This is a genomic window from Brevundimonas sp. Bb-A (genome assembly GCF_009394735.1).
Taxonomy (GTDB): Bacteria; Pseudomonadota; Alphaproteobacteria; order Caulobacterales; family Caulobacteraceae; genus Brevundimonas; species Brevundimonas aurantiaca.
This window is the reverse complement of sequence record NZ_CP045456.1, coordinates 722,723-776,483: the sequence shown is the minus strand read 5'-3', so window position 1 is coordinate 776,483 and position 53,761 is coordinate 722,723. Positions and strand designations below refer to the sequence as shown.

At 68.4% G+C, this 53,761-nt stretch carries 60 protein-coding genes, 1 tRNA gene and 1 pseudogene (1 of these 62 only partly in view); 38 read left to right on the top strand and 24 right to left on the bottom strand.

Annotated elements, in window-relative coordinates:
- Positions 1-163 precede the first annotated feature (163 nt).
- Both rdgB and hemW read left to right on the top strand, forming a co-directional pair.
- Complete coding sequence (gene rdgB, locus BSP_RS03835) at positions 164-769, top strand: RdgB/HAM1 family non-canonical purine NTP pyrophosphatase (protein ID WP_152949354.1); 606 nt, start codon at positions 164-166, stop codon at positions 767-769.
- Entirely contained in the window at positions 762-1,934 is a 1,173-nt protein-coding gene (gene hemW / locus BSP_RS03830; RefSeq protein ID WP_152949353.1) for a radical SAM family heme chaperone HemW, read from the top strand. The genes rdgB and hemW overlap by 8 nt, the downstream gene beginning before the upstream one ends.
- Positions 1,935-1,943: 9 nt before the next feature.
- On the opposite strand, the gene yihA is transcribed toward hemW, so the two are convergent.
- From yihA to rpmH, 4 genes are read right to left on the bottom strand one after another with little or no spacing between them, the layout of a single operon-like run.
- The gene (gene yihA, locus BSP_RS03825; RefSeq protein WP_152949352.1) at positions 1,944-2,597 is read right to left on the bottom strand and encodes a ribosome biogenesis GTP-binding protein YihA/YsxC; all 654 of its coding nucleotides are present in this window, start codon (positions 2,595-2,597) and stop codon (positions 1,944-1,946) included.
- On the bottom strand, positions 2,594-4,393 hold the full coding sequence (gene yidC / locus BSP_RS03820) for a membrane protein insertase YidC (RefSeq protein WP_152949351.1): 1,800 nt from the start codon (positions 4,391-4,393) through the stop codon (positions 2,594-2,596). Before yidC ends, yihA begins: the two co-directional genes overlap by 4 nt.
- Positions 4,390-4,806, bottom strand: a complete 417-nt coding sequence (rnpA, locus tag BSP_RS03815) for a ribonuclease P protein component (protein WP_054764534.1) — start codon at positions 4,804-4,806, stop codon at positions 4,390-4,392. The genes yidC and rnpA overlap by 4 nt, the downstream gene beginning before the upstream one ends.
- Positions 4,807-4,836: 30 nt before the next feature.
- On the bottom strand, positions 4,837-4,971 hold the full coding sequence (gene rpmH / locus BSP_RS03810; RefSeq protein ID WP_003164000.1) for a 50S ribosomal protein L34: 135 nt from the start codon (positions 4,969-4,971) through the stop codon (positions 4,837-4,839).
- 126 nt (positions 4,972-5,097) lie between these two features.
- On the opposite strand from rpmH, the gene BSP_RS03805 reads away from it, so the two are divergent.
- Both BSP_RS03805 and BSP_RS03800 read left to right on the top strand, forming a co-directional pair.
- The gene (locus BSP_RS03805; protein ID WP_152949350.1) at positions 5,098-5,859 is read left to right on the top strand and encodes a TVP38/TMEM64 family protein; all 762 of its coding nucleotides are present in this window, start codon (positions 5,098-5,100) and stop codon (positions 5,857-5,859) included.
- Positions 5,856-7,328 carry a sensor histidine kinase gene (locus BSP_RS03800; RefSeq protein ID WP_152949349.1) on the top strand — a complete coding sequence of 491 codons (1,473 nt, stop codon included), beginning with the start codon at positions 5,856-5,858 and terminating at the stop codon, positions 7,326-7,328. The genes BSP_RS03805 and BSP_RS03800 overlap by 4 nt, the downstream gene beginning before the upstream one ends.
- Positions 7,329-7,331: 3 nt before the next feature.
- Here the strand turns inward: BSP_RS03800 and BSP_RS03795 are convergent, their stop codons facing one another.
- The gene (locus BSP_RS03795; protein WP_007390203.1) at positions 7,332-7,595 is read right to left on the bottom strand and encodes a hypothetical protein; all 264 of its coding nucleotides are present in this window, start codon (positions 7,593-7,595) and stop codon (positions 7,332-7,334) included.
- A gap of 153 nt (positions 7,596-7,748) precedes the next feature.
- Between BSP_RS03795 and BSP_RS03790 the strand changes: the two genes are divergently transcribed.
- On the top strand, positions 7,749-8,243 hold the full coding sequence (locus tag BSP_RS03790; protein ID WP_152949348.1) for a hypothetical protein: 495 nt from the start codon (positions 7,749-7,751) through the stop codon (positions 8,241-8,243).
- A 6-nt stretch (positions 8,244-8,249) separates the two neighbouring features.
- Here the strand turns inward: BSP_RS03790 and BSP_RS03785 are convergent, their stop codons facing one another.
- Both BSP_RS03785 and BSP_RS03780 read right to left on the bottom strand, forming a co-directional pair.
- Positions 8,250-9,299, bottom strand: a complete 1,050-nt coding sequence (locus BSP_RS03785) for a ribonucleotide-diphosphate reductase subunit beta (RefSeq protein WP_054764531.1) — start codon at positions 9,297-9,299, stop codon at positions 8,250-8,252.
- A gap of 168 nt (positions 9,300-9,467) precedes the next feature.
- Complete coding sequence (locus tag BSP_RS03780; protein WP_227976030.1) at positions 9,468-11,609, bottom strand: response regulator; 2,142 nt, start codon at positions 11,607-11,609, stop codon at positions 9,468-9,470.
- Positions 11,610-11,736: 127 nt separating this feature from the next.
- Between BSP_RS03780 and BSP_RS03775 the strand changes: the two genes are divergently transcribed.
- The 6 genes from BSP_RS03775 to BSP_RS03750 all read left to right on the top strand — a co-directional run bounded on the left by BSP_RS03775 (position 11,737) and on the right by BSP_RS03750 (position 15,982).
- Entirely contained in the window at positions 11,737-12,516 is a 780-nt protein-coding gene (locus BSP_RS03775) for a hypothetical protein (RefSeq protein ID WP_054764530.1), read from the top strand.
- 21 nt (positions 12,517-12,537) lie between these two features.
- The gene (locus BSP_RS03770; RefSeq protein ID WP_152949347.1) at positions 12,538-13,338 is read left to right on the top strand and encodes a metallophosphoesterase; all 801 of its coding nucleotides are present in this window, start codon (positions 12,538-12,540) and stop codon (positions 13,336-13,338) included.
- A 65-nt stretch (positions 13,339-13,403) separates the two neighbouring features.
- Positions 13,404-13,886, top strand: a complete 483-nt coding sequence (locus BSP_RS03765) for a translation initiation factor IF-2 (RefSeq protein ID WP_152949346.1) — start codon at positions 13,404-13,406, stop codon at positions 13,884-13,886.
- A gap of 77 nt (positions 13,887-13,963) precedes the next feature.
- Complete coding sequence (locus BSP_RS03760) at positions 13,964-14,581, top strand: hypothetical protein (RefSeq protein WP_152949345.1); 618 nt, start codon at positions 13,964-13,966, stop codon at positions 14,579-14,581.
- A 60-nt stretch (positions 14,582-14,641) separates the two neighbouring features.
- Positions 14,642-15,280 carry a LysE family translocator gene (locus BSP_RS03755; protein ID WP_152949344.1) on the top strand — a complete coding sequence of 213 codons (639 nt, stop codon included), beginning with the start codon at positions 14,642-14,644 and terminating at the stop codon, positions 15,278-15,280.
- Between the two features lie 114 nt (positions 15,281-15,394).
- Complete coding sequence (locus tag BSP_RS03750; protein ID WP_054764525.1) at positions 15,395-15,982, top strand: hypothetical protein; 588 nt, start codon at positions 15,395-15,397, stop codon at positions 15,980-15,982.
- A 45-nt stretch (positions 15,983-16,027) separates the two neighbouring features.
- Here BSP_RS03750 and BSP_RS03745 read toward each other — a convergent pair whose 3' ends face one another.
- A complete protein-coding gene (locus BSP_RS03745) occupies positions 16,028-16,795 on the bottom strand; it encodes a DUF6065 family protein (RefSeq protein ID WP_152949343.1) in 768 nt (255 codons plus the stop codon).
- Positions 16,796-16,848: 53 nt separating this feature from the next.
- Between BSP_RS03745 and BSP_RS03740 the strand changes: the two genes are divergently transcribed.
- Entirely contained in the window at positions 16,849-17,358 is a 510-nt protein-coding gene (locus BSP_RS03740; protein ID WP_152949342.1) for a prolyl-tRNA synthetase associated domain-containing protein, read from the top strand.
- A gap of 4 nt (positions 17,359-17,362) precedes the next feature.
- Here the strand turns inward: BSP_RS03740 and BSP_RS03735 are convergent, their stop codons facing one another.
- On the bottom strand, positions 17,363-17,707 hold the full coding sequence (locus BSP_RS03735) for a hypothetical protein (RefSeq protein WP_152949341.1): 345 nt from the start codon (positions 17,705-17,707) through the stop codon (positions 17,363-17,365).
- A gap of 115 nt (positions 17,708-17,822) precedes the next feature.
- Here BSP_RS03735 and BSP_RS03730 point away from each other — a divergent pair, with 115 nt between their 5' ends.
- The 9 genes and pseudogenes from BSP_RS03730 (at position 17,823) to BSP_RS03695 (ending at position 23,176) form a co-directional block, all read left to right on the top strand.
- Complete coding sequence (locus tag BSP_RS03730) at positions 17,823-18,587, top strand: electron transfer flavoprotein subunit beta/FixA family protein (RefSeq protein WP_152949340.1); 765 nt, start codon at positions 17,823-17,825, stop codon at positions 18,585-18,587.
- A gap of 1 nt (position 18,588) precedes the next feature.
- Complete coding sequence (locus BSP_RS03725) at positions 18,589-19,518, top strand: electron transfer flavoprotein subunit alpha/FixB family protein (protein WP_152949339.1); 930 nt, start codon at positions 18,589-18,591, stop codon at positions 19,516-19,518.
- A gap of 106 nt (positions 19,519-19,624) precedes the next feature.
- Positions 19,625-19,855 (top strand): annotated as a pseudogene (locus BSP_RS16575) (DUF6883 domain-containing protein); the annotation flags it as partial.
- 5 nt (positions 19,856-19,860) lie between these two features.
- Positions 19,861-20,091: a DUF4926 domain-containing protein gene (locus BSP_RS03720; RefSeq protein WP_152949338.1), complete on the top strand. Its 231-nt coding sequence runs from the start codon at positions 19,861-19,863 to the stop codon at positions 20,089-20,091.
- 4 nt (positions 20,092-20,095) lie between these two features.
- Positions 20,096-20,389: a DUF167 domain-containing protein gene (locus tag BSP_RS03715; RefSeq protein WP_152951044.1), complete on the top strand. Its 294-nt coding sequence runs from the start codon at positions 20,096-20,098 to the stop codon at positions 20,387-20,389.
- Between the two features lie 110 nt (positions 20,390-20,499).
- Positions 20,500-21,687, top strand: a complete 1,188-nt coding sequence (locus BSP_RS03710) for an alkaline phosphatase (RefSeq protein WP_152949337.1) — start codon at positions 20,500-20,502, stop codon at positions 21,685-21,687.
- Positions 21,688-21,758: 71 nt separating this feature from the next.
- Positions 21,759-21,926 carry a hypothetical protein gene (locus tag BSP_RS03705; protein WP_152949336.1) on the top strand — a complete coding sequence of 56 codons (168 nt, stop codon included), beginning with the start codon at positions 21,759-21,761 and terminating at the stop codon, positions 21,924-21,926.
- Positions 21,927-22,100: 174 nt separating this feature from the next.
- A complete protein-coding gene (locus BSP_RS03700) occupies positions 22,101-22,760 on the top strand; it encodes a peroxiredoxin (RefSeq protein WP_152949335.1) in 660 nt (219 codons plus the stop codon).
- On the top strand, positions 22,757-23,176 hold the full coding sequence (locus BSP_RS03695) for a helix-turn-helix transcriptional regulator (RefSeq protein ID WP_054764517.1): 420 nt from the start codon (positions 22,757-22,759) through the stop codon (positions 23,174-23,176). Before BSP_RS03700 ends, BSP_RS03695 begins: the two co-directional genes overlap by 4 nt.
- A gap of 61 nt (positions 23,177-23,237) precedes the next feature.
- On the opposite strand, the gene BSP_RS03690 is transcribed toward BSP_RS03695, so the two are convergent.
- Genes BSP_RS03690 through BSP_RS03680 form a run of 3 tightly spaced genes read right to left on the bottom strand, consistent with a single transcriptional unit; the run spans position 23,238 to position 27,849 of the window.
- Positions 23,238-26,459 (bottom strand): efflux RND transporter permease subunit, encoded by a 3,222-nt coding sequence (locus tag BSP_RS03690; protein WP_152949334.1) that lies wholly within the window; start codon positions 26,457-26,459, stop codon positions 23,238-23,240.
- The gene (locus tag BSP_RS03685) at positions 26,456-27,481 is read right to left on the bottom strand and encodes an efflux RND transporter periplasmic adaptor subunit (protein ID WP_152949333.1); all 1,026 of its coding nucleotides are present in this window, start codon (positions 27,479-27,481) and stop codon (positions 26,456-26,458) included. Before BSP_RS03685 ends, BSP_RS03690 begins: the two co-directional genes overlap by 4 nt.
- Positions 27,482-27,510: 29 nt before the next feature.
- Positions 27,511-27,849, bottom strand: a complete 339-nt coding sequence (locus tag BSP_RS03680; protein ID WP_152949332.1) for a rhodanese-like domain-containing protein — start codon at positions 27,847-27,849, stop codon at positions 27,511-27,513.
- Positions 27,850-27,963: 114 nt separating this feature from the next.
- On the opposite strand from BSP_RS03680, the gene BSP_RS03675 reads away from it, so the two are divergent.
- The 3 genes from BSP_RS03675 to BSP_RS03665 all read left to right on the top strand — a co-directional run bounded on the left by BSP_RS03675 (position 27,964) and on the right by BSP_RS03665 (position 30,731).
- Positions 27,964-29,004: an NAD(P)/FAD-dependent oxidoreductase gene (locus tag BSP_RS03675; RefSeq protein WP_227976029.1), complete on the top strand. Its 1,041-nt coding sequence runs from the start codon at positions 27,964-27,966 to the stop codon at positions 29,002-29,004.
- Positions 29,005-29,268: 264 nt separating this feature from the next.
- Positions 29,269-29,472 carry a DUF2892 domain-containing protein gene (locus BSP_RS03670; protein WP_152949331.1) on the top strand — a complete coding sequence of 68 codons (204 nt, stop codon included), beginning with the start codon at positions 29,269-29,271 and terminating at the stop codon, positions 29,470-29,472.
- Positions 29,469-30,731: a TolC family outer membrane protein gene (locus tag BSP_RS03665; protein WP_152949330.1), complete on the top strand. Its 1,263-nt coding sequence runs from the start codon at positions 29,469-29,471 to the stop codon at positions 30,729-30,731. The genes BSP_RS03670 and BSP_RS03665 overlap by 4 nt, the downstream gene beginning before the upstream one ends.
- Before the next feature lie 105 nt (positions 30,732-30,836).
- Here the strand turns inward: BSP_RS03665 and BSP_RS03660 are convergent.
- From BSP_RS03660 to BSP_RS03650, 3 genes are all read right to left on the bottom strand, one after another.
- Positions 30,837-30,913 (bottom strand) — tRNA-Arg (locus tag BSP_RS03660).
- Positions 30,914-31,101: 188 nt separating this feature from the next.
- On the bottom strand, positions 31,102-31,902 hold the full coding sequence (locus tag BSP_RS03655; RefSeq protein WP_054764511.1) for an SDR family oxidoreductase: 801 nt from the start codon (positions 31,900-31,902) through the stop codon (positions 31,102-31,104).
- Positions 31,899-32,204 (bottom strand): 4a-hydroxytetrahydrobiopterin dehydratase, encoded by a 306-nt coding sequence (locus BSP_RS03650; protein ID WP_152949329.1) that lies wholly within the window; start codon positions 32,202-32,204, stop codon positions 31,899-31,901. The genes BSP_RS03655 and BSP_RS03650 overlap by 4 nt, the downstream gene beginning before the upstream one ends.
- Before the next feature lie 166 nt (positions 32,205-32,370).
- Here BSP_RS03650 and BSP_RS03645 point away from each other — a divergent pair, with 166 nt between their 5' ends.
- The 4 genes from BSP_RS03645 to BSP_RS03630 are packed head-to-tail and all read left to right on the top strand — an operon-like array spanning position 32,371 to position 35,989.
- Positions 32,371-33,099: a Crp/Fnr family transcriptional regulator gene (locus tag BSP_RS03645; RefSeq protein ID WP_227976028.1), complete on the top strand. Its 729-nt coding sequence runs from the start codon at positions 32,371-32,373 to the stop codon at positions 33,097-33,099.
- A 40-nt stretch (positions 33,100-33,139) separates the two neighbouring features.
- Positions 33,140-33,928, top strand: coding sequence for a class I SAM-dependent methyltransferase (locus BSP_RS03640; RefSeq protein ID WP_152949328.1), 789 nt, complete (start codon positions 33,140-33,142; stop codon positions 33,926-33,928).
- A complete protein-coding gene (gene ubiB / locus BSP_RS03635) occupies positions 33,916-35,496 on the top strand; it encodes a 2-polyprenylphenol 6-hydroxylase (protein WP_152949327.1) in 1,581 nt (526 codons plus the stop codon). Before BSP_RS03640 ends, ubiB begins: the two co-directional genes overlap by 13 nt.
- Positions 35,497-35,509: 13 nt before the next feature.
- Positions 35,510-35,989, top strand: coding sequence for a hypothetical protein (locus tag BSP_RS03630; protein ID WP_054764508.1), 480 nt, complete (start codon positions 35,510-35,512; stop codon positions 35,987-35,989).
- A 7-nt stretch (positions 35,990-35,996) separates the two neighbouring features.
- Here the strand turns inward: BSP_RS03630 and arfB are convergent, their stop codons facing one another.
- From arfB to BSP_RS03615, 3 genes are read right to left on the bottom strand one after another with little or no spacing between them, the layout of a single operon-like run.
- Positions 35,997-36,401 (bottom strand): alternative ribosome rescue aminoacyl-tRNA hydrolase ArfB, encoded by a 405-nt coding sequence (arfB, locus tag BSP_RS03625; RefSeq protein WP_152949326.1) that lies wholly within the window; start codon positions 36,399-36,401, stop codon positions 35,997-35,999.
- The gene (locus tag BSP_RS03620; protein ID WP_152949325.1) at positions 36,398-36,856 is read right to left on the bottom strand and encodes a YaiI/YqxD family protein; all 459 of its coding nucleotides are present in this window, start codon (positions 36,854-36,856) and stop codon (positions 36,398-36,400) included. The genes arfB and BSP_RS03620 overlap by 4 nt, the downstream gene beginning before the upstream one ends.
- 44 nt (positions 36,857-36,900) lie before the next feature.
- Positions 36,901-38,259, bottom strand: a complete 1,359-nt coding sequence (locus BSP_RS03615; protein ID WP_152949324.1) for a PAS domain S-box protein — start codon at positions 38,257-38,259, stop codon at positions 36,901-36,903.
- Positions 38,260-38,363: 104 nt separating this feature from the next.
- Here BSP_RS03615 and BSP_RS03610 point away from each other — a divergent pair, with 104 nt between their 5' ends.
- Positions 38,364-39,773, top strand: a complete 1,410-nt coding sequence (locus BSP_RS03610) for a coniferyl aldehyde dehydrogenase (protein ID WP_152949323.1) — start codon at positions 38,364-38,366, stop codon at positions 39,771-39,773.
- A 61-nt stretch (positions 39,774-39,834) separates the two neighbouring features.
- Here BSP_RS03610 and BSP_RS03605 read toward each other — a convergent pair whose 3' ends face one another.
- Both BSP_RS03605 and BSP_RS03600 read right to left on the bottom strand, forming a co-directional pair.
- Positions 39,835-41,190, bottom strand: a complete 1,356-nt coding sequence (locus tag BSP_RS03605; RefSeq protein WP_152949322.1) for an amidohydrolase family protein — start codon at positions 41,188-41,190, stop codon at positions 39,835-39,837.
- Positions 41,190-42,659: an amidohydrolase gene (locus tag BSP_RS03600; RefSeq protein ID WP_152949321.1), complete on the bottom strand. Its 1,470-nt coding sequence runs from the start codon at positions 42,657-42,659 to the stop codon at positions 41,190-41,192. The genes BSP_RS03605 and BSP_RS03600 overlap by 1 nt, the downstream gene beginning before the upstream one ends.
- Positions 42,660-42,852: 193 nt before the next feature.
- Between BSP_RS03600 and trxA the strand changes: the two genes are divergently transcribed.
- From trxA to BSP_RS03565, 7 genes are all read left to right on the top strand, one after another.
- Positions 42,853-43,758, top strand: a complete 906-nt coding sequence (gene trxA / locus BSP_RS03595; protein ID WP_054764501.1) for a thioredoxin — start codon at positions 42,853-42,855, stop codon at positions 43,756-43,758.
- Positions 43,759-43,771: 13 nt separating this feature from the next.
- Positions 43,772-44,428, top strand: coding sequence for an LON peptidase substrate-binding domain-containing protein (locus BSP_RS03590; RefSeq protein ID WP_054764500.1), 657 nt, complete (start codon positions 43,772-43,774; stop codon positions 44,426-44,428).
- 80 nt (positions 44,429-44,508) lie between these two features.
- Positions 44,509-44,703, top strand: a complete 195-nt coding sequence (locus BSP_RS03585) for a Trm112 family protein (protein WP_054764499.1) — start codon at positions 44,509-44,511, stop codon at positions 44,701-44,703.
- A gap of 88 nt (positions 44,704-44,791) precedes the next feature.
- Positions 44,792-45,748, top strand: coding sequence for a glutathione synthase (gene gshB / locus BSP_RS03580; protein WP_054764498.1), 957 nt, complete (start codon positions 44,792-44,794; stop codon positions 45,746-45,748).
- 61 nt (positions 45,749-45,809) lie between these two features.
- A complete protein-coding gene (locus BSP_RS03575; RefSeq protein WP_054764497.1) occupies positions 45,810-47,414 on the top strand; it encodes a YifB family Mg chelatase-like AAA ATPase in 1,605 nt (534 codons plus the stop codon).
- A 72-nt stretch (positions 47,415-47,486) separates the two neighbouring features.
- Positions 47,487-49,007 (top strand): response regulator, encoded by a 1,521-nt coding sequence (locus tag BSP_RS03570; protein WP_152949320.1) that lies wholly within the window; start codon positions 47,487-47,489, stop codon positions 49,005-49,007.
- 39 nt (positions 49,008-49,046) lie between these two features.
- Positions 49,047-50,801, top strand: a complete 1,755-nt coding sequence (locus BSP_RS03565; protein ID WP_054764495.1) for an MFS transporter — start codon at positions 49,047-49,049, stop codon at positions 50,799-50,801.
- A gap of 45 nt (positions 50,802-50,846) precedes the next feature.
- On the opposite strand, the gene BSP_RS03560 is transcribed toward BSP_RS03565, so the two are convergent.
- Positions 50,847-50,984, bottom strand: a complete 138-nt coding sequence (locus BSP_RS03560) for an entericidin A/B family lipoprotein (protein WP_054764494.1) — start codon at positions 50,982-50,984, stop codon at positions 50,847-50,849.
- Positions 50,985-51,096: 112 nt separating this feature from the next.
- On the opposite strand from BSP_RS03560, the gene trmD reads away from it, so the two are divergent.
- Both trmD and rplS read left to right on the top strand, forming a co-directional pair.
- Positions 51,097-51,822, top strand: coding sequence for a tRNA (guanosine(37)-N1)-methyltransferase TrmD (trmD, locus tag BSP_RS03555; protein ID WP_054764493.1), 726 nt, complete (start codon positions 51,097-51,099; stop codon positions 51,820-51,822).
- Position 51,823: 1 nt separating this feature from the next.
- The gene (rplS, locus tag BSP_RS03550) at positions 51,824-52,246 is read left to right on the top strand and encodes a 50S ribosomal protein L19 (RefSeq protein WP_054764492.1); all 423 of its coding nucleotides are present in this window, start codon (positions 51,824-51,826) and stop codon (positions 52,244-52,246) included.
- Between the two features lie 77 nt (positions 52,247-52,323).
- Here rplS and BSP_RS03545 read toward each other — a convergent pair whose 3' ends face one another.
- The 3 genes from BSP_RS03545 to BSP_RS03535 all read right to left on the bottom strand — a co-directional run.
- Positions 52,324-52,809, bottom strand: a complete 486-nt coding sequence (locus BSP_RS03545) for a PA2169 family four-helix-bundle protein (RefSeq protein ID WP_054764491.1) — start codon at positions 52,807-52,809, stop codon at positions 52,324-52,326.
- A gap of 92 nt (positions 52,810-52,901) precedes the next feature.
- Positions 52,902-53,699, bottom strand: coding sequence for a tryptophan 2,3-dioxygenase (locus BSP_RS03540; protein ID WP_054764490.1), 798 nt, complete (start codon positions 53,697-53,699; stop codon positions 52,902-52,904).
- 40 nt (positions 53,700-53,739) lie between these two features.
- Positions 53,740-53,761, bottom strand: partial view of a CHAP domain-containing protein gene (locus tag BSP_RS03535; RefSeq protein ID WP_054764489.1) — the final stretch only. It continues 509 nt past the right edge of the window; the window shows 22 of its 531 coding nt (coding positions 510-531); the start codon falls outside the window, past its right edge — the gene reads right to left on this strand; the stop codon is at positions 53,740-53,742.

Sequence of the window (53,761 nt, the reverse complement as noted above, 5' to 3'; positions counted from 1 at the left end):
GTGTTTTTCCCGCATGATCCTTCCGGTTATGTCCGGCGTCTTGAACGTTGCGGCCTCGTTCCTGACGATCAATAGATAGGCCGTGTCCTGCGGAAAATCACGTTACATATCGTTTAACGATATTAAACTTTGGCAATAGACTGTTTCAGGACTGTGATCGGCAATGAGTCTCAAGCTTTTCAAGGGGATGCGGATCGTCCTCGCCACCCACAATCCGGGCAAGGTTCCCGAGATCGCCGCCCTGCTGGGCGAAGGTTACGAGATCCTCACGGCGGGGCAGCTGAATCTGCCTGAACCCGAGGAGACCGAGACCACCTTCGTCGGCAACGCCCTGCTGAAGGCGCGCCATGCGGCCGATCGGTCGGGCGAGGTCGCCTTGGCCGACGATTCGGGCCTGTCGGTCGCGGCCCTGGACGGGGCGCCGGGCATCTATTCCGCCCGCTGGGCCGGTCCCGGCAAGGATTTCGCCGTGGCGATGAAGAAGGTCGAGGAGAGGCTGGAGGAGATCCAGGCTGCGGACATGAGCGCCTGGTTCACCTCGGCCCTGGCGGTGGCCTGGCCGGACGGGCCCAGCGTGGTGGTCGAGGGGGTGGTGCGGGGTCGGCTGAGCTTTCCGCCGCGCGGCGACCGGGGCTTCGGCTATGATCCGATTTTCATTCCGGATGAGGCGAGCGGCCTGACCTTCGGGGAGATGGAACCTGAGGCCAAGGAGACGATCAGCCACCGCACCCGCGCCTTCGCCAAGCTGAGAGCCGCCCTGATTGACTGATCCCGCCCAGACCTGGGTCGATCCCGGAACGGACCTCGGCCTCTATGTCCACTGGCCCTATTGTGCGCGCATCTGCCCCTATTGTGACTTCAACGTGGTGCGCGACCGGGGGCGGGTCGAGGAACAGGGGCGGCTGGTGGAGGCGATCCTGGCCGATCTGCGGGCCCAGCGCGCCCTGACCGGGCCGCGCCGGCTGGCCTCGGTCTTCTTCGGCGGGGGCACGCCGTCGCTGATGGCGCCCGAGGCGGTGGCGCGGATCATCGACCAGGCCCGCGACCTGTTCCCGCCGTCAGGACCGATCGAGATTTCGCTGGAGGCCAATCCGACCGATGCGGAGGCGGCCCGGTTCGACGCCCTGGCCCAGGCCGGGATCAATCGGCTGTCCATGGGGGTGCAGGCCCTGGACGACGCCGCCCTGCGGTTCCTGGGGCGCGACCATTCGGCGGCCGAGGCGCGGCGCGCGGTCGCCCTGGCCGGACGCGCCTTCGACCGGCTGTCCATCGACCTGATCTACGCCCGGCCGGGCCAGACGCCCGACGACTGGGCGACGGAGCTGGGCGCGGCGCTGGACATGGGGTTCGAACACGTCTCGCCCTATCAGCTGACGCTCGAGCCGACGACGGCCTTCGGCCGGGCCCTGGCGCGCGGAACCCTGGTCCCGCCGGACGAGGACCAGGCCGCGGCCCTGTACGAGACCACCCAGGCGGTGCTCGAGGCCGCCGGTTTCGACGCCTATGAGGTGTCCAACCATGCGCGGGGCGTGGCGGCCCGGTCGGCCCATAATCTGCATGTCTGGCGCGGCGGGGACTATCTGGGCCTGGGGCCGGGGGCGCATGGGCGACTGACCCTGGACGGCGTTCGCACCGCAACCGTCGCCCATCGCCGCATCGGCGACTATGCGGCAGGGGTGCAGGCGGGCGCCCCCTGGGCCGAGGTCGAACGGCTGGACGCCGCCGGGGCGGCGGAGGAGCGGCTGCTGCTGGGGTTGAGGACGGTGGAGGGGGCGCCGGTCGGCGTATTGGGGGACCTGGGCCTGTCGCCCGAGGCGGAACCGACCGCGGACCTGATCGCCGACGGCTTTCTGACGGTCACGGGCGGGCGGCTGGTCGCCACCCCGCGCGGGCGGCCGGTGCTGGACGGAGTGCTGAAGGCCCTGCTGACCTGACGCCGCGCCTCAGCCCAGGGTCGCGCCGGTGGTGCGCATGATCTCAGCCCGCAGCTCAGGCAGGCCCAGCCCCTTTTCGGAGGAGGTCAGGGCCACCACGGGGAAGGCGGCGGGGCGTTTGGAAATGGCCTTCAGCGTGGCCTCCTGCATCCGCTCGCCCTCGCCCTTCTTCAGCTTGTCGGCCTTGGTCAGGACGATCTGATAGGAGACGGCGGCGAGATCCAGGGCGTCCAGCGCCTCCGTATCCACCGACTTCAGGCCGTGGCGGCTGTCGATCAGCAGATAGACCCGCTTCAGCGTCACCCGGCCGCGCAGATAGTCGCGCCCCAGGTCCTGGAACTTCTTGACCGTGGTCTTGGACGCCTTGGCCCAGCCGTAGCCGGGCAGGTCGACCAGGCGCAGCCGGCCGTCCAGATCAAAGAAGTTGACCTCGCGCGTGCGGCCCGGCTCGTTGGAGGCTCTGGCGAGCTTGTGCATGCCGACCAGGCCGTTGATCAGGCTGGACTTGCCGACGTTGGAGCGGCCCGCAAAGGCGATCTCCGGCAGGTCGGGATCGGGCAGTTGCTCGATCTTGGCCGCCCCCATGACGAAGGTCGCCGGCCGCGCGAACAGAATCCGCGCGGCCTCGATCTCTTCAGGGCTGAAGTCGGTTTCCTCGATCACGCGGGCTTTTTCTTAAAGCGGGCGATGAAGTCGTCGATCGGATTTTCGGCCTTGTAGCGGTGCATGATGACGTACTGCTGCAGGATGGTCAGGATGTTCGACCAGGCCCAATAGACCAGCAGGCCCGCCGCAAAGGGCGCCATGATGAAGGTGAAGACCAGGGGCATGAACTGGAAGATCTGGCGTTGGACCGGATCGGCCGCCGGCGGGTTCATCGCCGTCTGCAGCCACATGGTGAGACCATAGGCGACCGCCAGCAGGCCGATGCCCAGAGGCCCGACCAACAGGCCGCCCAGCAGGGGCAGGGTCGCCGGATCCCAGGGGATCAGGCCGAACAGGTTCCATACCACAGAGGGGTCACGCGCCGACAGGTCGTGGATGAAGCCCAGGAAGGGCTGGTGGCGCATTTCGATGGTGACCGTCAGCACCTTGTACAGGGCGTAGAAGACCGGGATCTGGAGCAGAAGCGGAAGACAGCCGGCGACCGGATTGATCTTCTCCTTCTGGTACAGGGCCATGGTCTCCTGTTGCTGCTTCTGCGGATCGTCTTTGAACTTCTTCTTGATCTCCTCCATCTTGGGCTGGAGGTTCCGCATCTTGGACATCGAGGCGTAGGCGTTGTTGGCCAGGGGGAACATCACCAGTTTGACGATGACGGTCAGGGCCAGGATGGCGACGCCGAAGCTGCCGACCAGGCCGTAGACATTCTCCAAAATCCAGAAGATCGGGCGCGTCAGGAACCAGAACATGCCCCAGTCGATCGCATAGACGAAGCGCGGCAGGTTGAGGTTGGTCTCATAGGTCTTCAGCACCTCGGCCCGCTTGACGCCGGCGAACAGACGCTGGGTCTCGGTGGCGGTTGCGCCCGGCTGGAGCGTGCGGGTCGCGCCCAGGATATTGGCTTCCAGCTGCGGCTGGCCGCCCGGAACCTCGCGGACCCGGAATTCGGTCTCGACCGCCTCGTCCTGCTGCGGCAGCAGGGCCGCCAGCCAGTATTTGTCGGTGATGCCCAGCCAGCCGCCGATCGAGGCGTTCTCGATCCGCGGCTCCTTCAGCCAGTCCTTGTACTTCTTCTGCTCGGTCCGGTACTCGCCCGGCTTGCCGAAGGCGCCGATGGCGCCTTCGTGGACGATGTGGGACGAACCGGCCAGGGGCGGGACGCCCTGGCGCTGGACGCTGCCGTAGGGGGCGATGGTGATGGCCTGGGTTCCCAGGTTCTGGACCGTGTCCTTGATCGAGAAGACGTAGCGGTCATCGACCGAGACCACGCGGGTGAAGCGCAGACCCTGCCCATTGTCCCAGGTCAGGGTGATCGGCGAGGTGGGGGTCAAGGTCGAACCGGCCGTCAGGCGCCAGACGGTGTTGGGACCAGGCACGCCGCCGGCCACATTGGGGCCGGTCCAGCCGAACTGGGCGAAATAGGCGTTCTGCATCCCCTGGGGGCGGAACAGTTCGACCGGCTCAGGCTTGTCTTGGACCTCCTTGTAGTCGGTCAGGAACAGGTCGTCGATCCGACCGCCCTGGAGCGACAGCGAGCCCTTCAGGGTGCCGGAGTGGATCGGCACGCGCGCGGCGGTGCTCAGCGCCTGGCGGCGATCGGTGACGAAGACCGGCCCCTGGGGGCTCAGCGCCGTGCGAGCGGCGTTCCTGGCCGTCTGAGACTGTTCGGCCTGGGCCTGCTGCTGGACGGCGCGGCGCTCGGCCTGGGGCCGCAGCACGGCGAACCAATAGACCCCCAGGATCAGGGCCGAGCACACGATGAAGAGGATCGTGTTGCGCGAGTTCTCGTTTTTCATGGATTCGGGCGGTCCTGGCCGGAGGGGGCGGGGGCGGGCGAAGGCCGGTCGGCCCCCCGATCGTTTCTCGGTGTCGCCAGCCTTGTAAGCGTCGATTTCACATCGTCAAGCAGACGGTCCCACGCCCGCTCGGTGGTGCCCATGCGGGCGATGAAGACATAGTCGCTACCGGGCACGCCATATTGGGGCAGCATGGCCCGCGCGGCCTCGCGCAGGCGGCGTTTGGCGCGGTTCCTGACCACCGCCCCGCCGATCTTGCGCGTGGCGGTGAAGCCCAGGCCGACGTGCGGCGAACCGTCGCCGCGATCCAGCCTCTGGATCACCACCCCGCCGCGCGCCTCGGAAACGCCTTTGGCGGCCGCCAGGAACTGGGGCCGCCGCAACAGACGCTTGATCTGTAAAGGGTCGCTCATGCGTCCTTGGCTTTCGGACGCGAGAGCCGCTTACGCCGTCAGGCGCTTGCGGCCCTTGGCGCGACGGCGCGCAACGATCTTCTGGCCGTTCTTGGTGGCCATCCGGCTGCGGAAGCCGTGACGGCGCTTGCGCACGAGTCGCGACGGCTGATAGGTCCGCTTCACGGTCGGCTCCTGACGTTAAAAGGTTGGGCGACGGGGCGAAAGGCGTCCGCCGCAGGAAGGGCGGGCGTATAAGTCGCATGGTCGCGCGAGTCAACGCTCGACCGGCAATTCGGGATTGAAGCGCGTATGGCGAAACGAACGGCGAAGGACTGGGCCCTGCGGTTGACCCCGCTGGCGGTCATCGCCGGCCTGGTGGCCGCCTTCTTCGCCCTGGGCTGGAATCGCTATCTGTCGATGGACCTGATCCGCGAGCATGGGCTGAACCTGCAGGCCTACGCCCAGGCCCATTGGTGGACCGCCCTGGTCGCCTTCATCGCCGTCTACGCCGTCGCCACCGCCTCCACCATTCCGGGGCCGGTCTTTCTGACCCTGCTGGGCGGGATGATGTTCGGCCCCTATGTCGGCGCCCTGGCCCAGGCCAGCGGAGCGACCCTCGGCTCGGTCGTGATCTATATGGTCTATCGCACCTCGATCGGAACCTGGCTGCGCGCCAAGTTCGAAGCGGACGCCGGCTTCATGGACCGGCTGGCCAAGGGGATCGACCGCAACGCCTTCACCACCCTGTTCACCCTGCGCGTCATCCCCAGCGTCCCCTTCGTCCTGGTCAACGCCACCGCGGGCATGATGGCGGTGCCGCTGCGCCCCTATGTGATCGCCACCTTTATCGGCCTGCTGCCGTCCACCTTCATCTACACCTGGATCGGGTCGCAGCTGGGCGACCTGCTGCGGGCCGGGGTGCAGCCGGACCTGCCCATGCTGCTGCATCAGTTCTTCTGGCCCCTGATGGGGGTGGTCTTCCTGTCCCTGCTGCTGCCCATCGGCATCAAACTGGTTCAGATGATCCGCGCCCGACGCGCCCGAAGCCAGGGAGGGGCGGCCCCGGCATGATCCCCCTGTTCGATCGGCTCGCGACGGCGCTGAAGCTGTCGCCCCAGACGGCGGAGACCTGGCGCGAACGGCTGCGGCCCCGGGCGCCCGACGGCCTGTCGGCCCGGCTGCTGCTGCTGACCTTCGCCTTCACCCTGGCGGTCGAGGCCCTGATCATGGGGCCGAACCTGGCCGCCTTCCACGAGCGCTGGCTGCGCGACCGGCTCCAGGCGGCCGAACTGGCCTCGGTCGGGGTGGAGGCCCTGCCCTATAGCGCGGTGGAGGACGATACGGCGGCCGAGTTGATGCGGATCGGCGGGGTCCAGGCCGTGGCCCTGACCGAACAGGGGGTGCGGCGGCTGCTGCTCCAGGCCCCCAATCTGCCGCGCGCACCGGAGCTGATCGACCTGCGTCAACAGAACAGCTGGGCGCGGCTGACCGACCCCTGGCGCACCCTATTCGGCCATCCGGACCGGTCGCTGCGGGTCCAGGCCAAGCCCCGCTATCGCTCCGGCGACTTCATCGAGATCGTCACCCCGGCCCAGCCGTTGAAACTGGAGCTGAAGGCCTTCCTTCTGAACAGTCTGCTGGTCAGCCTGCTGGTGTCCCTGACGGCGGGCGCCCTGCTCTATGGGGGTCTGGCGCTTCTGGTGCTGCGGCCGCTCCAGCGCGTCACCCGCTCGATGGAGCGGTTCGCCGCCGATCCCGAGAGCGAGGCCGAGACCCCGTCGGACCGGCATGACGAGATCGGCCGGGTCGAGCGCGAACTGGCCCGGATGCAGGAGGAGGTGCGCCAGTCCCTGCGCTCCCGCGCCCGGCTTGTGGCCCTGGGCGAGGCGGTGGCCAAGATCAACCACGACCTGCGCAACATGCTGACCTCGGCCCAGATGGCGTCGGAGCGGCTGGCGACCTCGGCCGACCCCCAGGTGGCCAAGGCCCTGCCCCGGCTGGAGCGGGCGCTGAGCCGGGCCGCAAGCCTGTCGCGCAATGTGCTGGAGTACGGCCGCAGCGAGGAGCCGGCGCCCCAGAAGACCCGCGTGGTCCTGACCAAGGCCCTGACCCTGGCGGCCGAGGACGCCGGCCTGGAGCCGGAGGGGGTGCGGCTGATCAAACAGGTGCCCGCCCGGTTCGCGGTCGAGGCCGATCCGGATCAGCTGTACCGCATCCTGGTCAATCTGATGCGCAACGCCCGCCAGGCGATCGAGGCCGATCCCGGCCGACCCGCCGAGCGGCGCGGCAAGGGGGCCGTCACCGTCAGCGCCTTCGGTCAGGACGGGGTCTGCGTCGTCCGCATCGCCGACGACGGGCCTGGCATTCCGCCGCGCCTGGCCGAACGTCTGTTCGAACCCTTCGTCAGCTCCAAGAGTTCGGACGGATCGGGCCTGGGCCTGACCATATCGCGCGAACTGGCGGCCCTGCACGGCGGCGAGCTGAGACTGGTTCCCGGCGACGGAAGCGGGGCGGTGTTCGAGCTGCGGCTGCCCGCCTGACAGCTATTCCAGCCCGTCGTCGGTGACGACGAAGGGTCGGTCGGCGGCCTTGGCCTGGGCCGCCAGCTCTTCCTGCACCAGGTGCCAGCGACGCAGGCGTTCATAGCTGATGGCGTGTTCGGGCGAGGCGTCCAGCCAATGGCGGAAGTCCTCGATCTGCAGACGGGCGTTGGGGGCGGCCGGGTCCGGCAGGGCCGGGACGTTGGGCAGTTGACGCGCCACATCGGCGGGAATGGGGAAGTCTCCGGACGAGGTGCTCAGGATCATGAAGGGCGGCTCGGCGTCGATTGTGCGTCAGTGGAGAGGGGAACCATGACGCGAAGCGCGGCCGGGCGCCACCTTTTCGTCATGACAGCGTTGTTGCCGCAAACGCCCTTTACGGCCAAGGTTGGCCGACAGGGTCTAAACCGGGAGATGTCCATGACCATTCGCACGTCCCTGATGTCCGCCCTGCTGGCGGCGACGGCCGTCGCGGCGCCCCTTTCGGCAGCCGCCCAGCAGGCGCCGGACCCCTATGGCGATCAGCGTGTCCTGCCCGATCCCAACGACCCCAAGGCGCGCGAGGCCCTGGAGCGGGCACGGGGCGAGGCCTATCACCGGGCCGATGACTCCAAACAGACCGAGGAGGAACTGCGCACCACCCGCGCCCTGAACGCCGAGATCGCCGCCCAGAACGCCCTGGCCGACAAGGCCGACGAGGCCGCTCGGCTGGAATATGACGCCGCCGTGGCCCGGCGCCAGATCGAGATCCGGCGGATCGAAGAGGAGGCGCGAGCGGCCGCCGAGGCGACTCGCGCGGCCCAGGAGCAGTACGACCGCGACTACGCCGCCTGGCGCGAACAGGTGCGCCTGTGCCAGTCGGGCTTCCGCGAAGCCTGCACGGCCCGCCCCGCCTGGGTCAGGCCGCAGCAGTAGTCGGAATCAGCCGGCGACCAGGCTCATGTCGCGCCGGGCCATCATCCGGTCGAACTCGGTCCAGACGCCGTCGGCGCCGTGCCAGCTGCCTTGCGTCGCCGCCTTCGAATATTCGGTGGCGCGGGCCTCGAAGAAGTTGGCGTGCTCGACGCCCGACAGCAGGGCCTGCAGCCAGGGCAGCGGGTTTTCCTTGACCCCATAGACCTCGGGCAGCTTCAGCTGACGCAGGCGCCAGTCGGCGATGAAGCGGATATACTGCTTGATGTCGTCGGGGGTCATGCCCTCGACCGCGCCCATTTCGAAGGCCAGGTCGATGAACTTGTCCTCCATCTTCACCACCGTCTTGCAGCAGTCGACGATGTCGTCGGCCACGGCCTGGGTGACGGCGCCCGTCTCCTTGTTGAAGGCGTGATACAGTTTGATGATGCCCTCGCAGTGCAGGCTCTCGTCGCGCACCGACCAGGAGACGATCTGGCCCATCCCCTTCATCTTGTTCATGCGCGGGAAGTTCATCAGCATGGCGAAGGAGGCGAACAGCTGAACCCCTTCGGAGAAGCCGCCGAACATGGCCAGGGTCCGGCAGATGTCGGCGTCCGAATCCACGCCGAACTGGCCCATATAGTCGTGCTTGTCCCGCATGGCCTCATATTCCATGAAGGCGCCGAACTCGCTCTCGGGCATGCCGATGGTCTCGAGCAGCAGGGCGTAGGCCGCGATATGGATGGTCTCCATATTGCCGAAGGCGGCCAGCATCATCTTCACTTCGGTCGGTTTGAACACCCGGCCGTAGCGTTCCATGTAGTTGTCCTGAACCTCGATGTCCGCCTGGGTGAAGAAGCGGAAGATCTGGGTCAGCAGATTGCGTTCATTGTCGTTCAGGGTCGAGGCCCAGTCCTTGACGTCCTCGCCCAGCGGCACCTCTTCGGGCATCCAGTGGACCTGCTGCTGCTTCTTCCACATGTCGAAGGCCCACGGATAGCGGAAGGGCTTGTAGGCCACGGAGGGCGTCAGAAGACCGGCGCGGTCGGGGCGGATGATCGGGGTGATGGCGTTCATCGAACTGGACCTGAGAGAGCGATTCCGGAGAGGCCAGCACCATGCGACTCAGCGCGCCCGGCGCCAAGTCGGAAATCATCTATGTTGCGATCACATTTTGTCCTACCGCTACATCTTGTGTGCGGCGGTTAAGAAGCTGGGGACGGCCCTGGGGATGGGCGCCCCGCCTTAGGCGGCCTGGGCGTCGTCCCGACGGTCAGACGCCGCAGCCAGGGCGGCGTCGATCGCCGCATAGAGGGCCGCCTGGGTGATGGGCTTGGCCAGATGACCGTCCATGCCGGCGGCCAGGCAGCGGGCGGCGTCTTCGGGCATGGCCTCGGCGGTGACGGCCAGGACGGCGACGTCGGCGGCCGGTCCAGCCAGACTGCGGATGGCGCGGGTGGCGGCGATCCCGTCCATGACCGGCATGCGGACGTCCATCAGGACTAGGTCGAAGGCGCCGGCCGCGACGGCCTCCACCGCCTCGGCGCCGTCACACGCCTCGGCCGTGTCGCAGTCGGCCGCCTCCAGCATGACCCGCATCAGATTGCGGTTCAGGGGATGGTCGTCCACGACGAGGATCCGCATGCGCCGCGCCTCCAACGGCTGGGGGGCGTCGCTCTGAACGATTTCGACCGGCTCGGCTGGGATTTCGACGGTGAAGGTCGTTCCCATGCCGGGCGCGCTCTCCACCGAAATGGTTCCGCCCAGTCGGTCCACATGGCTCTTGGCCAGGGCCAGACCCACTCCCGCGCCCTGATGCGCCCGGCTGGTGGTGGCGTCCGCCTGCTGGAACAGGGAGAAGACGCCGCAGAGCACCTCATCCGTCATGCCGCAGCCGGTGTCGTGAATTTGCACGCGGAGATGATCGCCCCGTCGGTCCGCCACGACCCGCACGCCGCCCAGGCCGGTGAATTTCACGGCGTTGGCGCTGAGATGGTGCAGAATCTGGCGCAGACGCCGGCCGTCGGTCCAGACCGCGCCCTGGGCCTCGGGGGCGATGCTGACGGTGAAGTCCAGGCCGCGAACATTCGCCCACTCCCGCGACGGCGCGACCGCCTCTTCGATCAAGGCGGGGATGTCGGTCGGTTTCAGCGCCACCTCGGCCCCGCCGTGGGACACCTCCAGCAGATCCTCAATCAGGCGCAGCATGGCCTCGCCGCACTGTTTGATCGCCTCGACCTGACGGCGCCCCTCGTCGTCCAGCCCAGGACGTCGGGCCAGAAGGTCGGCATAGCCGGTGACGCCGGTCAGAGGCGTGCGCATCTCGTGGCTCATCATGGCCAGGAAGCGGGACTTGGCCTGATCGGCCGTCTCGGCCCGTTTGACGGCGGCTAGGGCGGCCTCGGTGCGCACGCCCAATCGCGTCATCAGCCGCCGCCGCTCGGTCGATAAAGTGGTGATCGGCAGGGCGGTGACGACCAGAGTCAGAAGAAACAGATGCAGGACGCTCATCTGCCGCATGACGGTCGGGACCGTGTCCAGAACCGGGTCAGGCTGAAGGCGCGTCAGGGTGACGGGGCCGTGACCCGTCACGGTGGCGCCCACGGCGATGACCGTAACCCACAGAACCGCCCCTGCGGTCCAGGGCGGAGACAGTCGGAAGGCCAGCAGGATCAGAGGCGGCAGGATCATGAACAGGATCGGCGCCTGGTTCTGGCCGAAGGCCCAGACCACGGCGGCGGTCACAAGAACCATCAGGAGCACGAATTCAGCGGGTCGGGCCTGGGCGTCGGAGCGGAAGCGGTGACTGCGCGCCACCAGCAACAGGGTCGGCGTGACGATCATCATCGCCAGCAATTCCATGTCGAAGAGGTGCCGCATCCGAAAGCCTAGGCTTTCCAACGGCGGTCCGCTGACGACGACGGCGACAAGGCCGGCCAGGAGGGTGGTGAAGGCGACGGAGGGCGCCGCAGCGATCAGGGCGAACCGCAGCAGCCGTTTCGGACGACGCATGTCCAGGGCGGCGCCGCAGAAGCGACGGATCAGCAGGGTGGCGACGATCACCTGGGTCATGTTGAAGGCGACGTTGGTGACCGCGATCACGGCGGCGTCGCCGCGTATGATGTTGCTGACCAGATTGATCAGGGCGCACCCGACCAGAACCCCCAGGGCCTTGTAACGCGACAACTGCAGGACGGCGGCCAGCAACACCGCATTAGCCGGCCACATCACCTTGGCGTCCAGCGCGGCTACGCTCCACAGACCCAGAAGCTGGGAGGCGACGAACAAAAGCAGATAGACGGAGGGCGGGGGACCCGCCTCCTGTCCGGCGTCATGGCGGAAGAACCGCCAGCGCCCGCGCCGCATGGATGTCGTCAGACCGACCATGCTTCCCCCGTGAATGAATATCCTAAGAATACGGTTTTGCGACGCCTAGGTAGAATTGCGGAGATGGGGCGCAGGAACCGCCGATGCGGGCCGTCGTTCCACTGCCCTCGCCAATCCAGGGCCCGCCATGTCCGACGTCATCGCCGAACCGACCTTCGAGCCGCCGCCGGACGCCCTGGCCTTCTATGAGGAAAGCCTGGGGTTGCTGAAGGAGAGCGGCATACCCTTCCTGCTCTCGGGCACCTACGCCGTCACCGCCTATACGGGGGTGCGCCGCCCGACCAAGGATCTGGACGTCTTCTGCAAGCCCGGCGACTATCCCCGCATTCTCGCCTATTTCCAGAAGCGCGGCTATCGCACCGACGTGGAGGACGAACGCTGGATCGCCAAGGTCTGGAAGGACGACCGGCATTTCTTCGACGTCATCTTCGCCATGTCGAACGGCGCCATCGCCGTGTCGGACAGCTGGTTCGGCGGAGATGTGATCCGGGTCTATGGCCATGAGGTGCGGATCACCCCGCCCACGGCGCTGATCCTGTCCAAGGTCTTCATTCAGGATCGCTATCGTTATGACGGGGCGGATGTGAACCACGTCATTCTGAAACAGTCCGACGCCGTGGACTGGAAGAGCCTACTGGACCAGATGGACCTCTATTGGGAGGTGCTGGCCGCCCATCTGCTGAACTTCCGCTTCGCCTATCCGACCGAGCGCGACCGGGTGCCGCGCTGGCTGATGGAGGAGCTGACCGAACGGCTGGCGGCCCAGATTGACCTGCCACCCCCGCGGGTGAAGGTGTGCCGCGGCCGTCTTCTGAGCCCGCGCGACTATGTGATCGACGTCGCCGAGTGGGGCTTCGGCGACGTGGTCGGCAAGGGGCTGGAAGAACGCCACGATCCCGTGACCTGAGCCCCCGCTGGAGAGCGACCCATGACCGACGCCCCCCAACCCCCTTCCTCCGCGCCTTCCCTCGCCTCTGGACAGACGCCCCAGCCGGGGCTGGAGCCGGGACCGGCCAAGAAGATGCGGGTCGCCGCCGTGGGCGATCTGCACGTCGGCGAGGACGCGCGCCGCCCCTATCGCGACCTGTTCGAACGGGTGTCGGACGAGGCCGACGTGCTGTGCCTGTGCGGCGACCTGGTCAACTACGGCAAGACGGCCGAGGTGGAGCGGCTGCTGGAGGATCTGCGGCTGTGTCGTATTCCGATGGTGGGCGTTCTGGGCAATCACGAACACGAATGCGGCCAGCCCGATCAGGTCGCCAGGATGCTGGCGGACGCCGGGGTCCGCATGCTGACCGGCCAGGCCTATGAGATCGACGGAGTGGGCTTCGCCGGGGGGAAGGGGTTCGTCGGCGGCTTCGGCCGCTATATGTTGAGCGCCTTCGGCGAGGCGGCGGTCAAGACCTTCGTCCAGGAGGCGGTCGAGGACGCCAATCTGATCGAAAACTCCATCCGCATGCTGCGCACCGAGCGGTCGGTCGTCCTGCTGCACTATGCGCCCGTGGTCGAGACGGTGATGGGCGAGCCGCCCGAAATCCACGCCTTCCTGGGCTCGTCGCGCCTGGCCGAAACCATCGACCGATACGACAACATCAGCCTGGTGGCGCACGGCCACGCCCATCGCGGCGGGCCGGAGGGGCGCACCAATCGGGGCGTGCCCGTCTATAACGTGGCTCTGCCGGTGTTGCGGTCTCTGGGGGAAAAGCCGTATCGGGTGTTTGAAGTCTGAGCCTCACAGGCGACGGCCTCGTCCCTGCGGCGATCCCGCCGCCTCCAGCCCAAAGGTCCATGGCCATGCGTCTTCTGTCCTCCGTCGCGGCCCTGGCCGTTTTGACCCTCGCCGCCCCGGCGCTGGCCGCCGCCCAAGCCGCTGCGCCTGCCCCTGCACAGGCCCAAGCGGAGACCCAAGCGGAGGCCCAGAGCCCGGAAGAGGCGGCCCTGGAGGCCAAGGCTGAGGCCTTTGAGGCCGATCTGGAGCAGATGAACACCGAGCTCGAGGCGATTCTGGGCGACGCCACGAAGGACGCCGCCGCCAAGACGGCCGCCGCCTACGCCGTGATCGACCGGCACGCGCCGGGGATGAACGCCTTCGCCGCAGAGGTGGAGGCCTTTTTCAAGGCCGAGGCCGAAAAGCCCGAAAACGCCGCGCGCAAGACGGAGCTTCTCACGGCGTCGACGGCGGCCGGCCAGTCGATCCGCGCCATTCCCGAACAGTTCCGCGAGGGTGTCCAGCAAGCCGTAGCCGGTAAGACCGAGCCGGCGCCTGCGGCCCAATAGTCGCCTTACCGCGATTTCACTTGAGACGGGGCGGCTGACGGCGGAGTTTGCGCGGGTCATTCAAAGGGAGATTTCCCATGATCCGCCTGCTCAGCCTGACCGCCGCCCTGGCCCTGTCGCCCCTGTCCTGCGCATTCGCCGGCGCCTTGGCCTCCCCTCAGGAAGACCGGGCCGAGGCCGCCGAGTCGAAGGCTGAAGCCCGTCTGGAGACGGCGGCCGCCGCCTTCGAGGCGCGGATGGAGGCCTTCGGCAAGCGCGCCGAAGCGATTTCCGAAGACGAGAGCCTGGACGAGGCCGTGCGCGGCCAAAGGATCGCCGCCCTCTGGTCCGAATATGCGCCGGACGTGGCCGCCTTCACCGCCGAGGCCACGCGCCACGCCTCCGAGGCGGCGGCCGAGGCCTTGAAGGACATCGACGTCGACGCCCTGGTTCAGGAGGCGCTGAACGATCCCGAGGTGAAACAGGCGATGGAGCAGGGTCTGGCGGCCGGAACCGGCATCGCCCGCAACAGCGCCTGGACCAATCCCGATCCCGAACAGATGGAGACCTATGGGCTGATCGCCCAATATGCGCTGGACCAGGCCCAAGACGCCGTGCTGACCGAGGCGGACGAAGCGCCGGAAGAGGCCGAAGCGCCCGAGGCCCCCGAGGCGCCTGAACCGCCCGCCCCGCCCAAGGCGCCTCGCGCACGATAGGACGCAAGGCGCGCCTCATGGGCCTTGACCACTGGGGCCGATGCAGCGACACGACGCCGCATGTCCGCCCTGCCCGTCGACCCGCACCTCTATCTGACCTTTCTGGGGGTGATGGTGGTGATGGCGATCACGCCCGGCCCCGCCAATCTGTTCGCCGTCGCCGCCGGGGTGGAGCGGGGGCGCGCCCCGGCCCTGATCGGCGTGGTCGGGATGAATACGGCGACGCTGGTCTGGTTCGGCGCGGCGGCCATGGGCCTGGGCGCACTGGTCAAGGCCTTCCCACAGGTCTTTCACCTGATCGCCGTCCTGGGGGCCCTCTATGTGGCCTGGCTGGGGCTGAAGGCTCTGCGCGGCGCCTTCGCCACGGCGGCCGAGCCCGAGGCCGTCGAAATCCACAAGAGCCGCAACGCCTTTCTGGACGGTTTCATGGTCCAGATCGCCAATCCCAAGGCCATTCTGTTCTTCACCGCCGTCCTGCCGCCGTTTCTGGACATCTCCCGCCCTGTGGCGCCGCAGCTGGCCCTGTTCGCCCTGGCCGTGATCGGCATGGACCTGACGTCGATGAGCGCCTACGCCCTGTCCGGCGCCGCCCTGTCGCGGCGGATGCAGACGCCCCGGTTCCGCCGCGGCTTCGGCCTCTTCGTCGGCCTCTTGCTGCTGACCGCCGCGGTCCTGATCGTTTCGCGCCTGCAAGCCTAGCGCCTGCAGGTCTGGACGCGGTCGAGCTTCGGTCTAGAGTGCCGAGGGAACAGGCTCGTTCATGCCCCGTTCAGCCGGCAGCGCGCCCGAATGGGCGATCAAGGAGTTGATTTCATGAAAGCCCCCTCAAGAACGACGTCCGCGCTCAAGGTGCTGGCGACGACGGCCGTCGCCGGCCTCGTCCTGGCCGCCTGCGCCACCGCCACCCCCTATCAGCCCGCCGGCTACAACGGTCAGCGCGGCGGCTATTCCGAACAGCGCGTCGAGAGCAACCGCTATCGCGTGACCTTTGCAGGCAATTCGGTGACCTCGCGCGAACAGGTGGAAATGTCCCTGCTGCTGCGCTCGGCCGAGCTGACGGTCGAAAGCGGCTATGACTGGTTCGCCACCGTCAACCGCGCGACCGAACGCGACACCCGCTTCGTCTCGACGCCCGACCCCTTCTACGGCCCCTATTCCCGCTTCTACGGCCCCTACTGGGGTCCGTCCTGGCGCTATTACCGGAGCGGTTTCTGGAGCCCCTGGGATCGCTGGGGCCCCTGGGGTCCGCAGGACATCGACACCCGCCAGATCGACCGCTACGAGGCCAGCGCCGAAATCATCATGGGTCGCGGTCCCAAGCCCGCCGGCGATCCCAACGCCTTCGACGCCCGCGAGGTGATCCAGAACCTGGGCTCGCGCGTCACCCGGCCCGGCGCCTGACGTCGAACCGCCCCGTCCGCCGCGCGGATGGGGCGGGCCTTTCGGTCAGCCGACGCGGGGCGATTTGAGCCGGCGCTTGTTGGAATGGGTGGCCGGCGCCGCGCCCAGATCCTCGGGCACCTCGCCCTTGAAATAATAGCGCTGCCACGCCTCCTTGGCCGCGTCCGGGTCGCCGCTGGCCAGACGCTGGTTGAAGTCCGTCCGGGCGCGGTTCCAGGCCTCGAACTGACCCTTCATGACGGGATTGGACTGCAGGGTCCGGATCACCGGCTGGAACTGCTCGACCTTCTTGTGCTCGATCAGATTGATGAAGCAGAAGGGTTCGCCCCGTTCGAAGGTCACGCGGCCCGGCCGGGTGAAGATCCAGTTCATCGTGAAGGGGAAGGGCAGCCAGTCGGTTTCGATCAGCCCGACCAGGGGCTGGATTCCGTCCTTCACATGGTTGGGCGAACCCGAACACATCATGCCCCAGCCCGGCGGGGTGCGGAACAGATACTGGGGATGCATGGTCAGAACCCCCCGCGAAAAGTGGGAGGTGACGAAATGGTCCAGGTCGTGCTGGGGCCGATCGGGCGTGATGACGATGTCTTCCTGACGCGGCCCGCCGTTCCATTCGGCCGAGAAGCCGAACGGGCACAGGATTTCCCAGCCCGTGGTGTTGGCCATGTTCAGCGGCAGGCACCGATAGGGATGGCGGCTGATGAAGGCGTCCATCCAGTTGCGCGACTGGCGGCCCGGAACGAGGTCCGGCGGCCGCGCCGTCATCGGATAGCATTCCAGTTCCAGTTGGCGGGCGGGCGCTGTATCGACCATGGCCCTGTTCCTAACGCCCGATCGGCGGCCACTCAACCATGAGAACGACCGAGATGAACGACCCGGCTTTCGACCGCCACCGCCTTCTGGCCTGGTTCGCCGAAAAGGGCGTAGACTACCGGACCCACGACCATCCGGCCGTCTTCCGCGTCGAAGAGGGGCTCGAACTGAAGGCCGCCCTGCCCGGCGCCCACACCAAGAACCTGTTCCTGAAGGATCATAGGGGCCGGCTGTGGCTGATCTCGGCCCGTCAGGACACGGTGATCGACCTGAAACGCGCCGCCGCCGCCATGGGATCAGGCCGGCTCTCGTTCGGAAACGAAACCCTGATGTTCGAAACCCTCGGGGTCCGCCCCGGCTCGGTCACGGCGCTGGCGCTGATCAACGACGCCGAGCGGCGCGTGACCTTCGTCCTGGACCAGAGGCTGTGGGAGGCCGAGATCGTCAACTTCCACCCCCTGACCAACACCGCCACCACGGCGCTGGATCAGGCGGCCTTTCGCCGCATCCTCGCCCTGCTGGAGCGCGAGCCCCTGGTGGTGGACTTCGACGCCCTGACCTAGGTCGTCAGTTCGCCGGACGGGCCGCGGCCAGGGCGGCCTTCTGGCGGGCGATTTCGGCGTCGCGGGCGCGGTCCTGGGCGGCGAGTTCGTGTTCGATGCGGACCAGTTCGCGATTCTTTTCGGCCGAGGCCTGGGCGCGCGAGACGCCGTTGGGGCGGCCGGTGATCTGGGCGATGGAGATGGGCTGGGCGCAGATGCGGCTGTCCATATCGTACCATTTGCCCGCCGCCTCGCAGCGTTCGCCCGGCGTGACCCAATAGGCCTGGACCGCGAAAACCCCCGCCACGGCGACGCCGAACAGGCCCAGAAAGATCATCGACAGGCGGGGAAAGGTCAGAAAACGCTTCATCTCAGCATCCGTTAGGCGGGTTTTGCACGGGAGCTTGACCCCGCGTTACGTTGACAGGCCTTCGCGACCGCTCCATGTCCTGCCCCTACATTCAGGCGAATTCACGGATAGACCCATGAAGGTTCTCGTCCCCGTCAAACGGGTGATCGACTATAACGTCAAGGCCCGCGTCAAGGCCGACCAGTCCGGCGTCGATCTGGCCAACGTCAAGATGAGCATGAATCCCTTCGACGAGATCGCCGTCGAAGAGGCGGTTCGTCTGAAGGAAGGCAAGGAACACCACGCCGCCGGCACGGCGACCGAGGTCGTTGTGGTCTCCATCGGCGTGACCCAGGCCCAGGAAACCATCCGCACCGCCCTGGCCATGGGCGCGGATCGGGGCGTGCTGATCCAGTCGGATACGGATCTGGAGCCGCTGGCGGTCGCCAAGCTGCTGAAGGCCGTGGTCGAGGAGGAGAAGCCCGACCTGGTGCTGATGGGCAAACAGTCCATCGACGGCGACAACAATGCGGTGGGCCAGATGCTGGCCGCCCTGCTGGACTGGCCCCAGGCGACCTTCGCCGGCAAGCTGGTGATCGAAGGCGGCAAGGCCACGGTGACGCGCGAGGTCGACGGCGGTCTGCAGACCATCGCCGCCGAACTGCCGGCGGTGGTGACGGTGGACCTGCGGCTGAATACGCCGCGCTACGCCTCCCTGCCCAATATCATGAAGGCCAAGAAGAAGGAGATCGCCATGAAGGCGGTCGCCGACTACGGCGTCGATGTCGCCGACCGTCTGAAGGTGGTCAAGGTCACCGAGCCGCCCAAGCGCGCCGCCGGGGTCAAGGTCGAGAGCGCCGCCCAGCTGGTCGAATCCCTCAAGTCCGCAGGAGTGCTGTAAGATGGCCGTCCTCGTCATCGCCGATCACGACGGCTCGGCCGTCCGCGACACCACCCACAAGACCGTGACCGCCGCCCTGGCCCTGTCGTCCGAGGTGGACGTTCTGGTCGTGGGCCAGGGGGCCAAGGCCGTCGCCGACGGCGCCGCCAAGATCGCCGGGGTCCGCAAGGTGCTGCTGGCCGAGAGCGCCGGCCTGGGCAAGGTTCTGGCCGAGGCCGTCGAGGCCACGGTCCTGCCGCTGGCCGGCGGCTACGACGCCATTCTGACGCCCGCGACCACGGACGGGAAGAATTTCGCCCCCCGGATCGCCGCCAAGCTGGACGTGGCCCCGATCTCGGACATCGTCGAAGTGGTCTCGGCTGATACCTTCGTGCGCCCGATCTACGCCGGCAATGCGCTTGAGACGATCCAGTCGGGCGACGCCAAGAAGGTGATCACCGTGCGTCCGACCGCCTTCGCCGCCGCCGCCGAGGGCGGCTCGGCCCCGGTCGAGAGCGTGGCCGGCGCCGAGGCCCCCAATACGACCTTCGTCGCCGAGGAAATGGTCAAGTCGGACCGTCCGGAACTGGGCGCCGCCAAGATCATCGTCTCGGGCGGTCGCGCCCTGGGTTCGGCGGAGGAATTCCACGCCGTGATGGAGCCCCTGGCCGACAAGCTGGGCGCCGCCATCGGCGCCAGTCGCGCGGCGGTCGATGCGGGTTACGCCCCCAACGACTATCAGGTCGGCCAGACCGGCAAGGTGGTCGCGCCCCAGCTCTACATTGCCATCGGCATCTCGGGCGCCATCCAGCACCTGGCCGGGATGAAGGACTCCAAGACCATCGTCGCCATCAACAAGGACCCGGACGCCCCGATCTTCCAGGTCGCGGACTATGGTCTGGTCGGCGACTACAAGACGGTCGTGCCGGAACTGATGGCCGCCCTGGGCTGAGGCTCGAATGAAGCTGCCAGGCGGCGGGCAGGCGGTCGTTCCGGAGGGAAAGATCGAAGCCTACTGCCTGTCGGCGGACCACCCGGAAGGCTGACACAAGGCCCGGGTCTTTGCGTCCGCCCTGGGTCTGACCCGGGCGGACGCCCCCTATCTGAAACGCCGGCTTCTGGAAGCGGCCAAGGAGGCCGAGGCCGAGGTCGTCAGGACGACCCCGTTCGGGACTCTGTACCGTGTCCGCTTCGTGTTAGAGTTCGGCGGTCGCTCGGCCTTGATCCGCAGCGGCTGGATCGTAGGATCGGACGGGGTTCCCCGCCTGACGACCGCGATGGTGGAGTGACGACCATGATTGAGGAACTCGACGTCGTGGCCCTCAGGGCCGATCTTCCGGACCTGGGCCTGAAGAAGGGCGAGCGCGGCACGGTGGTGATGATGTTCGGCCCGACCCGCTTCCTGGCGGAGTTCGCCGACGAGAGAGGCGTGGAACGGGCGACCCCGACCCTGAGCGCCGAAGATGTCGAAGTGGTCTGGCGCGCCGCCGATCATCGCGCCCCGGATCGACGCGCCGCCGGTTGATCCCCTGGCCCGACTTCCGATCAAACTGCAGCCCGGCGCTTCCGGCGACCGGATCGACGGCTGGGACGCCGATCCCGAAGGCCGGCCCGTGCTGAAGGTGCGGGTGCGCGCCCGGCCGGTGGACGGCGAGGCCAACGCCGCCCTGGTGAAATTCCTGGCCAAGGCGCTCGGCGTGTCCCGGTCCTCGGTCGTGCTGGAGCGGGGCGGGCAGTCGCGGCTGAAGATGATTGTCGTCGAGGGGCTGGACGAGGCCGGGCTGAAGGCGCGGATCGCCGCGGCCACCGGCGAGGGGGGCTGAGCCGTCCGGAGCCGTGGCGGGCGACGGCGACTGTCACAGGTTCGCGGTAGACAGGCGGGGGCGGTTCGGGGGACGCGGGCGCCCTTGTCTGACTTGCTGGACCGACGCCCATGACCCCTGCCTCTTTCCGCCTGGTTTCCGCCCTCGCGCTTGCGATCGGTCTTTGTGCTTCCGCAGGCGCCTCTGGGGCCTCGGCCCAGACGGCGGCCCGTCCGCCGGTCGAACAGGCCCAGAGCCAGGGCCGGGCGAAGAACGTGATCCTGTTCCTGGCCGACGCCGGGGGCGTGGCCTCGGTCCATGCGGCCAGCGTAATGGCCTATGGCGAGCCGCTGAGGCTGCACGTCCAGCAGTGGCCGAACCTGGGGCTGAGCGAGACCTCGCCGGTCGACGCCTTCGTCTCGGACTCGGCCAACGGCATGAGCGCCATCGTCACCGGGGTGAAGACCCACAACGGAGTGATCAGCCAGGGGCCGGACGGCGAGCGCGGCCGGAGCGACGGGACGCCGACCAAGACGGTGCTGGAATACGCCGAGGAGCACGGCCTGCTGACCGGAGTGGTGACCGACCGTCCGATCACCGACGCGACCCCGGCGGCGACCTACGCCCATTCCAATGATCGCGGCAAATGGGGCGAGATCTTCCCCCAGGCCTTTTCGCCGCGCTTCGGCGACGGGGTGGACGTGCTGATCGGCTCGGGCCGGACGGAGATCGCCGAACAGATGGCGGCGAACGGCGTCAGCTTCGACAGCCTGGCCCGGGCGCACGACCGGCCGATCTATGCGACCCTGGAGGCGGCGCCGGCGGGGAACCGGCGGCCCGTGGTCGTGGCCGAAGAGGTCGACGTGCGGGCGGCGACCCTGAGGGCGCTGGACCTGCTGCAGGCCGGGGACAAGGGCTATCTGCTGGTGGTGGAATGGGACGCCCATACCGACGACCCGCGCGAGGGTCTCCAGAACATCGCCAATCTGGACCGGCTGATCGCCGAGGTGCAGGCGCGGGTCGATCTGGACGAGACCCTGATGATCTTCACCGCCGACCATTCCTTCGGCCTGCAGGTCGACGGCGGGCGGCGCGGAGAGCCCCTGCTGGAAGGCTATGAGGCCTGGAAGGCGCGGGACGGCGACGAGCGCGTGGTCCGGCTGGAGAATGTGACGGTCAACCGGACCCATACGGCCGAGGAAGTCCCGGCCCTGGCCGTCGGCGTCGGCGCCGAACGGGTGCGGGGCTATTTCCCCAACACCCACCTGTTCGACGTCATGATGAAGGCCTTCGGCTGGACGCCCTCGTCCGGCGAGTGAGGCTTCGCTTCGGGCGGGTTCAGAGACCGACCTCGGACGGAACGGAGCGGCGGCTCGCGGGTTGCCTTGGCATGCAGCCCGCCGACACCCCTGCGCCCGACGCGCCCCGCCCCGAAGACATCGACGCCGTTCAGGACGAGGCCGACCGCCTGGAAGAGCGGGCTGAAGACGACGGCGTCCTGCCCAAACCGACTGAAGACGGCGCGGGCGTCGGTCCGCAGACCGGGGTCGTCCCCTAGGTCGATCGCCGACAGTCTGCCGTCTTCGGCCAACCAGCCGCGTTCGGCCGAGGTCTTGGGTTCGGAAACAGCGCAGGCCGCTGTTCGACAGGCGCCATATTGATACCTTTATAGTTGATGAAAGTATGTATTGCAGGGTGGCGAGAGGGGCTGGAAATCGCTAGCGTAGGGGCCATGAATTCGACAGAAATCGCCCCCTCCTCCAGCGCCGAAGCCCTGCGCCCCCTTCGCATCAATGATCCGGCGCCGGACTTTATCGCGCGCACGACCCAAGGGGAAAAACGGCTCAGCGACTACCGGGGGCGCTGGCTGGTGCTGTTTTCGCATCCGGCCGATTTCACCCCGGTCTGCACAAGCGAGTTCATCGCCCTGGCCAAGCAGGCGGATGCGTTTGAGGCCCTGGGCTGCGACCTGATGGCCCTGTCGGTGGACAGTCTGTATTCCCACCTGGCCTGGCTGAAGGACATCCATCGCCGCTTCGGCGTCAAGGTGACCTTTCCGATCATCGAGGATCCGTCCATGGCCATCGGCCACGCCTTCGGCATGGTGGATGCGGGCTCCAGCGACAGCGCCACGGTGCGGGCGAGCTTCGTCATCGATCCGGACGGAATCGTGCGGGCGGTCAGCTGGTATCCGATGAACATCGGCCGTTCGGTCGATGAACTGCTGCGGCTGGTGACGGCGCTGCAGACCGCCGACCGCGAACAGGCGTCGACCCCGGCGGGATGGTCCCCGGGCGAGCCCCTGCTGGAGCCGGCCGCCACCACCCTGGACGCGGCCCTTGCCGACGGCGAGGGCGAGACGCCCTGGTATTATCGCGAGCGCAGCGCATGAGCGACGACTCGATCGCCGCCATGGAGCGGCTGAAGGACAAGGCCCCCCAGGCCGCCGAACTGTTGCGTCAGCTGGCCAACGCCAATCGGCTGTTGATCCTCTGCCACATCGCCGCAGAGGAACGATCGGTCGGACAGCTCGAGACGGATCTGGGCATCAGACAGCCGGCTCTGTCGCAGCAGTTGGCCGAGCTGCGCCAGTACGGCCTGGTGAAGACCCGGCGGCAGTCGCGGTCGATCTACTATTCCATCGCCGATGATCGAGCCCAGGCGGTGATGGACATGTTGTACGACATCTTCTGCGGCGACGGACAGCCGGTTTCCACGCGCGCCAAGAACCCCCGCGTGGAAACGCCGGCGCGTCCCCGCGGGGATGCGGCCCAGTTCGCTCGCGTCGCGCCCGTTCTCCGCCGCTAGAGAATGATCCACGCTTCAATCTGAGCGGCCCCTCTGCGTCCCCGCCGCTCGCAGCACGGCGTCATCGGGTCGCCGGTTTTCCGTCATCCCGCAACACGACATAGATGGCGGGAATGACCAGGACGGTCAGCAGGGTCGAGGAGGCCAGGCCGAACAGCAGCGAGATCGCCAAACCCTGGAAGATCGGGTCCGTCAGGATCACCGCCGCCCCGATCATGGCCGCCAGGGCGGTCAGCAGGATCGGCTTGAACCGGATGGCGCCTGCCTCGATCAGGACGTCGCGCAAGGGTTTGTCGGGCGAAGCCGTGTGCCGGATGAAGTCCACCAGCAGGATCGAATTGCGCACGATGATGCCGGCCAGGGCGATGAAGCCGATCATCGAGGTGGCCGTGAACGGCGCGCCGAACAGCATGTGGCCGATGACGATGCCGATCAAGGTCAGGGGGATGGGGGTCAGGATGACCAGGGGCAGTCTGAAACTGCGGAACTGGGCCACGACCAGCACATAGATGCCCAGCAGGGCGACCATGAAGGCGGCGCCCATGTCGCGGAAGGTGACCCAGGTGATCTCCCACTCGCCGTCCCACAGCAGCGAGGGGACGGACTCGTCCTCCGGCTGGCCGTTGAGACGGATCGCCGGCTTTTGCAGGCCCAGGGCGTCCCAGTCGTGGGCCTGAATGGCGCGATTCACCGCCTGCATGCCGTAGACGGGCGCCTCGTACTGGCCCGCCAGTTCGGCGGTCACCATGTCGACCGGTCGTCCGTCGCGGCGGAAGACGGCGTAGCTGCCGGTCTCGCGCCGGCTGTCCACGACCTCGCCCAGTTCGATCAGGCGCGGACCGGCGGGACCGGCCGTCACGGCGACCGGCGTCGTGGCCAGGATGCGGCTCCAGCTGCGCGCCGACTGGGGCAGGGCGACGGTGATCGGCAGGGGGGCGCGACCATCCCCGCGCGGGGCGTAACCGACCGTGGAGCCGCCCAGGATCGCGCCTATGGAATCCTGCAACTCGCGTTCGGACAGGCCGTAATAGTCCAGACGGTCCCGGATGGGGATCAGCCGCAGCCGCGGCCGTTCCTGGCCGAAGCTGTTGTCGACGTCGACGACATAGGGAACGGAACGGAAGAGCTTCTCGACCTCCAGGGCGGTCTTGCGACGGGTCTCGGCATCGGGTCCGTAGATCTCCGCCAGCAGCGTCGCCAGGACGGGCGGTCCGGGCGGCGTCTCCACCACCTTGATCGAGGCCCCGGCGGGCAGGGACAGGGCCTTCAGCCGGGCGCGCAGATCCAGGGCGACGGCATGGCTGGACCGGCTGCGCGCGTCCTTGGGCAGGAGGGAGATCATCAGATCGCCCATCTCGGGCCGGTCGCGCAGGAAATAGTGCCGCACCAGGCCGTTGAAGTTGAACGGCGCCGAGGCGCCGGCATAGACCTCCATGGCCTCGGCCTCCGGCAGGGCGCGGATCTGGGCCGCAGCCTCGTCCAGGGTGCGGGCGGTGGCTTCCAGGCTGGTCCCTTCGGGCATGTCGACCACCACCTGGATCTCCGACTTGTTGTCGAAGGGCAGCAGCTTCACCGTCACCGCCTTGAAATAGAACATCGAACAGGCCAGCAGGGTGGCCACGGCGACCCCGATCAGGAAGTTGCGGGCCGAGGCGCGCGTGCCGATCACGCGATGGGCCACGCGGGCGTACAGCCGCCCCAGCTTGCCGCCGCCCTCTTCATGGGCGTGATCGGGCCCGCCGTGGGCCAGGGTCTTTCGCGCGAACCGGATCATCAGCCAGGGCGCGATCACCACGGCGACGAAGAAGGAGAAGATCATCGCCGCCGAGGCGTTGACCGGGATCGGCGCCATATAGGGGCCCATCAGCCCCGAAACGAACAGCATGGGCAGCAGGGCCGCCACCACGGTCAGGGTCGCCACGACGGTGGGGTTGCCGACCTCCGCCACCGCCTCGACAGCCGCCTCCGTTCGGCTGCGGCCGTCGCGCATCCCCCAGTGACGGGCGATGTTCTCGATCATGACGATGGCGTCGTCGACCAGGATGCCGATGGAGAAGATCAGGGCGAACAGGCTGACGCGATTGATCGTATAGCCCATCGCATAGGAGGCGAAGAGGGTCAGCAGGATGGTGGTGGGAATGACCACGGCGGTGACGGCGGCCTCGCGCCAGCCGATGGCGAAGCCGATCAGCACGACGATCGACACGGTCGCCAGGGCCAGGTGGAACAGCAGTTCATTGGCCTTTTCGTTCGCCGTCTCGCCGTAGTCGCGGCTGACGGCGACCTCGACCCCCTCGGGGATCAGCTTGCCTTCCAGGTTTTCGACGCGCTGACGCACGGCCTCGGACACCACCACCGCATTGGCGCCGGCGCGTTTGGCGATGGCGAGGCTGACGGCGGGCGTGCTGGTCCACTGCCCCTCGTGGCGAGCCCAGCGCCAGACGCGAGCCTGGTCTTCGCGCGGCCCCTGGGCCACGTCTGCGACGTCGCGCAGATAGACCGGCGCGCCGGTGACGGAACGGACGGTCAGCAGCCCGACCTCCTGGGCCGAGGCCAGGGTGCGGCCGGAGGTGACGGCGACGGCCTGACCGTCTTCGCGAATATTGCCGACGGGGAAGCTGCGGTTGGCCTGGGACGCCGCCTCCATCACCTGGCCCAGCGGCACGCCGTACAGGTTGAGCTTGGCCGGATCGGGGGCGATGCGGATTTCGTCGGGCCGGCCGCCGGTGATGAAGGTCAAGCCCACATCGTCGACCTTGGCGATTTCGGTGCGCAGCTTGTGCGCCAGATCATAGAGGGCCTGATCGGTCCACTGGCCCGCCGCGCCCGGTTTGGGCGTGAGGGTCAGGACGATGGCCGGCACGTCGTCGATGCCGCGCACCGTCACCTTGGGATCGGGGACGCCCACGGGAATCCGGTCCTGGTTGGCGCGGAGCTTTTCTTCGATCCGTATGGCGGCGTCCTCGGGGTTTGATCCCACCAGGAAGCGCGCCGTCACCAGCACCCCGTTGTCTTCGGCCTGGGTGTAGACGTGCTCGACCCCGTTCACGCTCTTGACGATGGTCTCGAGCGGAACGCCGATCAGTTCGACGGCGTCGGCGGCCGCCAGGCCCGGCGCCGCCACCTGGAGGTCGACCATGGGCACGCTGATCTGCGGCTCTTCCTCGCGCGGGATCGAGACCAGGGCCAAAAGGCCGACGGCTATGGCCGCCAGCAGGAACAGCGGCGTCAGAGGCGAAGCGATGGTGAAGCGCGTCAGGCGCCCGGACAGGCCCAGTTTCATCCCTGCGTCCTCGTCGCGACCAGCCGGTCGCCGGCTCTGACGCCGCTCAGGATTTCAAGCGTGTCGGGATCGTCCGTCGGCGCGGTCTGGACCGGAACGGCGCTGCGCCTGCGGTCAGGAGAGACGACCTCGACATAGTCCAGGCCGTAGCGGGTCGCGACGAAGCGGCGGGGCACGGTCAGGGCCTGCCTTTGACCGATCTCGATCGAGGCGGCGACGCGACGACCGACCAGTTCGGTGGTCAGGCCCGGAACGGCGGCGTCGATCTGAACCCGCCCGCCGACGACGGCGGGATAGACCTGGGTCACCTGTCCTTGGCGCGCCTCGGCCGGAAGATCATCGGCCGCCAGCAGGACGCGGGCGCCGGGTTTGACCTGACCGGCGAGGGATTCGGGCAGTTCAAGACGCAGGACGGGCGGACCGGCGGTGATGGTCGCGATCGACATGCCGGGGCTGACCGCCGACCCCGCCGTAACCTCGACCTTCAACACGCGTCCGGCGGCCGGCGCCAGGATCGCGCCCTGCCCCGCCATACTGGCGCTGGCGCCTCGTTGCGCGCGAGCGGCGGCGGCCTGGGCGTCGGCGGCGCGGGCGGCGGCGACGGCCTGGTCCAGACGCGCCCTGGCGTAGATATTGTGGTCGTACAGATCCTGGATCCGCGCCAGGTCGGCGCGGGCGCGGGTCGCCTCGGCCTCGGCGGCCGCGACCTGGGCGTCATAGGCCCGGGTCTCGAAACCGATCCGGTCATCGACCACCCGGCCGATCTGCTGGCCCTTGCCGACCATATCCCCTTCGCGCACCGACAGGGCGACGAGGAGGCCGGGAATGCGCGCCCGGGCTTGCGACTGGTCGCGGGTGGTGATCTCGCCCGCCACCGTCTTGGTGTCGGCAAGCGCGTTCGACGTCAGAACGATCTCCTCACCGGCAGGCGCGGTCCGGGCGGCCGGCGTCCTGTTCTCTTGCGAACCGCCGCAGGCGGACAGGGTCAGGGCGACCGCAGCCATGAGGGTCCACTTCTTCATCGGCGTCGTCCTTCCGTCTTTCTCGCCGATCAACCGCGCTCGACCGGGAGGCCCGCCGACTTCCAGGCGCCCAGGCCGCCGGCCAGATGGGTGTCGATCGCGGCCTGAGCCTCGGCGCAGCGGTCCAGCGCCATGCCGGATCGTTTTCCGCCGGCGCACTGGAGGATGACGGTCTTTCCGTCCGCCGCGGGCAGGCGGGCCGGATCGAACGAGGAGAGGGGCAGGTTGACGGCGCCGGCGATGTGCTCGGCTGCGAACTCTCCCGGCTCGCGCACATCGATCACCAGCGCCTGTCCCTGATCGAGCAGGGCCTTCAGCTCGGCCGGGCCGATCTCGCGATGCTTTGCGCTCTTTCCAAATCCGAACATTCCAATCTCCCGAGGTCCGCAGGCTGCAGCCTCATACTTTTATGATTGTATATATCATGTAATCATTATATCCAGTCAAGCGCATAAGGGTGATGGAAACGCCTGGAGGGAGACATGGCCAAACCCAGGATTGTGATCATCGGCGCGGGCTTGGGCGGAACGATCGCCGCCTACGAGATCAAGGCGGGGGTCAAGGGTCGCGCCGACGTCCTGATGATCGCCGAGTCTGAGACATATTCGTTTGTGCCTTCAAACCCTTGGGTCGCCGTCCGGTGGCGGGAGCCCGAGGAGATCCAGGTCCATTTGCCGCCGATCTTCGCCCGCAAGAAGATCGGCTTCACCGCCGTCGGCGCGAAACGGCTTCATGCCTCGGAGAAGCGGGTCGAGCTCAATGACGGCGAGAGCGTTGATTACGATTATCTTGTAATTGCGACAGGGCCGGATCTGGCCTTCGATGAGATCGAGGGGCTCGGTCCAGGCGGTTATACGGCCTCGGTCTGTCAGACGGCTCACGCCTCCCACGCCGCGACCCTGTTCGACGCCTATCTGGAGAACCCCGGCCCGATCGTGGTCGGGGCGGTCCAGGGCGCCTCCTGCTACGGCCCCGCCTACGAATTCGCCCTGATCCTGGACACCGAGCTGCGGAGGCGAAAAATCCGGGACCGGGCGCCGATAACCTTCGTCACCGCCGAACCCTATATCGGCCATCTGGGCCTGGACGGGGTGGGGGACACCAAGTCGCTTCTGGAAAGCAAGCTGCGCGATCGACACATCAAATGGATCACCAACGCCCGCGTCGCCAGGGTCGACCCCGGCCTGATGCATGTGGAGGAGGTGGCCGAGGACGGGGCCGTCGCCAAGACCCACCAGCTCCCCTTCGGCTATTCGATGATGCTGCCGGCGTTCCGCGGCGTGCCGGCTGTCCGCGACATCGCCGGACTGACCAATCCGCGGGGCTTCATCCTGGTCGATGAGCACCAGCGCAACCCGGCCTTTCCGGAAATCTTCGCCTTGGGCGTCTGCGTCGCCATCGCCCCCACCGGTCCGACGCCTGTGCCGGTGGGGGTGCCCAAGACCGGCTTCATGATCGAGAGCATGGTGACGGCGGTGGCCGCAAATCTGGCCGCCCTCGTCGCCGGCGAGACGCCGACTTAGGAGGCGACCTGGAACGCCGTCTGTCTGGCGGATTTCGGCGACGGCGGCGTCGCCTTCGTCGCCCAGCCGCAAATTCCGCCCCGCAACGTCAACTGGGCCGCCAGCGGCAAATGGGTCCATCTGGCCAAGGTGGGGTTCGAGAAATACTTCCTGCGCAAGGTGCGCAAGGGCGAGAGCGAACCCTCCTACGAACGGCTGGCGATGCACATCATGGGCATCCGCAAGCTTCGCATGTGACCCTTCCTCTAGATCTGGAGCCTACCGATGAACCTCGATCGCGCCGTCATGATCTTCGCCGGATGCGTCGTGCTGGCGGGCGTGGGCCTGTCCTACGCCGTCCATCCGTGGTGGATCGCCCTGACCGTCTTCGCGGGGTTGAACATGATCCAGGCCGGGTTCACGGGCTTCTGTCCGGCGGCCATGGTTTTCAAGGCCATCGGCCTGCGCCCCGGGAACGCCTTCCGATGAGCCTGAGACGCGCCGCCCCCTGGGCCTTGGCCCTAATCCTCGCTTCGCCGGGTCTGGCCCAGGCGACGACGCTGGAGGAGGCGATCGCCGCCGCCCTCGCCCACGCGCCCGAGATCGCCGCCGCCGACGCCGAGGCCGAGGCCGCGAAAGGCCGATTGCAGCAGGCCCGTTCGGCGTTCGCCCCCTCCCTCAGCCTCAACGGCACGGTCGGCCAGGGCCGGCTTGATCCGACGGCCTTCTTCGGCCTGGACGCGGCGGACGTCACGCCTCGGGCGGCCCAGCTGACGCTGGAACAGCCCCTGTTCACCGGCGGTCGGGCGACGGCGGGAATCGCTCGGGCCCGCGCCGACATGGCCGCAGCCGAGGCCGGCGGCGAGGCCGTTCAAGGCCAGGTCGTCACGGCGGTGGTTCAGGCCTATGGCGACATGCTCGCGGCCGATGAAGTGCTGAGGCTGTATCGCGCGCTGGCGGCTCAGATGACGGAAATCGAGCGACAGGCGCGCGAGCGCTTCCAGGCGGGAGAAACCCCGAGCACGGACGTCGCCCAGGCCGCGTCGCGCGCCGCCGAGGCCCGCGCCGATCTGGCCCGGGCGGAGGGCATGCAGGTGTCCGCCCGCGCCCGTTATCGCAATCTGACCGGCCTGGAGCCGGTGGATCTGCAGCCGATTCCGCCCAATCCGCCCCTGCCCGCCTCCCTTGAGGACGCGATGGCGACTGCGCTCGGCGCCAGTCCCGCCCTGCGGCGGGCGCAGGCCGATGTCGAGGCGGCCGAGGCCGGCGCCCGCGCCGCGCGCGGCGAACGCCGGCCCACCGTCAGCGCCTTCGTCGAGGCGGGATCGGTTCGGGATCAGTTTTTCCCCGACTATCGCGCCGACAGCGCGACCGTGGGGATCCGTGGACGCTGGACCCTGTTCAGCGGCGGCCTGACGTCGGGCAGGATCGCCGAGACTGCCGCCGATGTCCGCGCCGCCCTTGCCCGCCTGCGCGCCGCCCGCATGGGCCTGGAGGAACAGGTGCTCTCCGCCTGGCAGGACATCCACACCGCCGAACTGGTGGCCCAGGCCTCCGACGAACAGAGCACGGCCGCAGACCAGGCCCTGACCAGCGTCCGGCACGAGGTCCGCGTCGGTCTGAAGCCGCAGATCGACCTGCTGAACGCCGAACGCGAAGCCGCGGCCGCCGCCGCCGCCGCCGCCCAGGCCAGGACCGCCCGGATCGTCGCCGCCTATCGGCTGAGGGCCCTGATCGGATCGGCTTGAGATCAGAGCCGGTGATCCGCTTCCCAGACCGAGCTTGCCCGGACCTTCGGCACGCGACGAGGGCGTCAAGCCGCCGCTGGCGGAGTTCTCGATTTTAAACCGAAGTGGCGCACCCGACACGATTCGAACGTGTGACCTTTGCCTTCGGAGGGCAACGCTCTATCCAGCTGAGCTACGGGTGCGTGGTCGGCGAGAAGGCCGGAAGAGGCCGCTTACAGCAAGCGGCGGGCGGCCTCAATCCCCGAATACGCAGATGAGGGGCGGATACGTTCCAAACTGGCGCCGGTGCGAAATGCCGGAGCGCGCCCACGGCCTCAAGCAGCGCGAAGCGCGGTAGGCCCCCAAAAGAAAGCCATAGGGCGCCTGGGCCCTATTGCGCGGTCATGCCGCCGTCGATCTTGAATTCGGACCCTGTGACGAACCTGGATTCGTCGGAGGCGAGATAGAGGACGCAGTACGCCACGTCGTCCGGGTCGCCGATCCGCTTCAGGGGAATGCCGCGGGTCAGGCGTTCGTGGGCCTTGGCCTCGTCGCCGCCGGCCATGGCGATGAAGGGATCCAGGATCGGGGTCTTGATGAAGACCGGGTGGACAGAGTTGCAGCGCACGTTCCAGTCGGCCTTGGCCGCCTCGAGCGCCAGGGTCTTGGTGTACATCCAGACGGCGGCCTTGGTGGCGTTATAGGCGCCCATGCCGGGGGCGGCGACCAGGCCGGCGATCGACGAGATGTTGATGATCGAGGCCGGTGCGGCGGCGCGCAGGTGCGGCATGGCGTATTTGGCGCCCAGCATGATCGAGCGCAGATTGATCTCGTACTGACGTTGCCAGTTGTCGACCGTGTCCTGTTCGACGAAGGCCAGGGGGCCGCCGACGCCGGCGTTGTTGACCAGGACCGACAGGCCGCCGAGGTCGGCCACGGCGGCGGCGATCACCTGTTCCCACTGGGCTTCGTCGGCCACGTCGTGGGCGTAGGCGAAGGCGGCGCCGGGGATTTCGGCGTTGATGCGGGCGGCCAGGGCGGCGGCGCGGTCGCCGTCGATGTCGGTCAGGGCCAGGCGGGCGCCCTCGCGGGCCATCATGAAGGCCATGGCCTCGCCCAGGCCGCCGGCGGCGCCGGTGATCAGGACGGTCTTGCCGGCGACGCGGCCGGGGCGGGCGTGGGGAGCGCTCACGAGTTCGCCCCCGTTTCGGCGGCGGCGCGATCGATGAACCGGGCCAGGGCGACGTCCTTGTCCGTCACCCCGTCGGCGTCATGGGTGGTCAGCAGCACCTCGACGCGGTCGTAGACGTTCGACCATTCCGGATGATGGTCCATCTTGTCGGCCATCAGGGCGACGCGGGTCATGAAGCCGAAGGCGGCGTTGAAATCGGCGAACCTGAGTGAGCGCGCGATCGCGGGGCGGTCGCCGTCGTCGGCGCGCCAGGCGGGCAAGGTTTCGAGCGCTTTCGCGACCTCGATGCGGACGTCGGTCATGGGGCTTCCTCTTTTTTCCAAGGCGTAAGGCGTTCGGGAGAGCGCCGCAAGCGTACAGGCGACGCCGCAACATGACCCCGAAAGGGTCGCGGAACGCGGGATCAAGCTTGGGCGTTGGGCGTGGACGGAAAGCGTTGCTGCTGACGTCGGATGTAGAGGAAAGAGGATGATGGACAATCTGTGGATCGCCGCCCTCGATCCGGCGGACCGCGAGCGGATCAAACCCTATCTGGAGGAACGCGAGGTCGCGCGTGGCCAGATGCTGTACGACGCCGGCGAGGCGGTCGATCAGGTCTGGTTCCCGATCAAGGGGGTGGTGTCGCTGATGACCGTCCTGCCTGACGACAAGACGGTGGAGACGGCCGCCATCGGCCGCGAGGGCCTGGTCGGGGTGACCTGCGGCCCGTTCAACGCCCGGGCCGCCAGCCGCGCCATATCCCAGGGCGACGGCGTCGCCGCCTGCTGCTCGGCCGCGGCGTTCGGCGCGGCGCTGGACGCCAGCGAAACCCTGCGCCAGGCCCTGTCGCGCTTCACCGAAGGCCTGATGGCCCAGGTGCAGCAGGTCGCCGCCTGCAACGCCCAGCACCGGCTGGACGAGCGGCTGGCGCGCTGGCTGCTGACCCTGCACGACCGGGCCGAGGACGACCGGATCGACCTGACCCAGGCCGACATCGCCGGCATGCTGGGCGTGCGGCGCGCCACCGTATCCGAGGTGGGCACGGTGCTGGAGGACAGGAAGCTGATCCAGCGCGGCCGCGGCTGGGTGCGGGTGCGGGACCGCGACGGTCTGGAGGCGGCGTCCTGCGGCTGCTACGGCCTGATGCGCCAGGTGATGAAGGATCTGGCCCTGCCCCAGCCGGAAGCCGGGCCTGAAGCCGGATCCGAGGCGGCCTGATCGCGTGACGGGCGGCTCGTGACGCGCTAGACCCCCGATTATGACCGACGCCTCCTCCCACGGCCCGCATTCGTCGGGCGACCGTTCCTCCTTCGGTTTCCGCGACGTCGACGCGCGCGAAAAGGTGAAGATGGTGCGCGGGGTCTTCGACTCCGTCGCCTCAAACTACGATGTGATGAACGATCTGATGAGCGTCGGCGTCCATCGGGTGTGGAAGGACATCGCCGCCGCCAAGCTGAACCCGCGCCCCGGCGAGACCATCCTGGACGTGGCCGGCGGCACCGGCGACATGGCGCGGCGCTATTCCAAGATGGCGCGCGCGGCCCAGGAGCGTCGCGGCGGGACGGACGCCTCGGTCATCGTGCTGGACTATAACGCCGAGATGATCCTGGCGGGCGTGGCCAAGGGCGGCGAGCCGGAGATGAGCTGGTCGGTCGGGGACGCGATGAACCTGCCCCTGCCGGACGCATCGGTCGACGCCTATTCGATCAGTTTCGGCATCCGCAACGTGGCCCATATCGACAAGGCCCTGGCCGAGGCGCGGCGGGTGCTGAAACCCGGCGGGCGGTTCCTGTGCCTGGAGTTCTCGCGCCCCACGGCGGGGCCGGTGCGCAAGCTCTATGACGCCTGGTCCTTCCACGCCATTCCGCGCATCGGCGGCTGGGTGGCCAAGGATCGCGACAGCTATCAGTATCTGGTCGAGAGCATCCGCCGCTTCCCCGACCAGGCGGCCTTCAAGGCCCTGATCGAGGACGCCGGCTTCAAGCGGGTGTCGGTGACCAATCTGTCGGGCGGGATCGCCGCCATCCACCACGGGTGGGCGATCTGACCGGCCGGATCTATCGCACGGCTCCGCCGCCGCCCGCCGCCGTGGCGGTGCGCAACCCCGTGGCCGCCTTTCTGCGCCTGGTCGGCTGGCTGTGGGTGCTGGCGCGCCACGACGCCCTGATCCCGCGCGAGGTCACCCCCCTTCTGCCGGTCTGGACCCGGCCCTTCGCCCGGTTCGTGCAGATGCTGTCGGGCCGCGACGGGCGCGAGGGGCGGCCGGGCCAGAGGCTGGGCAAGGCCTTCGAGCATCTGGGGCCGGTGGCGATCAAGCTGGGCCAGGTTCTGGCCACGCGGGCCGACATCTTCGGCATCCAGTTCGCCCGCGACCTGGGCCGGCTGAAGGACGCCCTGCCGCCCTTTTCGCTGGAAGAGGCGCGGCGCGAGATCGAGAAATCCCTCGGTCGGTCGGTCGAGAGCCTGTTCATCGACCTGAGTCCGCCGGTCGCCGCCGCCTCCCTGGCCCAGGCGCACCGGGCCACCCTGGCCGACGGTCGGGCCGTGGCGGTCAAGGTGCTGCGGCCGGGGGTCGAGCGGCGCGTCGCCGACGGTCTGGACGCCATGCGGCTCGGCGCCGCCCTGGTGTACCGGCTGGTTCCCCTGTCGCGGCGGCTGGAGCCCCAGGCCTTCGTCGAGACCATCGCCAATTCGTTGGAGCTGGAGTTGGACATGCGGCTGGAGGCGGCGGCGGCCAGCGAAATGGCCGACGTCCTGGCCAAGGACGGCTATATGTCCGCCCCAGCCGTCGTCTGGGACGGGGTCGGCAAGCGGGTGTTGACCCTGGAATGGGCGCAAGGTCTGCCCATGACCGACCCGGCCCTGGCCGAGCTGCCGGGGCTGGACACCGACCTCCTGGCCGACAATGTGGTGCGCGCCTTCCTGGTTCAGGCCCTGGATCACGGGGTTTTCCACGCTGACCTGCACGAGGGCAATCTGTTCGCCAGCGCCCCGGCCCATCTGACGGCCATCGATTTCGGCATCGTCGGGCGACTGGGTCCGGCCGAGCGGCGCTATCTGGCCGAGATCCTGTGGGGCTTCATCAGCCGGGATTACGACCGGATCGCCCGGGTCCATTTCGAGGCCGGCTATGTGCCGCCGCACCATTCAGTCGAGACCTTCGCCCAGGCCCTGCGCGCCGTGGGCGAGCCGGTGATCGGCCGCGCCGCCAGCCAGGTGTCGATGGGCCGACTGCTGGGCCAGCTGTTCGAGATCACCGCCCTGTTCGACATGCGGCTGAGGCCCGAACTGATCCTGCTGCAAAAGACCATGGTCTCGGTCGAGGGGGTGGCGCGCCGGCTCCAGCCCGACCACGACCTGTGGAAGGCCGCCCAGCCGGTGGTCGAACGCTGGATCCGCCGCGAACTGGGGCCCCAGGCCCAGGCGCGCGACGCCCTGAACGAGGTGATCGCGGCGGCGCGGGCCCTTTCGCGCCTGATCCAGGATCCGCCCGCCCCGACGGCGATGGTCATCGAAAAGCCGAGAACTCCGGCTTGGGTCGCGGCTTCATTGACGGTCGCGGTCGTCGCGGCCCTGACGGCCCTGGGCCTTTCGCTCTGGCCCTATCTGCACTGACCGGAGCCTTCGCATGAAGACCATCCTGATCGTGGCCCTGGCATTGACCGCTGTCGCCGCGCCGCACGCCGCCCTCAGCCAGGTCGCGGCCGGCGCCGTGGCCAACACCTTCGACGGCGCAGCCCCGGCGGCCCAGGTCCCCCCCGTTCAAACGCCCACCCAGGCCCAAGCCGAACCTCAGACCCAAGCCCAGGCGCCCGACATCGCTCGTGCGGAAGAAGCGCTGCGCAACGTCATCGCCTCGGCCCAAGGCGCCGGTTTCAACTACGCCGTCTTCACCCCCGACCTGGGCGGGCGCATGCGCCAGCTGGCGCCCCAGCTGATCCCCCTGATCAAGAGCTTCGGGGAGGTCCGCTCCGTCGATTTCGTGGCGGCCGAAGGCGACGCCCAGTTGTTCCGCATTACTTTCGACAACAAGGTGACCGAATGGATGATCCTGTTCGATCCCGAAGATCGGATCGCGGGCCTGCGTTTCCGCCCGGTCGAAGAGTGATCCGAGCCTAGTCGAGCGACGGTCGGCCCCGCCCCGACTTGATCGAGGCGCGGCTGGTCTTGGCCTTCAGCCGGCGCTCCTTCGACGCCCTGGTGGGCCGGGTCGGGACGCGGAAGACCGGCTTGATCGAGGCCTCGTCCACCAGGGCCTGCAGCCGTTGGATCGCATCGGCGCGGTTGCGCTCCTGGGTGCGGAAACGGACGGCGTTGATCAGGATCACCCCGTCGAGCGTCAGCCGACTGCCGGCCAGTTTCATCAGCCGCGCCTTGACCGGTTCGGTCAGGCTGGGGGAGTTCTTCACGTCGAACCGCATCTGGACGGCGGTCGAGACCTTGTTGACGTTCTGCCCGCCGGGGCCGCCGGCGCGATAGAAGCGGAACTCCAGCTCCTCCTCGGGAATGACGGTGCTCATGGAGCGGCCTTGCGCGCCTTGACCACGGCCTGGTCCAGGGCCTGGAGGAAGCGCGACCGGTCGGCGGCCGAGAAGGGCGGCGGGCCGGAGGTGGCCACCCCCATCGACCGCAGATGCTCGCCCACCATCCGCCCGGCCAGGGCCGAGCCGATGGAGTCCGGGGTGAAGGCCTGGCCGTTCGATTTCAGCGCCTGGGCCCCAGCCTTCAGGCAGCGGTCGGCCAGGGGAATGTCGGCCGTGATCACCACATCGCCCACACCCGCCCGTTCGGCGATCCAGTCGTCGGCCACGTCGGGGCCTGCGTCCACCACCACCTGTTCGATCAGGGCCTCGCGCGGCACCTGCATCCAGCCGTTGGAGACCACATAGGTCTTCAGCCCATAGCGCCGCGCCACGCGATAGACCTCCTCCTTCACCGGGCAGGCGTCGGCGTCGATGTAGAGGGCGGTCGGCATGGGCCTGACCTAGCGCGGACGGGGGTGGGGCGCCACACCCTCCCTCATGCGATCGGCGACGGGGGCTCCAGAGGGAAGACGATCTCCACCTCCAATCCTTCACTCGCCCAGTTGCGGCTCAAGGCGCCGCCCAGTTGCCGGGCCATATTGGTTTGCAGCGAAGAGCCGAAACCCTGGCGCGTCGGCGCACTGACGGGCGGGCCGCCAACCTCGCGCCATCTCAGGGTCGCCTGACCGTCCTTGATCGCCCAGTCCACGCAGATGCGACCGCCGCTGCGGCTGCAGGCTCCATATTTGCTGGCGTTGGTGGCGAGCTCATGCAGCAGCATGCTGAGGGGCTGCACCTGTTCGGGGGACAGATCGACCGGCGGACCCTCGACCTCCACCGCCTCTTTCGGACACAGGGCGTCCAGTTCTTCCCAGACGACGTCCTCCAGCCGCCCGCCCTCCCAGCGCCGGCTGGCCAGGGAGGTCTGGGCGCGGGCCAGGGCGCCGATCCGCCCGGCCAGGATCGACTTGTAGTTTTCCAATTCGTCGGCGCGGGTCAGGCGCACCAGGGACTGGACGATGGCCAGAAGATTGCGCGCCCGGTGGTCCACCTCGTGCATCAGCAGGGCGCGGACCTCGGCGTTGCGCTTTTCCTCGCTGATGTCGCGGGCCTCGATCACGGTCCCGATCACCTGGGCGCCCTCGCCATGGATGGGGCTGGCGGTGAAGGCGACGGGATAGAAGCCGCCGTCCTTGTGGACGAAGACCTCTTCCCCCTGGACGCCGGCCCGATCGGGGAAGGCGCGGTCGATGGCGCATTCGGACAGGGGGAAGTGGGATCCGTCCGGACGGGTATGGTGGATGACGTCGTGCAGCGGTCGCCCGGTGGTCTCCTCGAAGGCGTAGCCGGTCAGTTTTTCCGCCGCCCGGTTCATGAAGACGCAGTGCTGCCGGTCGTCCATTAGGAAGACCGCCATGGTGGTATTGTCGAGGATGACGTCCAGCCGCTGGGCCGTGTCGCGCAGCTGCTGCTCCACCCGCCGGTACTGGGTTGTGTCCTGGATGGCGGCGTAGAAGACCGGGTCGTCGCCGTCGTCGAACAGCTGGAGCTTGACGGAGACGTCGTATTCGGACCCGTCCTTGCGCCGATGGACGGTGTCGAAGTCGAGCCGATCGACTTCGCCGGCGAGGAGCGGCCGGATCAGAGCCAGGAAGTCGTCGCGACGGATGCGGGGCTTCAGATCCCAGGGCGTCAGGCGGGACAGTTCGTCCGCGTTGTAGCCCAGGTTTTCCCGGGCGCCCTTGTTGACGAGTCGAAAATAGAAGTCCTCTACGCCGAAGACATAGACCTCGCTCGCGGCCTCCTCAACGATCCGCCCCAGGCGCTCGCTGGTCACCGCGATGGATCTGGTCATGCCCGGCGTCTGCCTCCGATGGTTCGACAACCCTAGATAAGCCGGGGTTATCTGGCAATGATTTTGATTATACGAGAAAAATTGGTGCGAAGGATCGGAACAGGATGACCCAGGCTCAGCTCTCGGACCGGTTCGGGCTTCAGCACGCGGCCTCGCGGGCGGAGGGGGCTGCGTCGGCCCAGGAGCGGCGCGGGCGGCTGGAGACGCTGAAGGCCCTGGTGCTGGAGCGGCGCGAGGCCTTTGCGCGGGCCATAGATGCGGATTTCGGGGCGCGGTCGGCGATGGAGACGGGGCTGCTGGAGGTCACGCCCCTGATCCGCAGCCTGGACCATGCGCGCGCCCGTCTGGGGCGGTGGATGCGCGACGAGCGGCGGTCGGTGGACCTGATGTTCCAGCCGTCGCGGGCCTGGATCCGGCATGAGCCGCTCGGCGTGGTCGGGGTGATCGCGCCGTGGAACTATCCGCTGCTGCTGGCGCTGGGGCCGACGATCGACGCCCTGGCGGCGGGCAACCGAGTGATGATCAAGCCGTCCGAGCTGACGCCCGCCTTCGGCGCCCTGCTGGAAGCCGCCGTGGCCGAACGGTTCGATCCGGCGGTGCTGACCGTGGTCAACGGCGGCGTCGATACAGCCCAGGCCTTTTCGCGCCTGGCCTTCGACCATCTGGTCTTCACCGGTTCGACGCGGGTGGGGCGCGAGGTGATGCGAGCGGCGTCGGAGAATCTGACCCCGGTGACGCTGGAGCTGGGCGGCAAGTCGCCGGCCGTGGTGGCGCCCGACTATCCGCTGGACAAGGTGGCGCGGTCGATCGCCTTCGGCAAGTTCCTGAATGCGGGCCAGACCTGTATCGCCCCCGACTACGCCCTGGTCCCGGCCGGTCAGGTCCGGGCCTTCGCCGAGGCGGTGCTGGATCAGGCGCGGCGGGCCTATCCGACCCTTCAGGACAATCCCGACTACAGCGGGGTGATCAGCGAACGCCACCGGGCCCGGCTGCGCGAGGCGGTGGCGGCGGCGCGGGCGGCGGGGGCCGAGGTGCTGGAGCACCCGGATGCGGGCGACGGGAACAACGGCAAGATCGCCCCGACCCTGGTGCTGAACCCGCCGACCGACGGCCTGCTGATGCAGGAGGAGATCTTCGGCCCGGTCCTGCCGGTGGTCGGATACGACAGCCTGGATGAAGCCCTGGCCTTCGTGGCCGCCCGGCCCCGGCCCCTGGCCCTGTACGGCTTCACCAACCAGGCCCGGACGCGCGACCGGATCCTGGGTTCCGGCCTGTCGGGCGGCGTGACCCTGAACGGGACCATGCTTCATATCGCCCAGAACGACCTGCCGTTCGGCGGGGTCGGCCCCAGCGGCCTGGGCGCCTATCATGGGCCTGAGGGCTTCAAGCGCTTCAGCCATGCGCGGGCGGTCTATGACGTGGGGCCGGTCAACGCCTTCGAACGGCTGGGGCCGCCGTGGGGCGGGGCGGCGGGCCGGCTGGCGCGCGCGGCCCTGCGGTTTCTGGCCCGCTAGGCCAAAACGAAAAAGGGCGGAACCCTGCGATCCCACCCTTCCGTTCAGACCTGAAAGGCCGTCAGTTGCGATAGGCCGGCGGCATCGGCGTCTGTTGACGATAACGGTCGCGCAGCAGCAGGGCGCGGCTGGTCAACGGTTGCTCGACCCCGTCGATGAAGACGGCCGAAGGCTGGCTGAGCGGCTCCAGCGGGTCGCCGGACCAGACCACGACGTCGGCGGCGGCGCCCGGCGCGATCTGGCCGAACTGTCCGCCCATGCCGAAGATCTTCGCCGGATTGACCGTCAGGGCGGCGATGGCGGCGCCGTAGGGCAGGCCGTGGGAGACGGCGTTGCCGGCGTTGTAGCGAGCCTCGCGGGCGCGGTGGGTCGAACCCTCATTGCCCTTGATGGCGATGACCACGCCCGCCGCGTTCAGGGCCGCCGCATTCTCCATCCGCGCCGCCCGCATCTCGAAGTCGCTGGGCAGGTTGGAGATGGGGTTCAGCAGCACCGGCACGCCGGCCGCAGCGATCTCGCCGGCGACCAGCCAGCCTTCCTCGGCGCCGTCCAGGATCAGCCTGATCCCTTCCTCGCGCGCCAGACGCAGCACCTGCTGGATGTCCGACGCCCGGTGGACGGTGACGATCAGGGGCATGGAGCCGTCAGCGACCGGGATCAGGGCCTCCAGGTCCGCGCGCGACAGGCTGAGGTCGCGCAGGCCCGCCCGCTCATAGGCCGACTTGTTGCGGGCGTAGAGGCGGACCTCGGCCATCGTCTCCTTGAACAGGACGAACTGGGCGCCGCGCGCGCCGCCGGCGATGTCGGCCCCGGCCTCGCCGAAGGGGGCGACCATGGCCACGCGCGGCTTGACCAGAATGTTCGCATCGCCGTTTATCAAGTCTGGGCCCAGGTCGATGACCGCCGCCTGGCCCGCGAACAGGCCCGGCGTCTGATAGCCGCCGTCGCCGGCGCCGGCCGTCTCGTCCTCATGGACATGGCCGCCGGACGAGCCGGGGTGTTGGGGCACGACCACGGCGCGGGTGATGCCGCCCAGACGCGCCACCGGCAGGGTGAAGGACCAGGGGTCCAGGCCATAGGAGATGTCGAAGGCGGCGCTGAGGGTGTTGGACGCATTGCGCAGCTCATTGGTGCCGCCGACCGAGCCCACCTCGGTCCCGGCCAGACCGGAATCGACGGCGACGAAGCCAGGGGCGACCGTCTTGCCGGTCGCGTCGATGACGCGGGCGCCGGCAGGGGCGGCGCCCGTTCCGACCGAGACGATCTTGCCGTCGCGGATCACCACCGTGCCGCGCTCGATGACGGAGGTTCCGGTCAGAACCCGGCCGCCCGTGATGGCCACAGTGTCCTGGGCGACCGCAGGCGCGGCGACAGACAGGGCGGCCACAGCGGCCGCAAGGATGTGGGGCAGACGCATCAGCGGGCTCCTTCGGCGACGTTGGCGGCGGTCAGGCCATAGCCCGGCTGGCCCAGCTCGAAATCGCTGGTCGGCTGATAGGCGGGGTCAGTCCGGTCGAAGGTCAGGGCGCCGTCGATGAAGACCTGATCCGCACGGGCGTAGATCGAAAAGGGATCGGCGCTCCAGATCACCACGTCGGCGCGCTTGCCGGCCTCCAGCGAGCCGGTCTGGTCGGCGACGCCGATGGCCCGGGCGGCGTTGGAGGTGATCCAGCTGATGGCGTGTTCTTCCGAAATGTTCAGGCCGGCGCGGCGACCGGCCGACAGGGCGGCGGCGGCCTCCTGATTCAACCGTTGAGTCAGTTCGGCGTCGTCGGAATGGATGACGGCGCAGGAGCCTTCGGGCGCGTCCACCAGGGCGGCGTTCTCCTCGATGGCGTCGAGCGCCTCCATCTTGAAGCCCCACCAGCCGGTCCACATGGCGGCGCAGATGCCGTTCTGGGCCAGTTGGGGGGCCAGCTTATAGGCCTCGGTGGCGTGGTGGAAGGTGGTGATGCGGTAGCCGAACTCCTTGGCCATATCCATCATCAGCGCCATTTCGTCGGCGCGGTAGCAGTGGTTCTGGATCAGGATCGAGCCGTCCAGCACCCCGGCCAGGGTCTCGTTCTGCAGGTTACGGGTCGGGGGAGAACCCTCGTGATCCGCCTGCCACTTGTCCCACTTGGCCTTGTATTCGCGCGCGGCGATGAAGGCGGCGCGATAGCCGGCCATATTGCCCATGCCGGTCGCCGGGCTCTGGTTGCGGCCGCCATAGACCCGCGACGGGTTCTCGCCGCAAGCCATCTTGAGCGTATAGGGGGCTTGCGGAAACTTCATGCCCTGCATGGTGATGGAGGGCGTATTGCGGATGGTGACGCCCCGGCCGCCGAACAGATTGGCCGAGCCGGGCAGGATGTGGAGCGTGGTCACCCCGCCGGCGCGGGCGGTGTTGAAGCCCGGATCCTGGGGCCAAAGCGAATGTTCGGCCCAGACCTGGGCGGTGTTCGGGCTGGTCGCCTCATTGCCGTCGCTCATGCCCTGGACCCCGGGGGACGGATAGACGCCCAGGTGGCTGTGGACGTCGATGATCCCCGGCGTGACATAGCGGCCGCGCGCCTCGATCAGCCGATAGCCCGCAGGGACGGGGGTCGAGGCGTCGCCGACGGCGGCGATCTTGCCGTCGGTGACCACGACCACGCCGTTTTCGATCTTGCGGTCCGTCCCGGTCAGGACCGTAGCCCCGACCACGGCGAAATTCTCGCGCGGCAACGGTTGATAGGTCGAAGGATAGGGGTCCGACCTCGTCGCCGGGTCCAGCCCGGCCGCCAGGCTCCTGTCCTTGGCCGGGGCGGTCCCGCCCTGGTCCGGCTCCGTCGTGGCGCAGGCCGACAGGCCCAAGGCGCACGCCAAGGCCGCGAGGCCGACGCCCCGCAGATGATGTCTGATCATCAGATCCCTCTCCCGACGACACGCCAGCCCCGGCGTGTCTTGCAGCAGTCATAGAAGGGGCTTGCCGCCCGGCCGTCAAAAGATTTCGACGTTCTTTCTCGATCGCGCCATGCTCGCACCGCCTGGGGAGTTGTGTTGGGCCGGTAAGGCGACCATCTGGGGTTCTAAGGCTCTTCGATACACGGACTTCCCCATGACCTTCGCCGACCCGACCCTGGACCCGCGCCCTTCCGGCGACCTGATCAAGGAAGGCACGGACGCCTCCTTCATGAAGGACGTGATCGAGGCGTCGAAGACCCAGCCGGTGATCGTCGACTTCTGGGCCACCTGGTGCGGCCCCTGCCGGACCCTGGGGCCGGCGCTGGAGAAGGCCGTGCGCGCCGCCAAGGGGGCGGTCAAGATGGTCAAGATCGACGTCGACGCCAACCCGGCCTATGCGGGCCAGCTGCGCGTGCAGTCGATCCCGACCGTCTACGCCTTCGTCAACGGCCAGCCGGTGGACGGCTTCCAGGGCGCTATTCCGGAGAGCCAGATCAAGGCCTTCATCGACAAGCTGACCGGCGGCCAGGGCGGGTCCGCCGAGATCGCTCAACTGCTGGAGCTGGGTGAAGAATCGCTGGGCCTGAACGACTTCGGCGGCGCGGCCCAGGCCTTCGCCCACGTCTTGTCGATCGAGCCGGAGAATGAAAAGGCCATCGCCGGCCTGGCGCGTGTCTATATGGCGGGCGGCGACGTCGAACAGGCGACCCAGACCATCGCCATGGCGCCGGCCGAGTCCAAGGAACCGGCGGTTCAGAGCGTGCGGGCCCAGCTGGCCCTGGCGGCCAAGGCGCCCGCCGGCGCATCGGCCGAGCTGGAAGCCAAGGTCGCGGCCGATCCGAACGATCATCAGGCGCGCTTCGACCTGGCCGAAGCCCTGAGCGCGGCCGGCGACTTCAAGGGGGCGATCGACAATCTTCTGTCCATCGTCCAGGCCGATCGCGAATGGAACGATCAGGCCGCGCGCAAACAGCTTCTGGTCATCTTCGAGGCGGCCGGCCTGGGGTCGGACGTCTCCAAGGACGGGCGGCGCCGCCTGTCCTCCATCCTCTTCTCCTAGGGCGGACCCTTCCATGCCCCAGGGCTATGTGCGCGCTTTGGACCTGCCCCAGGTCATTCCGGTGTTTCCGCTGGGCGGCGCCATCCTGCTGCCCCGCGGACAGCTGCCGCTGAACATCTTCGAGCCGCGCTATCTGAACATGGTGGACGACGCCATGGCGGGCGACCGGATCATCGGCCTGATCCAGCCCAAGGGCGGGACGCCGGCCCTGCCCGGCCTGTCTTCGGTCGGCTGCGCGGGACGGATCACCGGCTTCGCCGAGACGTCGGACGGGCGCTATCTGATCACCCTGACGGGCGTGTCGCGGTTCCGCGTCGCGGCCGAACTGCCGACCAAGACGCCGTATCGACAGGTGCGGGCGGCGTTCGACGCCTATGAGGACGATCTGGCGCCCCCGCCTGAGGAGCCGGATTTCGACCGCCACGCCTTTCTGGACGCCTTGCGGGACTACATGGCTCACCGCGCCCTGGAAATCGACTGGGACACGGCCGAGACCGCGCCTATGGAGGCCCTGGTCAACAGCCTGGCCATGGCCCTGCCGTTCGAACCCGCCGAAAAACAGGCCCTGCTGGAGTCGATGAGCCTGATGTCGCGCGCCGAGGCCCTGACCGCCCTGTTGCGGATCGACGCCGCCGACGGGGGCGACGACGCCGCATCGTCGATCCAATAAGGCCCGCCCATATGGCGCAAAGCACGCCGTGACCCTAAACAGCCTTTCCGACCTGGTTTTCGCAGACGACAGGAGCCCTCATGAGCGACGCCTTCCAGACGCCGGTTTCCGTCGACCCCCGCCTGCTCGAGGTGCTGGTCTGTCCGGTGACGCGGGGCCGCCTGACCTATGACCGCGAGGCCGGCGAACTGATCTCGCCGGGCGCCAAACTGGCCTATCCGATCCGGGAAGGCGTGCCGATCATGCTGGCCGAAGAAGCCAGGCCGCTGGACTGAACCGCAGCAGACGAAGACGAACCCACGGCTCGGGCGCCTCGCGCCGATCGGGCCCAAGCAGCGCAAGGCGCGATAGGCCCCAGACACCATGACCCTCAAAGTCGCCATCCAGATGGACCCGATCGAGGCCGTCAATATTGAGTCCGACACCACCTTTCTGATGGCCGAAACGGCCCAGGCGCGGGGGCACCGGCTGTGGGTCTATGATTTCCGCACCCTGGCCCTTGAGGAGGGTCGGCTCTACTGCCGCGCCCGTCCGGTCGCCGTTCGTCGCAAGGCCGGCGATCATGTCGATTTCGGCGACCCCGTTCGGCTGGATCTGGGACAGGACGTCGACGTGGTTCTGATGCGTCAGGACCCGCCGTTCGACATGGCCTATGTGACGGCCACCTATCTCCTGGAAACGATCCACCCTTCGACCCTGGTGGTCAACGATCCGGCCGAGGTGCGTTCGGCGCCGGAGAAGCTGCTCGTGACACGCTTCCCCGACCTGACCCCGCCGACCCTGATCAGTTCCGACCCCGTCCAGCTGGGCGACTTCCACCGGCGCCACGGCGAGGTGGTGCTGAAGCCCCTGCATGGGGCCGCAGGCTCGGGCGTGGTCCGGCTGAAGGCGGATGATCCCAATCTGGATGCTCTGATCGAAATCCACGCCATGGGATCGCGCGATCCTCTGGTGATCCAGAAATTCATTCCCGCCGTGTCCAAGGGCGACAAGCGGATTCTGCTGGTGGACGGCGAGCCGGTGGGCGCCATCAACCGAATTCCCGCCAAGGACCAGGTCCGGTCCAACCTGCGGGTCGGAGGCACGGCCGCGCCGGTCGAGCTGACGCCGCGCGATCTCGAAATCTGCGCCGCCGTTGGTCCGACCCTGAAGGAACGCGGCCTGATCTTCGTCGGCATAGACGTGATCGGCGACTGGCTGACCGAGATCAACGTCACCTCTCCCACGGGGGCCCAGCAGCTGAAGACCTTCACCGGCGTCGACGCCACGGCGCGGATGTGGGAGGTCATAGAAGCGAAACGCGCCGCACAGGTTGCGTAATCGCCACTTGAATTAGAGTTCAGTTCATGGTTCGTTCCTCGCTCCAAGGGGGGACGGAGCCATGGTCGCGCGAGTCGTTACGGTCGCCTTTGACGGGGTCGAGGCGCGGCGTGTGGACGTCGAGGTCCAGCTGGTCGGCCAGGATCAGCAGACGGTGTTCAACATCGTCGGCCTGCCGGACAAGGCGGTGGCTGAAAGCCGCGAGCGGGTGCGCGGCGCCTTCGCCGGGATCGGTCTGGCCCTGCCCTCACGGCGAATCATCGCCAATCTGGCCCCCGCCGACCTGCCAAAAGAAGGCAGCCATTTCGACCTGCCCATCGCCCTGGCCCTGATGGCGGCCATGGGGGTGATCGGGCCGGACGCCCTGGACGGCTGGGCCGCCATCGGCGAGCTGGGGCTGGACGGGCAGATCGCCAGGGTCGGCGGCGCCCTGCCGGCCGCCGTGGCCGCCGACGCTCTGGGCCTGGGCCTGATCTGCCCGGAATCAACGGGGCCGGAAGCCGCCTGGGCCGGCGGGGCGCGTATTCTGGCGCCGCGGTCCCTGATCGCCCTGATCAATCATTTCAAGGGAAGCCAGGTGCTGCGCGCGCCTGAGCCCGGCCCCCTGGCCGGCGGCAAGGCCGTGCCAGACCTGCGCGAGGTCAAGGGTCAGGAAGGCGCCAAGCGGGCGCTGGAGATCGCGGCCGCCGGGGGCCACAATCTGCTGTTCATCGGCCCGCCCGGATCGGGCAAGTCGATGATGGCCCAGCGCCTGCCCGGCCTGTTGCCGCCCTTGACCTCGCAGGAGCTGCTGGAGACCTCCATGGTCTGGTCGGTCGCCGGCCTGATCGAGCGGGGCGCCCTGACAAGGGACCGTCCCTTCCGCAGCCCGCACCATTCAGCCTCGATGGCGGCCTTGACCGGCGGGGGTCTGCGGGCCAAGCCGGGCGAGGCGTCGCTGGCCCATAACGGCGTCCTCTTCCTGGATGAACTGCCCGAATACAGCGCCCAGGCCCTGGACTCGCTGCGGGCGCCCCTGGAGACGGGCGAGATCGTCGTGGCCCGCGCCAACGCCCATATCCGCTATCCGGCTCGGTTCCAGCTGGTGGCGGCGATGAACCCCTGTCGCTGCGGCATGGGCGGGGCCGGGCGCGGCGCCTGCGGCAAGGCGCCCCGCTGCCAGCGGGATTATCAGAACCGGGTGTCCGGCCCGATGTTCGACCGGATCGACCTGACGGTCGAGACGCCGCCCGTCACCGCCGCCGACATGATCCTGCCGCCCCCGTCCGAGGGCACGGCCGAGGCCAAGGCGCGCGTCGCCGCTGCACGCGCCCTGCAGGAAGACCGGGTGCGGGCCGCAGGCCTGGATCCCGCCCAGGGGCTGAACGCCCGGGCCTCCGGCGAGGCGCTGGACCGGTTCGCCACGCCGGACGAGGCGGGGCGGATGCTGCTGATGCGGGCGGGCGAGGCCGGGGGGCTGACGGCGCGGGGCTGGACCCGCACCCTCAGGCTGGCCCGCACCATCGCCGACCTGGACGGCTGCGACGGGGTCTTGCGCCGCCATGTCGCCGAGGCCCTGATCTATCGCCGCAACACGGTCGGCGCCGAGGCCGATTTCGACCGCCGCGTCGCCGCCCGCTCCAGCCTGGCCGAGGCCGCCGGTCGGGCGGCCTTCATCCACGATTGATCCAGGGCCTCTTGAAGCGTCCTTAACTCCGCTCGGCTTAGACGTCGTCCCCTCGCAGAGACGGAACAGACCATGGCGCGGCGGGCGGCGACGAAACGAACCGAAGGCTCGGCGGCGACGGCCGATCCGGCCCAGCAGTTCCTGCGCCTGATGAGTCACGAGATGCGCACCCCCCTGAACGGGGTGCTGGGCATGATCCATCTGTTGCAGCGGACCCGATTGGACGGCGCCCAGCGCGCCTATGCCGAGAACGCCCGCCAGTCGGCCGAACACCTTTTGGGACTGGTCAACGACCTTCTGGACTATGCGCGGCTTGAGGCCGGGGCGCTGGAGTTCGACCTGGCGCCGGTCGATGTGGAACCCCTGGTCCGCAGCGTCGCCGAACTGCTGAGTCCGCGCGCCCATGACAAGGGGCTGGAGATCGTCTGGTCCGTCGGCGCCGACGTGCCCGACATCAGGGCCGACGAGGGCCGGCTGAAGCAGGTTCTGTTCAACCTGGCCGGCAATGCGGTCAAGTTCACCGAGACCGGCGGCGTCTACATCGCGGTCGAACGGCGAAACGGCGCCGGCGGGGCGGCGCACCTGGCCTTCATCGTCGATGACACGGGCCCCGGCGTGCCGCACGAAGCCCACACGCGCATCTTCGAAGAGTTCGGCCACGCCGACGTTTCCGACGCCGTGCGACATGACGGGGCGGGCCTGGGGCTGGCGGTTGTCCGGAAACTGGCGCGGGCCATGGGCGGGTCTGTCCAGGTCGCAGACCGCCCGGGCGGCGGCGCCCGCTTCTGTTTCGAGGCCGCCTTCGATGTCGTTCCCGGTACGCGAGGCCAGCCTCTGGCGGGCCTGACCGTCGCCGTCCGCTCGCCCAACCCCTTCGTCCAGGCCGCCGCCATCGCCCAGATCGAGGCGTCCGGTGGGCGGTTCGCCGCATCGGCGCCGGTCGTTCTGGTCGATCACGTCGGCGCCTTGTCCGGCGACTTGGCGCTTCCGCCATCGGACGGCCGGGGCGTGATCCTGCTGAAACCGTCCGAGCGCGATCTGATCGCGCGCTACCGCGCCCAGGGCTTCCACGGCTATCTGATCAAGCCTCTGCGCCGCGCCTCCCTCGCCGAACGGGTGCTGGCCGTCGCGGCCCAGGACGATCCCATGCGCGAGGCCGGCGCCGCCTCTCCGGCGGCTGAGGACGACCGGGTCGTCCCTGCCCGCTTCGCCGGGACGCGGGTCCTGCTGGCCGAGGACAATCCGGTCGGCGCCCTGCTGGCCCGCACCCTGTTGCAGCGCGAGGGCTGCATCGTCGAAACCGCCGCCCGCGGTCAGGAGGCCGTCGCCGCCCTGGCCCGCGCCCGTTATGATCTGGTCTTCATGGACATGCGGATGCCGGGCATGGACGGCCCCGCCGCCGCCCGCGCCATCCGTGCTGCGGGCGACGCCACCCCCATACTGGCCCTGACCGCCAACGCCTTCGCCGAAGACCGCCGCCTGTGCCTGGAGGCGGGGATGGACGACCATCTGGTCAAGCCGCTGGACGCCGAGGCCCTGCGCGCCGCCCTGACCCGCTGGACGAAGCGCGACATCCACGCCAAGGTCGGCTGAGTTAACGGCGTCCGTCTCCGGCCGCCGCCGGAGCCGTGCATGACCGACCAGACCACCCCCGCCGAACCCGCAAGCCGTTTCGGCGGCCTGGCCGTCTATGGCGAGCGGCGCGTCTTCATCATGCTGCTGCTGGGGTTCTCGGCCGGTCTGCCCAATCTGCTGATCTTCGACACCCTGACAACCTGGCTGCGGGAAAGCGGCCTGACGCTGGAGGTGATCGGCTTCTTCGCCCTGGCGACCCTGTCCTATTCGCTGAAGTTCGTCTGGGCGCCGCTGATCGACCGGACAGCCATTCCCCTGCTGACGCCCCTGCTGGGGCACCGCCGGGCCTGGATGCTGGTGACGCAGGGGGTGATCATCTTCGGCCTATGGTCCATCTCAACGCTGAATCCCGCGAACGCCCTGATCGCCGTCGCCGGTTTCGCCGCCCTGGTCGGCTTCTTCGGCGCCACCCAGGACATCGTCATCGACGCCTGGCGGATCGAGGCGGCCGACGACAGCCGCCACGGCGCCATGGCCGCCGCCTACCAGATGGGCTACCGCGTCGCCATGATCGTCGCGGGCGCCGTCCCCCTGATCCTGGCCGATCTCTACAACTGGAACCTGTCCTACGCCGTCATGGCGGCCCTGATGGGTCTTGGGATCGCCGGCGTCCTGTTCGCGCCCCGCGAAAAGGCCCATTCGATCCGCCCCATCCCCGTCGGCGACGTGCCGTCGCGGCCTAGGCTGGAGGTGCTGGAGTGGGTCGCCCGTCTGGCGATCATCGGCGTCGCCGCCATGTTCCTCGGCTCGGGCCTGACAGGCCAGTCCGCGCCGCTGAACGCCCTGTTCGGTCTCTTCGGCCTGGGGGCGGAGGGCCAGGCTGCGGTGAAGGCGGCGTTGTCGGCCAAGCCCGAAGGCGTCTATCTGCAGTTCGTCTCGGTCTTCCTGGGCCTGGGCGTCATGGTTCTGGCCTGCTGGCCTCTGCCGGGACTGAAGACCCGCCCCGGCGCCTATCTGGCCGGATCCTTCGGCCAGCCGGTGGCCGACTTCTACAAGCGGTTCGCCGGCGTCGCGACCCTGATCCTGGCCCTGATCTGCGTCTATCGCCTGGCCGACTTCGTGCTGAACATCATGCCGCCCTTCTATATCGACCTGGGCTTCACCAAGACCGAGCTGGCCGAGGTGCGCAAGGTGTTCGGCGTGGTCATGACGACGCTCGGCGTCTTCATCGGCGGCTGGTCGGTGGCGAGGCTGGGCCTGATCCGCACCATGGTCATCGGCGCCTTCATGAGCCCGGTCTCCAACCTGGTCTTCGCCTGGCTGGCGACCCAGGGGCACAGTCTGTCGGCCCTGACGGTGGCCATCGGCGTCGACAACGTCTCTGGCGGCTACGCCGGGACGGCCCTGATCGCCTATATGTCCAGCCTGACCTCGATCGGCTTTACGGCCACCCAGTACGCCCTCTTCACCTCGCTGTACGCCCTGCCGGGCAAGCTGATCGCCTCGCAGTCGGGTCGGATCGTGGAGGCCTCGGCCCGGGCGGCGGAAGGGAACGGCCCCTTCGCGGGCCTGCGCGGCCTGTTCGCCAATCTACAGGAGGGCGTTTTGACCACCGGCGCGACGGCCAGCGGCGTGACGCCTGCGGCCCTGGGCGCCGGCTATGTGGCCTTCTTCCTCTATTCCTTCGTCATCGGCCTGTTCGGCATCGTCCTGGCCTTCGTCGTGGCCGGAAAACAGACCGCGCTTCAGGCCCGTCAGACGGCCGAAGACGTGGATCCCGCCGTGGCGGCGACCGAGGGCCAGCCGTCCTGAAATGCGAAGGCCCGCTGGTACGGACGGGCCTTGCGGATCATCCGATCAGTGTTTCGCCCGTTCCGCGCCCGAGCTGACGGCGGATCCGGCGGCCGAAACGTCGCGGCCGACGCCGGCGATGGTGTTGCAGGCCGAGACGGCCAGGGCGGCGGCGACGAGCGAGAGGGTGATGATCTTGCGCATGGCGAACCTCGTTTATGGTCAAGCTCCGCACGAACGCCCAAGCTTGGCCTTGGTTGCGCATCCCTGTCGCAAACAATGGATTTTCGCCGTCGTTCGGGGCTAAAGGGCCGCCATGTCCTTCACTGCCACCGTCCTGACCATGTTCCCCGAAGCCTTTCCGGGCCCGCTCGGGGTGTCGCTGATCGGCACGGCCTGGCGCGAGAAGGGGCTGTGGAGCCTGGATACGGTTGACATCCGCGCCTTTTCCACAGATACGCGCGGCTTCCTGGACGACACCCCTGCGGGCGGCGGTCCGGGAGCCGTGCTTAAGGCGGACGTGGTGGCCAGGGCGGTCGATAGCCTGCCTGGGCCGAAACGGCCGCTTTTGTACATGAGCGCCCGGGGTCGGCCCCTGACCCAGGCGCGCGTCAAGGAATGGGCGACAGCGGACGGAATCGTCGTGCTGTGCGGCCGTTTCGAGGGGGTGGATCAACGGGTGCTGGACGCCCGGGGGTTCGAGGAGGTCTCGGTCGGAGACGCGGTCCTCGCCGGCGGCGAGGCGGCGGCCATGGTCGTGATCGAGGCGTGCGTAAGACTGATCCCCGGAGTGCTCGGTTCAGGCGACAGCCTGTCGTCCGAAAGTTTCGAGGACGGGCTTCTGGAGCATCCGCAGTACACGCGACCGCGGACGTTTGAGGGGCTTGAGATTCCCGAGGTGCTGCTGTCGGGCGACCATAAGAAGGTCGCCGAATGGCGTCAGGCGCAGCGGGAGCAGACCACGCGGGAGCGACGGCCGGACCTCTGGCAGGCGCATCTCGCCAACTCACAGGTAAAGAGCGCCAAGCTCGAGGAGAAATGACATGAACATCGTTCAACAGCTGGAAGCTGAAGAAAAAGCCCGCGTTCTGGGCGACCGCAAGATCCCGGACTTCCAGCCCGGCGACACCCTGCGCGTCAATGTGAAGATCAAGGAAGGCGAGCGCGAGCGCGTCCAGGCCTTCGAAGGCGTCTGCATCGCCCGTGACGGCGGCGGCGTGAACGAGACCTTCACCGTCCGCAAGATTTCGTTCGGCGAAGGCGTCGAGCGGAAGTTTCCCATTCTGTCGCCGAACGTCGAGTCGATCGAGGTGAAGCGCCGCGGCGTCGTGCGTCGCGCCAAGCTCTATTATCTGCGCGACCGTCGCGGCAAGTCGGCCCGGATCGCCGAGCGTCAGACGGTTCGTCCCGCCAAGGGCGTGGTGGTCCCGGAGACCGGCGCCGCCGACAAGGGCGACGAAGCCTGATCCCAGGCGCGTTCGCAAAACGATAAGGGCCCCGGCGGCGACGCCGGGGCCTTTTTCTTTGTCCGGCGCGCGCCCCCTTACTGCGGAAACAGCGGATTGGACGCATCCCTCTGGCCTTCCAGACTGTGTTTCAGGCCTTCCATCTGATCATGGCCCGTCTTGATGGAGGCGTAGGCGCGGCGAATGGTTTCGCGGGTGGTGGCCGAGATGGCCGTGTCATCCAGAGCCTTGTCGAACTTTGCGGCGATGAACCCCTCGCCGCTGTTGATCGACCCCACCACGCTGTCGTCATTCCTCAGCAGGGCGTGTTTGACGTCCAGAAAGGCGCGGTGGGCCTTGGCCAGGATCGAGCCGTGAGCCTCAGGGTCGCCGCCCAGACCGCGCACGGCGGCCGACAGATCCTCGACCACCTGGCGGCGCTCCTCGCTGCGGCGTTCAAACAGGCTGCGGAAATGGGGATCGGTCGTCTCTTCGGCCGCCTGGGCGTAGCCGTCGGCGCTGTCCAGGGTGGTCTCGATCAGGCCGTTCAAGACCTTGATGTCATGGGCGTTGGGATTGCTCATTGCGTCGGCTCCTCCGCTTAGGCGGTCAAGCGGACAATGGCCGGACGCGGCGAAGGTTGCCGGATGCGGCGCCGCGCCCGATCAACAGGCCGTCAGAGGGCGGTCCGCAGCGACCACAGCTCAGGAAAGCACCGCTTGGTCAGGGTCGTGGCCAGATAGGCGGCCCCTTCCGTTCCGCCCGTCCCACGGCGCCGGCCGATGATGCGCTCGACCGTGACGACGTGCTTATGTCGCCAGGTCAGCAGGGCGTCGTCCAGGTCGACCAGCTTCTCGGCCAGCTGATACAGGGCCCACCAGCGCTCCGTGTCCCGATAGACCTCGAGCCAAGCCGCCTCTACCGCCTCGGACGGTTCATAGGGCTGGGTCACGTCGCGGTTCAGCACGGCCTGCGGCACCGGCAGGCCGGCCTTGGCCAACTGGGCCAGGGCGTCGTCATACAGACTGGGCGACGCGATCGCCGCCTCCAGCGCCGCATGGGCCTGGGGTCGGTCCACATGGAACTTCAGGAAGGCGGGGTCCTTCAGCCCCAGCATGGCCTCGAAGCGACGGAACTGGTCGCTCTGGAAACCGGAGGACGCGCCCAGCACGCCCCGGAACCGCAGATAGTCGGCCGGGGTCATGGTCGCCAGAATGTCCCAGCTCTGGGTCATCACCGCCTGGATGCGGCTGACCCGCGCCAGGCTCTTATAGGCGGGGACCAGGTCGCCGGCCCGCACCAGGGTCTGGGCCAGGGCCACTTCGTGCAGCATCTGCTTCAGCCACAACTCCTTGGTCTGGTGGATGACGACGAAGAGCATTTCGTCGTGCTGATCCGACAGCGGATGCTGGGTCGAAAGCAGATCGTCCAACGCCAGATAGCCGGCGTAGGTCATGTCGCGGGATTGGGTCATGCGCCGCTATCGCCCGCGGCCGGGAAAGGCGCAAGTCCGCCTATTGCTGACCCTGGCCCGAC

Bases quoted from the DNA above. Each gene is read 5' to 3' on its own strand.
- rdgB (WP_152949354.1), top strand. From the start codon at position 164: ATGAGTCTCAAGCTTTTCAAGGGGATGCGGATCGTCCTCGCCACCCAC.
- yidC (WP_152949351.1), bottom strand. From the start codon at position 4,393: ATGAAAAACGAGAACTCGCGCAACACGATCCTCTTCATCGTGTGCTCG.
- rnpA (WP_054764534.1), bottom strand. From the start codon at position 4,806: ATGAGCGACCCTTTACAGATCAAGCGTCTGTTGCGGCGGCCCCAGTTC.
- BSP_RS03805 (WP_152949350.1), top strand. From the start codon at position 5,098: ATGGCGAAACGAACGGCGAAGGACTGGGCCCTGCGGTTGACCCCGCTG.
- BSP_RS03800 (WP_152949349.1), top strand. From the start codon at position 5,856: ATGATCCCCCTGTTCGATCGGCTCGCGACGGCGCTGAAGCTGTCGCCC.
- BSP_RS03795 (WP_007390203.1), bottom strand. From the start codon at position 7,595: ATGATCCTGAGCACCTCGTCCGGAGACTTCCCCATTCCCGCCGATGTG.
- BSP_RS03790 (WP_152949348.1), top strand. From the start codon at position 7,749: ATGACCATTCGCACGTCCCTGATGTCCGCCCTGCTGGCGGCGACGGCC.
- BSP_RS03785 (WP_054764531.1), bottom strand. From the start codon at position 9,299: ATGAACGCCATCACCCCGATCATCCGCCCCGACCGCGCCGGTCTTCTG.
- BSP_RS03780 (WP_227976030.1), bottom strand. From the start codon at position 11,609: ATGGTCGGTCTGACGACATCCATGCGGCGCGGGCGCTGGCGGTTCTTC.
- BSP_RS03775 (WP_054764530.1), top strand. From the start codon at position 11,737: ATGTCCGACGTCATCGCCGAACCGACCTTCGAGCCGCCGCCGGACGCC.
- BSP_RS03770 (WP_152949347.1), top strand. From the start codon at position 12,538: ATGACCGACGCCCCCCAACCCCCTTCCTCCGCGCCTTCCCTCGCCTCT.
- BSP_RS03765 (WP_152949346.1), top strand. From the start codon at position 13,404: ATGCGTCTTCTGTCCTCCGTCGCGGCCCTGGCCGTTTTGACCCTCGCC.
- BSP_RS03760 (WP_152949345.1), top strand. From the start codon at position 13,964: ATGATCCGCCTGCTCAGCCTGACCGCCGCCCTGGCCCTGTCGCCCCTG.
- BSP_RS03755 (WP_152949344.1), top strand. From the start codon at position 14,642: ATGTCCGCCCTGCCCGTCGACCCGCACCTCTATCTGACCTTTCTGGGG.
- BSP_RS03750 (WP_054764525.1), top strand. From the start codon at position 15,395: ATGAAAGCCCCCTCAAGAACGACGTCCGCGCTCAAGGTGCTGGCGACG.
- BSP_RS03745 (WP_152949343.1), bottom strand. From the start codon at position 16,795: ATGGTCGATACAGCGCCCGCCCGCCAACTGGAACTGGAATGCTATCCG.
- BSP_RS03740 (WP_152949342.1), top strand. From the start codon at position 16,849: ATGAACGACCCGGCTTTCGACCGCCACCGCCTTCTGGCCTGGTTCGCC.
- BSP_RS03735 (WP_152949341.1), bottom strand. From the start codon at position 17,707: ATGAAGCGTTTTCTGACCTTTCCCCGCCTGTCGATGATCTTTCTGGGC.
- BSP_RS03730 (WP_152949340.1), top strand. From the start codon at position 17,823: ATGAAGGTTCTCGTCCCCGTCAAACGGGTGATCGACTATAACGTCAAG.
- BSP_RS03725 (WP_152949339.1), top strand. From the start codon at position 18,589: ATGGCCGTCCTCGTCATCGCCGATCACGACGGCTCGGCCGTCCGCGAC.
- BSP_RS03720 (WP_152949338.1), top strand. From the start codon at position 19,861: ATGATTGAGGAACTCGACGTCGTGGCCCTCAGGGCCGATCTTCCGGAC.
- BSP_RS03710 (WP_152949337.1), top strand. From the start codon at position 20,500: ATGACCCCTGCCTCTTTCCGCCTGGTTTCCGCCCTCGCGCTTGCGATC.
- BSP_RS03705 (WP_152949336.1), top strand. From the start codon at position 21,759: ATGCAGCCCGCCGACACCCCTGCGCCCGACGCGCCCCGCCCCGAAGAC.
- BSP_RS03700 (WP_152949335.1), top strand. From the start codon at position 22,101: ATGAATTCGACAGAAATCGCCCCCTCCTCCAGCGCCGAAGCCCTGCGC.
- BSP_RS03695 (WP_054764517.1), top strand. From the start codon at position 22,757: ATGAGCGACGACTCGATCGCCGCCATGGAGCGGCTGAAGGACAAGGCC.
- BSP_RS03690 (WP_152949334.1), bottom strand. From the start codon at position 26,459: ATGAAACTGGGCCTGTCCGGGCGCCTGACGCGCTTCACCATCGCTTCG.
- BSP_RS03685 (WP_152949333.1), bottom strand. From the start codon at position 27,481: ATGAAGAAGTGGACCCTCATGGCTGCGGTCGCCCTGACCCTGTCCGCC.
- BSP_RS03680 (WP_152949332.1), bottom strand. From the start codon at position 27,849: ATGTTCGGATTTGGAAAGAGCGCAAAGCATCGCGAGATCGGCCCGGCC.
- BSP_RS03675 (WP_227976029.1), top strand. From the start codon at position 27,964: ATGGCCAAACCCAGGATTGTGATCATCGGCGCGGGCTTGGGCGGAACG.
- BSP_RS03670 (WP_152949331.1), top strand. From the start codon at position 29,269: ATGAACCTCGATCGCGCCGTCATGATCTTCGCCGGATGCGTCGTGCTG.
- BSP_RS03665 (WP_152949330.1), top strand. From the start codon at position 29,469: ATGAGCCTGAGACGCGCCGCCCCCTGGGCCTTGGCCCTAATCCTCGCT.
- BSP_RS03650 (WP_152949329.1), bottom strand. From the start codon at position 32,204: ATGACCGACGTCCGCATCGAGGTCGCGAAAGCGCTCGAAACCTTGCCC.
- BSP_RS03645 (WP_227976028.1), top strand. From the start codon at position 32,371: ATGATGGACAATCTGTGGATCGCCGCCCTCGATCCGGCGGACCGCGAG.
- BSP_RS03640 (WP_152949328.1), top strand. From the start codon at position 33,140: ATGACCGACGCCTCCTCCCACGGCCCGCATTCGTCGGGCGACCGTTCC.
- BSP_RS03630 (WP_054764508.1), top strand. From the start codon at position 35,510: ATGAAGACCATCCTGATCGTGGCCCTGGCATTGACCGCTGTCGCCGCG.
- arfB (WP_152949326.1), bottom strand. From the start codon at position 36,401: ATGAGCACCGTCATTCCCGAGGAGGAGCTGGAGTTCCGCTTCTATCGC.
- BSP_RS03620 (WP_152949325.1), bottom strand. From the start codon at position 36,856: ATGCCGACCGCCCTCTACATCGACGCCGACGCCTGCCCGGTGAAGGAG.
- BSP_RS03615 (WP_152949324.1), bottom strand. From the start codon at position 38,259: ATGACCAGATCCATCGCGGTGACCAGCGAGCGCCTGGGGCGGATCGTT.
- BSP_RS03610 (WP_152949323.1), top strand. From the start codon at position 38,364: ATGACCCAGGCTCAGCTCTCGGACCGGTTCGGGCTTCAGCACGCGGCC.
- BSP_RS03605 (WP_152949322.1), bottom strand. From the start codon at position 41,190: ATGCGTCTGCCCCACATCCTTGCGGCCGCTGTGGCCGCCCTGTCTGTC.
- BSP_RS03600 (WP_152949321.1), bottom strand. From the start codon at position 42,659: ATGATCAGACATCATCTGCGGGGCGTCGGCCTCGCGGCCTTGGCGTGC.
- trxA (WP_054764501.1), top strand. From the start codon at position 42,853: ATGACCTTCGCCGACCCGACCCTGGACCCGCGCCCTTCCGGCGACCTG.
- BSP_RS03590 (WP_054764500.1), top strand. From the start codon at position 43,772: ATGCCCCAGGGCTATGTGCGCGCTTTGGACCTGCCCCAGGTCATTCCG.
- BSP_RS03585 (WP_054764499.1), top strand. From the start codon at position 44,509: ATGAGCGACGCCTTCCAGACGCCGGTTTCCGTCGACCCCCGCCTGCTC.
- gshB (WP_054764498.1), top strand. From the start codon at position 44,792: ATGACCCTCAAAGTCGCCATCCAGATGGACCCGATCGAGGCCGTCAAT.
- BSP_RS03575 (WP_054764497.1), top strand. From the start codon at position 45,810: ATGGTCGCGCGAGTCGTTACGGTCGCCTTTGACGGGGTCGAGGCGCGG.
- BSP_RS03570 (WP_152949320.1), top strand. From the start codon at position 47,487: ATGGCGCGGCGGGCGGCGACGAAACGAACCGAAGGCTCGGCGGCGACG.
- BSP_RS03565 (WP_054764495.1), top strand. From the start codon at position 49,047: ATGACCGACCAGACCACCCCCGCCGAACCCGCAAGCCGTTTCGGCGGC.
- BSP_RS03560 (WP_054764494.1), bottom strand. From the start codon at position 50,984: ATGCGCAAGATCATCACCCTCTCGCTCGTCGCCGCCGCCCTGGCCGTC.
- trmD (WP_054764493.1), top strand. From the start codon at position 51,097: ATGTCCTTCACTGCCACCGTCCTGACCATGTTCCCCGAAGCCTTTCCG.
- rplS (WP_054764492.1), top strand. From the start codon at position 51,824: ATGAACATCGTTCAACAGCTGGAAGCTGAAGAAAAAGCCCGCGTTCTG.
- BSP_RS03545 (WP_054764491.1), bottom strand. From the start codon at position 52,809: ATGAGCAATCCCAACGCCCATGACATCAAGGTCTTGAACGGCCTGATC.
- BSP_RS03540 (WP_054764490.1), bottom strand. From the start codon at position 53,699: ATGACCCAATCCCGCGACATGACCTACGCCGGCTATCTGGCGTTGGAC.